Source organism: Stenotrophomonas sp. SMYL8, assembly GCF_036320065.1.
GTDB classification, from domain to species: domain Bacteria; phylum Pseudomonadota; class Gammaproteobacteria; order Xanthomonadales; family Xanthomonadaceae; genus Stenotrophomonas; species Stenotrophomonas maltophilia_A.
On record NZ_JAWIRR010000012.1, the window covers coordinates 12340 to 67946 of the forward strand.

At 67.2% G+C, this 55607-nt stretch carries 53 protein-coding genes, 1 other RNA gene, 2 pseudogenes and 1 riboswitch (1 of these 57 running past the window's edge); of the genes and pseudogenes, 20 read left to right on the forward strand and 36 right to left on the reverse strand.

Annotated features, from left to right (window positions below; all coding sequences use genetic code 11):
• The first annotated feature begins 334 nt into the window (after positions 1-334).
• Together ybaK and V3B25_RS11355 are read left to right on the forward strand one after the other, a co-directional pair.
• Positions 335-808, forward strand: coding sequence for a Cys-tRNA(Pro) deacylase (ybaK, locus tag V3B25_RS11350; protein ID WP_049425053.1), 474 nt, complete (start codon positions 335-337; stop codon positions 806-808).
• Positions 808-1311, forward strand: coding sequence for a hypothetical protein (locus tag V3B25_RS11355; RefSeq protein ID WP_201118206.1), 504 nt, complete (start codon positions 808-810; stop codon positions 1309-1311). The genes ybaK and V3B25_RS11355 overlap by 1 nt, the downstream gene beginning before the upstream one ends.
• Here V3B25_RS11355 and V3B25_RS11360 read toward each other — a convergent pair.
• Positions 1308-1940, reverse strand: a complete 633-nt coding sequence (locus tag V3B25_RS11360; RefSeq protein WP_201118205.1) for an energy transducer TonB — start codon at positions 1938-1940, stop codon at positions 1308-1310. The genes V3B25_RS11355 and V3B25_RS11360 overlap by 4 nt on opposite strands.
• A gap of 91 nt (positions 1941-2031) precedes the next feature.
• Positions 2032-2589 (reverse strand): DUF3228 family protein, encoded by a 558-nt coding sequence (locus tag V3B25_RS11365; protein ID WP_329810685.1) that lies wholly within the window; start codon positions 2587-2589, stop codon positions 2032-2034.
• 105 nt (positions 2590-2694) lie between these two features.
• Here V3B25_RS11365 and V3B25_RS11370 point away from each other — a divergent pair, with 105 nt between their 5' ends.
• Genes V3B25_RS11370 through V3B25_RS11380 form a run of 3 tightly spaced genes read left to right on the forward strand, consistent with a single transcriptional unit; the run spans position 2695 to position 5806 of the window.
• Positions 2695-3825, forward strand: a complete 1131-nt coding sequence (locus V3B25_RS11370) for a type 1 glutamine amidotransferase domain-containing protein (RefSeq protein ID WP_329810686.1) — start codon at positions 2695-2697, stop codon at positions 3823-3825.
• A 2-nt stretch (positions 3826-3827) separates the two neighbouring features.
• On the forward strand, positions 3828-4517 hold the full coding sequence (locus tag V3B25_RS11375) for a response regulator transcription factor (protein ID WP_032129701.1): 690 nt from the start codon (positions 3828-3830) through the stop codon (positions 4515-4517).
• Positions 4514-5806: a HAMP domain-containing sensor histidine kinase gene (locus V3B25_RS11380; RefSeq protein ID WP_164161605.1), complete on the forward strand. Its 1293-nt coding sequence runs from the start codon at positions 4514-4516 to the stop codon at positions 5804-5806. The genes V3B25_RS11375 and V3B25_RS11380 overlap by 4 nt, the downstream gene beginning before the upstream one ends.
• Positions 5807-5853: 47 nt before the next feature.
• Here the strand turns inward: V3B25_RS11380 and V3B25_RS11385 are convergent, their stop codons facing one another.
• From V3B25_RS11385 to V3B25_RS11395, 3 genes are read right to left on the reverse strand one after another with little or no spacing between them, the layout of a single operon-like run.
• The gene (locus tag V3B25_RS11385) at positions 5854-6585 is read right to left on the reverse strand and encodes a LytTR family DNA-binding domain-containing protein (RefSeq protein WP_049425042.1); all 732 of its coding nucleotides are present in this window, start codon (positions 6583-6585) and stop codon (positions 5854-5856) included.
• Positions 6582-7628: a histidine kinase gene (locus V3B25_RS11390; RefSeq protein WP_049425075.1), complete on the reverse strand. Its 1047-nt coding sequence runs from the start codon at positions 7626-7628 to the stop codon at positions 6582-6584. The genes V3B25_RS11385 and V3B25_RS11390 overlap by 4 nt, the downstream gene beginning before the upstream one ends.
• A gap of 24 nt (positions 7629-7652) precedes the next feature.
• Positions 7653-8579: an alpha/beta hydrolase gene (locus tag V3B25_RS11395; protein WP_049425040.1), complete on the reverse strand. Its 927-nt coding sequence runs from the start codon at positions 8577-8579 to the stop codon at positions 7653-7655.
• 203 nt (positions 8580-8782) lie between these two features.
• Between V3B25_RS11395 and metF the strand changes: the two genes are divergently transcribed.
• Both metF and V3B25_RS11405 read left to right on the forward strand, forming a co-directional pair.
• The gene (gene metF, locus V3B25_RS11400; RefSeq protein ID WP_049399801.1) at positions 8783-9610 is read left to right on the forward strand and encodes a methylenetetrahydrofolate reductase [NAD(P)H]; all 828 of its coding nucleotides are present in this window, start codon (positions 8783-8785) and stop codon (positions 9608-9610) included.
• A 40-nt stretch (positions 9611-9650) separates the two neighbouring features.
• Positions 9651-10235: a DUF4124 domain-containing protein gene (locus tag V3B25_RS11405; RefSeq protein ID WP_132809205.1), complete on the forward strand. Its 585-nt coding sequence runs from the start codon at positions 9651-9653 to the stop codon at positions 10233-10235.
• 87 nt (positions 10236-10322) lie between these two features.
• On the opposite strand, the gene V3B25_RS11410 is transcribed toward V3B25_RS11405, so the two are convergent.
• The 3 genes from V3B25_RS11410 to V3B25_RS11420 form a co-directional block, all read right to left on the reverse strand.
• Positions 10323-11279 (reverse strand): Nudix family hydrolase, encoded by a 957-nt coding sequence (locus V3B25_RS11410; protein ID WP_049425037.1) that lies wholly within the window; start codon positions 11277-11279, stop codon positions 10323-10325.
• A gap of 113 nt (positions 11280-11392) precedes the next feature.
• A complete protein-coding gene (gene secA / locus V3B25_RS11415; protein WP_329810687.1) occupies positions 11393-14125 on the reverse strand; it encodes a preprotein translocase subunit SecA in 2733 nt (910 codons plus the stop codon).
• A 341-nt stretch (positions 14126-14466) separates the two neighbouring features.
• Positions 14467-15423: a M23 family metallopeptidase gene (locus V3B25_RS11420; RefSeq protein ID WP_107432410.1), complete on the reverse strand. Its 957-nt coding sequence runs from the start codon at positions 15421-15423 to the stop codon at positions 14467-14469.
• A gap of 12 nt (positions 15424-15435) precedes the next feature.
• Between V3B25_RS11420 and V3B25_RS11425 the strand changes: the two genes are divergently transcribed.
• The gene (locus V3B25_RS11425; protein ID WP_005408086.1) at positions 15436-15885 is read left to right on the forward strand and encodes a DUF721 domain-containing protein; all 450 of its coding nucleotides are present in this window, start codon (positions 15436-15438) and stop codon (positions 15883-15885) included.
• Between the two features lie 282 nt (positions 15886-16167).
• Here the strand turns inward: V3B25_RS11425 and lpxC are convergent, their stop codons facing one another.
• The 15 genes and pseudogenes from lpxC to mraZ all read right to left on the reverse strand — a co-directional run bounded on the left by lpxC (position 16168) and on the right by mraZ (position 33015).
• Complete coding sequence (gene lpxC, locus V3B25_RS11430) at positions 16168-17079, reverse strand: UDP-3-O-acyl-N-acetylglucosamine deacetylase (protein WP_005408085.1); 912 nt, start codon at positions 17077-17079, stop codon at positions 16168-16170.
• Positions 17080-17284: 205 nt separating this feature from the next.
• A complete protein-coding gene (ftsZ, locus tag V3B25_RS11435; RefSeq protein ID WP_043397963.1) occupies positions 17285-18520 on the reverse strand; it encodes a cell division protein FtsZ in 1236 nt (411 codons plus the stop codon).
• 170 nt (positions 18521-18690) lie between these two features.
• Positions 18691-19926, reverse strand: coding sequence for a cell division protein FtsA (gene ftsA, locus V3B25_RS11440; protein ID WP_005408083.1), 1236 nt, complete (start codon positions 19924-19926; stop codon positions 18691-18693).
• Between the two features lie 71 nt (positions 19927-19997).
• Positions 19998-20672 (reverse strand): annotated as a pseudogene (locus tag V3B25_RS11445) (cell division protein FtsQ/DivIB); the annotation flags it as partial.
• A complete protein-coding gene (locus V3B25_RS11450; protein ID WP_329810688.1) occupies positions 20669-21631 on the reverse strand; it encodes a D-alanine--D-alanine ligase in 963 nt (320 codons plus the stop codon). The gene V3B25_RS11450 and the pseudogene V3B25_RS11445, both read right to left, overlap by 4 nt.
• Complete coding sequence (gene murC / locus V3B25_RS11455) at positions 21628-23064, reverse strand: UDP-N-acetylmuramate--L-alanine ligase (protein ID WP_012510048.1); 1437 nt, start codon at positions 23062-23064, stop codon at positions 21628-21630. The genes V3B25_RS11450 and murC overlap by 4 nt, the downstream gene beginning before the upstream one ends.
• 40 nt (positions 23065-23104) lie before the next feature.
• Positions 23105-24193 (reverse strand): undecaprenyldiphospho-muramoylpentapeptide beta-N-acetylglucosaminyltransferase, encoded by a 1089-nt coding sequence (gene murG / locus V3B25_RS11460; RefSeq protein WP_049425028.1) that lies wholly within the window; start codon positions 24191-24193, stop codon positions 23105-23107.
• Entirely contained in the window at positions 24190-25512 is a 1323-nt protein-coding gene (gene ftsW / locus V3B25_RS11465) for a putative lipid II flippase FtsW (protein ID WP_049399807.1), read from the reverse strand. The genes murG and ftsW overlap by 4 nt, the downstream gene beginning before the upstream one ends.
• A gap of 1 nt (position 25513) precedes the next feature.
• Positions 25514-26599 carry a phospho-N-acetylmuramoyl-pentapeptide-transferase gene (gene mraY / locus V3B25_RS11470; RefSeq protein WP_010481929.1) on the reverse strand — a complete coding sequence of 362 codons (1086 nt, stop codon included), beginning with the start codon at positions 26597-26599 and terminating at the stop codon, positions 25514-25516.
• Positions 26589-27983: a UDP-N-acetylmuramoyl-tripeptide--D-alanyl-D-alanine ligase gene (gene murF, locus V3B25_RS11475; protein WP_329810689.1), complete on the reverse strand. Its 1395-nt coding sequence runs from the start codon at positions 27981-27983 to the stop codon at positions 26589-26591. Before murF ends, mraY begins: the two co-directional genes overlap by 11 nt.
• Complete coding sequence (locus V3B25_RS11480; RefSeq protein ID WP_049425024.1) at positions 27980-29488, reverse strand: UDP-N-acetylmuramoyl-L-alanyl-D-glutamate--2,6-diaminopimelate ligase; 1509 nt, start codon at positions 29486-29488, stop codon at positions 27980-27982. Before V3B25_RS11480 ends, murF begins: the two co-directional genes overlap by 4 nt.
• The gene (locus V3B25_RS11485; RefSeq protein WP_049425022.1) at positions 29485-31329 is read right to left on the reverse strand and encodes a penicillin-binding protein 2; all 1845 of its coding nucleotides are present in this window, start codon (positions 31327-31329) and stop codon (positions 29485-29487) included. Before V3B25_RS11485 ends, V3B25_RS11480 begins: the two co-directional genes overlap by 4 nt.
• On the reverse strand, positions 31326-31589 hold the full coding sequence (gene ftsL / locus V3B25_RS11490; RefSeq protein ID WP_005412242.1) for a cell division protein FtsL: 264 nt from the start codon (positions 31587-31589) through the stop codon (positions 31326-31328). Before ftsL ends, V3B25_RS11485 begins: the two co-directional genes overlap by 4 nt.
• Positions 31586-32554: a 16S rRNA (cytosine(1402)-N(4))-methyltransferase RsmH gene (rsmH, locus tag V3B25_RS11495; RefSeq protein ID WP_049425020.1), complete on the reverse strand. Its 969-nt coding sequence runs from the start codon at positions 32552-32554 to the stop codon at positions 31586-31588. Before rsmH ends, ftsL begins: the two co-directional genes overlap by 4 nt.
• A 14-nt stretch (positions 32555-32568) precedes the next feature.
• Complete coding sequence (gene mraZ / locus V3B25_RS11500; RefSeq protein ID WP_004143635.1) at positions 32569-33015, reverse strand: division/cell wall cluster transcriptional repressor MraZ; 447 nt, start codon at positions 33013-33015, stop codon at positions 32569-32571.
• Positions 33016-33338: 323 nt separating this feature from the next.
• Between mraZ and V3B25_RS11505 the strand changes: the two genes are divergently transcribed.
• The gene (locus tag V3B25_RS11505) at positions 33339-34127 is read left to right on the forward strand and encodes an NRDE family protein (RefSeq protein WP_329810690.1); all 789 of its coding nucleotides are present in this window, start codon (positions 33339-33341) and stop codon (positions 34125-34127) included.
• 358 nt (positions 34128-34485) lie between these two features.
• Positions 34486-34965, forward strand: coding sequence for a DM13 domain-containing protein (locus tag V3B25_RS11510; protein ID WP_154352005.1), 480 nt, complete (start codon positions 34486-34488; stop codon positions 34963-34965).
• A gap of 123 nt (positions 34966-35088) precedes the next feature.
• Here the strand turns inward: V3B25_RS11510 and rnpB are convergent.
• Positions 35089-35440, reverse strand: an RNA gene (gene rnpB, locus V3B25_RS11515) — RNase P RNA component class A.
• A gap of 155 nt (positions 35441-35595) precedes the next feature.
• Positions 35596-36414 (reverse strand): 16S rRNA (cytidine(1402)-2'-O)-methyltransferase, encoded by an 819-nt coding sequence (rsmI, locus tag V3B25_RS11520; protein ID WP_329810691.1) that lies wholly within the window; start codon positions 36412-36414, stop codon positions 35596-35598.
• 81 nt (positions 36415-36495) lie between these two features.
• On the opposite strand from rsmI, the gene V3B25_RS11525 reads away from it, so the two are divergent.
• The 5 genes and pseudogenes from V3B25_RS11525 (at position 36496) to V3B25_RS11545 (ending at position 40945) form a co-directional block, all read left to right on the forward strand.
• The gene (locus V3B25_RS11525; RefSeq protein ID WP_049425014.1) at positions 36496-38217 is read left to right on the forward strand and encodes a penicillin-binding protein activator; all 1722 of its coding nucleotides are present in this window, start codon (positions 36496-36498) and stop codon (positions 38215-38217) included.
• Positions 38207-38575, forward strand: coding sequence for a YraN family protein (locus V3B25_RS11530; protein WP_182267263.1), 369 nt, complete (start codon positions 38207-38209; stop codon positions 38573-38575). Before V3B25_RS11525 ends, V3B25_RS11530 begins: the two co-directional genes overlap by 11 nt.
• A 173-nt stretch (positions 38576-38748) precedes the next feature.
• Positions 38749-39036: pseudogene (locus V3B25_RS11535) on the forward strand (metal-dependent hydrolase); the annotation flags it as partial.
• Positions 39033-40418 carry an FAD-linked oxidase C-terminal domain-containing protein gene (locus tag V3B25_RS11540; protein ID WP_049425009.1) on the forward strand — a complete coding sequence of 462 codons (1386 nt, stop codon included), beginning with the start codon at positions 39033-39035 and terminating at the stop codon, positions 40416-40418. The pseudogene V3B25_RS11535 and the gene V3B25_RS11540, both read left to right, overlap by 4 nt.
• Positions 40419-40759: 341 nt before the next feature.
• Positions 40760-40945 (forward strand): hypothetical protein, encoded by a 186-nt coding sequence (locus V3B25_RS11545; RefSeq protein WP_032128040.1) that lies wholly within the window; start codon positions 40760-40762, stop codon positions 40943-40945.
• A 230-nt stretch (positions 40946-41175) separates the two neighbouring features.
• On the opposite strand, the gene thiL is transcribed toward V3B25_RS11545, so the two are convergent.
• The 5 genes from thiL to V3B25_RS11570 all read right to left on the reverse strand — a co-directional run bounded on the left by thiL (position 41176) and on the right by V3B25_RS11570 (position 45194).
• Positions 41176-42138 (reverse strand): thiamine-phosphate kinase, encoded by a 963-nt coding sequence (thiL, locus tag V3B25_RS11550; protein ID WP_080355461.1) that lies wholly within the window; start codon positions 42136-42138, stop codon positions 41176-41178.
• Positions 42139-42342: 204 nt separating this feature from the next.
• On the reverse strand, positions 42343-42822 hold the full coding sequence (gene nusB, locus V3B25_RS11555) for a transcription antitermination factor NusB (RefSeq protein WP_005408062.1): 480 nt from the start codon (positions 42820-42822) through the stop codon (positions 42343-42345).
• Positions 42819-43286 (reverse strand): 6,7-dimethyl-8-ribityllumazine synthase, encoded by a 468-nt coding sequence (ribH, locus tag V3B25_RS11560; RefSeq protein WP_005408061.1) that lies wholly within the window; start codon positions 43284-43286, stop codon positions 42819-42821. The genes nusB and ribH overlap by 4 nt, the downstream gene beginning before the upstream one ends.
• 184 nt (positions 43287-43470) lie before the next feature.
• Positions 43471-44571 (reverse strand): 3,4-dihydroxy-2-butanone-4-phosphate synthase, encoded by a 1101-nt coding sequence (ribB, locus tag V3B25_RS11565; protein WP_329810692.1) that lies wholly within the window; start codon positions 44569-44571, stop codon positions 43471-43473.
• On the reverse strand, positions 44568-45194 hold the full coding sequence (locus V3B25_RS11570; RefSeq protein WP_329810693.1) for a riboflavin synthase: 627 nt from the start codon (positions 45192-45194) through the stop codon (positions 44568-44570). Before V3B25_RS11570 ends, ribB begins: the two co-directional genes overlap by 4 nt.
• Positions 45195-45268: 74 nt before the next feature.
• Positions 45269-45414, reverse strand: a riboswitch (FMN riboswitch).
• A 187-nt stretch (positions 45415-45601) separates the two neighbouring features.
• Here V3B25_RS11570 and V3B25_RS11575 point away from each other — a divergent pair.
• The 3 genes from V3B25_RS11575 to V3B25_RS11585 all read left to right on the forward strand — a co-directional run bounded on the left by V3B25_RS11575 (position 45602) and on the right by V3B25_RS11585 (position 47789).
• Entirely contained in the window at positions 45602-46222 is a 621-nt protein-coding gene (locus V3B25_RS11575; RefSeq protein ID WP_329810694.1) for a hypothetical protein, read from the forward strand.
• A 152-nt stretch (positions 46223-46374) separates the two neighbouring features.
• Positions 46375-47259, forward strand: coding sequence for a hypothetical protein (locus tag V3B25_RS11580; RefSeq protein WP_329810695.1), 885 nt, complete (start codon positions 46375-46377; stop codon positions 47257-47259).
• 158 nt (positions 47260-47417) lie between these two features.
• Positions 47418-47789, forward strand: coding sequence for a hypothetical protein (locus tag V3B25_RS11585; RefSeq protein ID WP_329810696.1), 372 nt, complete (start codon positions 47418-47420; stop codon positions 47787-47789).
• A gap of 35 nt (positions 47790-47824) precedes the next feature.
• Here the strand turns inward: V3B25_RS11585 and ribD are convergent, their stop codons facing one another.
• The 6 genes from ribD to V3B25_RS11615 all read right to left on the reverse strand — a co-directional run bounded on the left by ribD (position 47825) and on the right by V3B25_RS11615 (position 52609).
• Positions 47825-48910, reverse strand: a complete 1086-nt coding sequence (ribD, locus tag V3B25_RS11590) for a bifunctional diaminohydroxyphosphoribosylaminopyrimidine deaminase/5-amino-6-(5-phosphoribosylamino)uracil reductase RibD (RefSeq protein ID WP_049462849.1) — start codon at positions 48908-48910, stop codon at positions 47825-47827.
• Positions 48911-49041: 131 nt separating this feature from the next.
• Positions 49042-49563 (reverse strand): transcriptional regulator NrdR, encoded by a 522-nt coding sequence (gene nrdR / locus V3B25_RS11595; protein ID WP_004143350.1) that lies wholly within the window; start codon positions 49561-49563, stop codon positions 49042-49044.
• Positions 49564-49712: 149 nt separating this feature from the next.
• Positions 49713-50162, reverse strand: coding sequence for a hypothetical protein (locus tag V3B25_RS11600; RefSeq protein WP_049462848.1), 450 nt, complete (start codon positions 50160-50162; stop codon positions 49713-49715).
• A gap of 27 nt (positions 50163-50189) precedes the next feature.
• Complete coding sequence (locus V3B25_RS11605) at positions 50190-50609, reverse strand: hypothetical protein (protein ID WP_049462847.1); 420 nt, start codon at positions 50607-50609, stop codon at positions 50190-50192.
• Positions 50610-50692: 83 nt separating this feature from the next.
• Positions 50693-51946, reverse strand: a complete 1254-nt coding sequence (gene glyA / locus V3B25_RS11610; RefSeq protein ID WP_010481990.1) for a serine hydroxymethyltransferase — start codon at positions 51944-51946, stop codon at positions 50693-50695.
• A 189-nt stretch (positions 51947-52135) separates the two neighbouring features.
• The gene (locus tag V3B25_RS11615; RefSeq protein WP_329810697.1) at positions 52136-52609 is read right to left on the reverse strand and encodes an RcnB family protein; all 474 of its coding nucleotides are present in this window, start codon (positions 52607-52609) and stop codon (positions 52136-52138) included.
• 253 nt (positions 52610-52862) lie between these two features.
• On the opposite strand from V3B25_RS11615, the gene ettA reads away from it, so the two are divergent.
• Complete coding sequence (gene ettA / locus V3B25_RS11620) at positions 52863-54527, forward strand: energy-dependent translational throttle protein EttA (RefSeq protein WP_005408049.1); 1665 nt, start codon at positions 52863-52865, stop codon at positions 54525-54527.
• 83 nt (positions 54528-54610) lie between these two features.
• A protein-coding gene (locus tag V3B25_RS11625) for an NCS2 family permease (protein WP_262083098.1) crosses the window boundary here: on the forward strand, positions 54611-55607 show its 5' portion. It continues 320 nt past the right edge of the window; only the first 997 of its 1317 coding nucleotides appear in the window; it begins with the start codon at positions 54611-54613; its stop codon lies off the right edge, out of view.

The following is a 55607-nucleotide window of genomic DNA, read 5'->3' on the forward strand; positions in this document are numbered from 1 at the left end:
CCAACATCGGGGCGCCGGTGCACGCCCCGATCACGCCCCCCCCCCCCCCCCCCGGGGGGGGGGGGGGGGGCCGCCCCGCGGCCGCCACTACCGGGCATGCAATGCACGGACGGGCGCCCTTGGGCGCCCGTTCTGCGTCTGCCTGCAGCCGTACACCACGTATCCACGCATGGCGTGGATCTACTGATCGTCCGGCCCCAGTAGATCCACGCCATGCGTGGATATCCCCCAGCCAACCCACAGTAGATCCACGCCATGCGTGGATGTTCCCCACCGGAGCGGGAACAATAGCCTCGGTCAAGGCAACACCCCTGCCCCGCGCTAGGATGCACCCATGACCCCGGCCATCAACCTGCTCAAGCGCGAGAAGATCGCCCACACCGTGCGCAGCTACGTGCACGACGCCCACGCCGAATCGTATGGGGGCGAAGCCGTCGACAAGCTCGGCCTCGACCCGGCCCAGGTGTTCAAGACCCTGCTGGCCAGCACCGAAACCCACGAGCTGCTGGTGGCGATCGTGCCGGTGGCCGGCCAGCTGGACCTGAAGGCGCTGGCCGAAGCGGCCGGCTGCAAGAAGTGCGAAATGGCCGCGGCCGATGCCGCACAGCGCGCGACCGGTTACCTGGTCGGTGGCATCAGCCCACTCGGGCAGAAGAAGCGCCTGCGCACCTTCCTGGACGCCAGCGCGCAGGCATTGCCCGCACTGCATGTCAGCGCCGGGCGCCGCGGCCTCGAGGTGGAACTGGCGCCGACCGACCTGCTGCGGCTGACTGCCGGCCACTACGCTGCCATCGGCAAGTCACGCTGATGCGCTGGCCGTGGTCTGCAGCGCCGATACCCCGGCTCGACGATGCACAGGCCGATGTGCTGCTGCAGGACCTGTTGTCGCGCGATGCAACGCGCATCGCCGATGCCACGCGTACGGTCGCTCGGCTGTTCAGCGCCTCATCGTTGGACGCGCTGGTGGCGCATGTGGATACGATCGAACGCAGCTGCCAAGGCATCACCCTTGGCGGCATGCTGATCAGCAACCAGGTGCACCTCAAGGCGGCCCTGCAACGGCTGCGCTACTGGCAGGCACGCGAAGGCTGCCTGTGCGCGCTCTACCCATCCTATGTGTTCTTCAGCCCCGAGCCGCTGCTGGAACAAGGTCACGTACAGCTGCGTGCACGGGGCGAAGCGGAGGACGGCTGGGGCGAATGCTACCGGCTGACGTGCACCTGCTGCGCGCAGCAATGGAGCGCGACCGAGCGCGAATACCACTACACCTGGTGGGAGTGGAAGCCCGAGCCCGCCCTGCAGACGCCTTAGTTGAGCTTGAACGTGACCGTGCCGCGTATCAGGCTCATGCTTGGTGCCTTGACTGCCGCTTCACGCTCGTAGCGCCAGTCACGCGCGTGCTTGAGCGCCGCCGCATCGAGCAGCGGGTAGCCGCTGGATCGGGACAGGATGATCGCCTGGGTCTTGCCCTGCGCATCCAGCAGCAGCATCAGCTCGACACCTCCCTGCTGGGCCTCGTGCATGGCGGCCGCAGGATACGTCGGGACCGACGAAAGTCGCCGCTGGTGCCAGCCTCCTTCCCGGGCAATCAAGGGCGTGCTGGAAGAGAGTGGGCAACGTGCAGGCATCTGCAGGTCGAAGCCTGCAGCCCCTTGCGAAGGCCGGGTGGTGGCTGGCGCACCACAGGCGATCGCCGACACGCTCTGCAGCAACGACTGCTGACGCGATAGCGCTGCAGCGTCATCCGCTTCCACATGGAACGTGCAGCGCCCCGACGTTGCCTGCGCCTGCAGTGAACCCACGCCGGCATCGCGGATCGGCGTCACGTCGGACAAAGCACCACAGGCAGCGCCTGCATCGTATTTTGCTGCAGAGCCCTCACACGCGGCCAGCAGGCCTGCGGCGACCCATGCGAACGGCATCCAACTGCGAACATCCATCCCTGTGCTCCCTGCGTTGATCCACCGCCATGGTAGCGCCCCGCTGCAATCTTCCCTGTTCACATGCCGACTGTCCGGCCGCAGCGTGGGCTCACGGCCGCCAGTTGGCGTTGTTCTCCCAGAACGCGATGGAGCGCTGGTACGCCTCGCGATCCAGCGGCACACCGGAACCGCCCTCCTCCACGCCCAGTGCATTGCGCATCATGGTGATCGGCGCCATCGGTACTTCTTCGGGTTCGGCGGTGTAGATGCAGCCGACGATGCCCCAGTCCGCTTCGATCGGTGACCCCTCCTTCGCCAGCTGCCCGGCGCTGTACAGGATCACTACCAGATAGTTCGCGCGCGGCGACTCCACGCCCTCGAACCAGCGCACCAGCACCGGCAGTTCCTCGCGGTTGCGCGCCTCATAGCCGCTGCGCAGCTGGTGGCGGTTGGCCTCGGTGACCGGCACCGTCAGGCAGCGCGTGCTGGTCCAGTTCTCGTAGACGAAGAGTTTGCAGAACGGTGCGTAGCCGTCGAGCACCTTCAGCGGCGCGTGCGCATTGAGGTGTGCCTCGAACTGCTCGGCAGTGCAGTCCTGGATGGTATTGGCGCGCGGCACGCGCGGAAACAGGCGGGGACGGGCGAAATCGGTGAGGACGATGGACATGGCATGCACGAACGGGAACAGGCCCTCAGGGTAACGGTCGATGCGCTTGAAGTCTGCTTCACATTTGCCGGCCACAGTGCGCGCACATCTCCCGGAGAGTCCTGCATGAACCGCTTCCGCTCCCCCCTGCTGTCCGGCCTGCTGGCCGTCCTTCTCCTCCCTGCCATGGCCCCATCTTCCGCGTCTGCCGCATCGTCGCGCGTGCTGCTCGTCGTCAGCAGCGAAGGCCAGGACCAAGGGAAGACCCGTCCGGGCTTCGAGATGGACGAATTCGCCCAGGCCTGGCTCATCCTCAAGCAGAACGGCTTCGACATCGACGTGGCAAGTCCGCGTGGCGGCGCCGTCGAGGCTGACAAGTACAACCCCTCTGAGGCCTTCAACGCAGCCGTCCTTGCCGATTCCCAGGCCATGGGCAAGCTTGCCGCGACCGTGCCCACTGCACAACTGCGTGCCAGCGACTACCAGGGCGTCCTGGTGATCGGCGGCAAGGGTGCCATGTTCGACCTTCCGGCCGACAAGGCCCTGCATGCCACGATTGCCGGAATCTGGCAGCAGGGAGGACTGGTCGCGGCGGTATGCCATGGTCCGGCCGCACTGGCGGGTGTTCGCCTTCCCGATGGCCGGGCCATGGTGGAAGGCCGCGCCATGACCGGATTCACGGAAGAGGAAGAAGCACTGTTCGGCAAACGTTGGGCGAAGGAATTCGCGTTCCAGCTTGAACCGCGCATGCGCGAGCTGGGCGCACGCTGGCAGGAGGCACCGCTGATGATGCCCAAGGTCGTAGTCGATGGACGCCTGCTGACCGGTCAGAACCCGTTCTCGACCGCCGCACTGGCTGACGCCTTCGTGCGCGCCAGCGGGCGTGTGCCACTGGCACGCCAGGCATGGCGCGATGAGCGCAGCATGGCGCTGGTGGAACAGCACCTGCAGCAGCGTGATGGTCAGGCGGCGCAGATACTGGCGCAGCGCCCGTCCGACCATCACGTCGAGCTGATCGGCATGCTGGGCTTCTACCAGCTGAAAGCAGCAAAGGACGCCACTGCAACCGCCGACGCGCTGTCCATCATGCAGCTGGCCAGCCCGCATATGGACGAGCCGAGGCTGCAGGTCGCGATGGCAGAAGCGCACTGGCGCCTGGGCCGGACCGATCTGGCCCGTTCGCAGGTACTGGCTGTGCTGGAAAAGCAGCCCGGTCTGGACGAAGCTAACGCTCTCCTGGCCCGCATGCAGCCCTGACCATGGACGCCGAGCGCCTGCGCCTGCTGTTGATTGAAGACAACCTGCCGCTGGCCTCGGCCATCATCGACATGCTGCAGGCGCATGGCCATCTGGTCGATTTCGCCGCTGGCGGACACGTCGGGCTGCAGTTGGCGCTGGCGTCACCGCCGGATGTGCTGCTGCTCGATATCGGGCTGCCGGGCACCGATGGTACGACGGTCTGCCGTCGGTTGCGCGAGTGCAGTGATCGGCACGTCCCCATCCTGATGCTGACCGCACGCGATGCGATCGACGACAAGCTGCAGGGCTTCGCTGCGGGCGCGGATGACTATCTGGTCAAGCCCTTCGACGATGCCGAGCTGCTCGCCCGCTGTCTCGCCCTCGCCCGCCGCCATCGCGTGGGTCAACCGAACCTCCTGCAGATTGGACCGCTGAGCATCGACCGCCGCAGCGGCCAGGCCTGGCGCGCGGGATTGCTGCTGGAGCTGGCACAGGTTCCGCAGCGCATCCTGCTCGTACTGGCCGAGGCCTGGCCACGAACCGTCACCCGCAGCGAGCTCGTTCAACGCCTGTGGGGGGATGAAGCACCTCCTTCCGATCCGCTGCGTTCGCATCTGTACCTGTTGCGGCAGGTACTGGACAGGCCGTTCGAAGGCGAGATGCTGCGCACCGTCCACGGTGTCGGCTTCCGTCTGGAAGCTTCGCCATGAAACCGCGGCCCACCCAGCACCTGCGCCGTCGACTGCTGATCACATTCACAGCCTTCGCGCTGTTCACCGCCACGGTGTTCGGCACCTACTCGCTGGTGTTCATGTATGTGGTGGAAGACAGCATCTTCAACGCCCAACTGGACCGTGAAGCACGGGCTCAGCTCGCCCGGCACGCGCTCGAAGGGGACTGGCGTACACCTGCCGATGCCGCAATCCAGCTGCATCGTTCACCCTCTACCTTCCCCGACGATCTGCGCAGCGAGTTCGCAAAGGAACCGTGGCGCTCGGAGTTCGCGGGTGTCGATGGTCGGCACTACCATCTCAAGCGGATCGATCCCCCGGCCGGCGCCCGCCCTGCTTGGCTTGTGTCGGAGGTCAGTGCGCAACTGGTGGTCCGGCCGATCCGCGATCGGGTCGTAATGCTGCTTGCCGGCACAGCACTGCTGGTCCTGATCGCGGCGATCTTCCTCGGCATCTGGCTCGCCCATCGCAGCACACGCTCGCTCTATGCGCTGGTCGAGGAGGTTGAAGCGCTGCAGCCGGAACCAGGCCCCGGCGTGCGCCTGGCAGCACGTTTCGACGATGACGAGATTGGCGTGCTCGCGCGCGCCCTGGATGGATTGTCCGCACGCGTCGCTGCCTTCGTTGCCCGCGAACACGCGTTCACGCGCGATGCCAGCCACGAACTGCGCACACCCTTGAGCGTCATCTCCAGTGCGGCAGGCCAGTTGGCCAGCGAGTCGGGCCTGTCCGAGCGTGGCCGCCAGCATGTGCAGCATATCCGTCTTTCGGCACTGCAGCTGCAGCAGGCCATTGCAGCGCTGCTGGCGCTGGCTCGCGAGGAAACCGCCAGCCACGGCGCTCCGCCGGTCAAACTTGTGCCGCTGCTGGAACGGGTGATCATCGAGCAGTCTCCGTTGCTGGCTGCACGGCCGGTCGAGGTACAGCTGACCGTGCCCGACGGGGCCACGCTGCGCGCGCCCGAGGCGGCCCTGCGCGTAGTCCTGGCCAATCTGGTCGGCAATGCGTTCGCGCATACCGCGCAGGGCCAGGTCCTGATTGCATGGCAGGACGCTCAGCTGCTGGTGCACAACACGGCAGGTGCTTCGCCCTTCCTTGGCAACTGGCCCGAGCCGCGGCCATTCGACAAGCGTGATGGCAGCGAGGGCAACGGTCTGGGCCTGGATATCATGCGGCGACTGTGCAGCCACTACGGGCTCGAACTGGTCATCCAGCACGGCGGTGGCGGGGTGATGGCCCGCTTGAGGGGGCAGCCAGCCGAGGCATGAAGCGCCTCCGCCGGTCCAGCCCTGTCAGTGCCGAGCTGTAGCGGCAGCTACAACGCCATCCGCTCGCGCAGTTCACGCGCCTGCCGGCGCGACACCTCCACCTCGCTGCCGTCGTCCAGTGCCAGGTCATAACCATCAGCGATGCTGGGCGTCACGCCTCGGATACGGCGCAGGTTGACCAGCGTGTTGCGGTTGGCACGGAAGAACAGATCCGGCGGCAGGCGTGCCTCCAGCGCACTCAGGCTGCGGGTCAGCAACGCGTTCTGGTCGCGGAACCACAGCCGCGTGTAGTTGCCATCCACCACCAGCCGGCGGATCTCCGAGACCGCGACGAACCAGCAGCGTTCGCCCTCGCGCACGAACACCTGGTCCTGCGCGCCCAGCGTGCTGCGCGGCTCCGACGTTTCGCCCGCCACCACCTCGCGCTGGCGCGCCCGCTGCAACGCTTCCAGCAAACGCGGTGCCTCGACCGGCTTCACCAGATAGTCCAGCGCGTTGGCCTGGAACGCGCGCACCGCGTAGGTGTCATAGGCGGTAACGAACACCACCGCCGGCACCGCCTCCAGCCCGTCCAGCACATCGAAGCCACTGCCGGAGGGCATCTGCACATCCAGCAGCACCAGGTCCGGCGCCAGTGTGGCGATCGCCTCGCGCGCGGCCGGCACATCGTCGGCCTCGCCCACGCACTGCACCCACGGCAGCGCCGACAACAGCGTGCGCAGCTCCTGCCGCGCCAGCCGCGCATCATCAACGATCAATACGCGCAGCACGCCACTCATTGCGGAATCTCCAGCAGGGCCTGCATGCGGTCGCCGACCGGCTGCAGGGTGAAACGACCTTGCGTACCGAGCTGCGCACGCAGGTAGGCCAGGCCGACGCCATGCCCAGGGGTGGGCTCGTTGGCGCTGCCCAGCGGATTGTCCACCTGCAGGCGCAGCACGTCATTGTCCAGCGTGGCACGGATCTGCACCTCACCGCCGCCGGGGCGGCTGGCGATGCCGTGCTTGATCGCGTTCTCCACCAGCAGCTGCAACGCCATCGCAGGCAGCTGCGCCTGCATGGCATCGGCATCGATCTGCTGCCGCACCTGCAGGCGCTGCTCGAAGTGGATGGCCTCGATGGCCAGATAGTCGTCGACCACCGCCAGTTCCTCGGCCAGCGTGACCTGCTCGCTGCGGTTGTGCGCCAGCGCCTGGCGCAGTGTGCGCGACAGGCGGGTGACCATGTCGCGCGCACGCTCAGGATCTTCCAGGATCAGCGCACGCAGGTTGTTCAGCGCATTGAACATGAAGTGCGGGTTGAGCCGCGCACGCAGCGCATCGCGTTCCAGCGCACTGCGCTCGGCTTCGGCGCGCAGGCGGGCCAGTTCCGCCCCGCGTATCCGGCGCAGGCTGTGCAGGCTTGCCCAAAGCGCTGCCCACAGGGCCAGCATCACCGCAGTGGTGTACCAGTAGAGCAGCAGCGCCTTGGGGCTGAAGTCGGCCGTCTGCCGCCCCAGGCTCACCCAGTTCCAGGCCAGCGCCGAGTGCAGCGCGATGTTCACCAGCAGCTGCGCCACTGCCGCGCCCAATGCCACCGACAGCGCCAGCCGCAGCAACAGCCCGGCCGTACCGCGCGCCCACCAGTCGGCACGAAGCGCCAGCGCACGGATGGCACCGCTGCATCCGAACAGGGCCAACGCCAGGCCCAGCGTGATCAACACGCCTGCGCTTCCGGCATCGCTGAAATAGGCTTGGCGCAGGCCGATTCCGGCAACGCCATAGAGCGCCCATACCAGCGCATTGAGCAGCCAGAAGCGTACCGTCGAGGAGGAATCCGGCATGTCCATTCCGAGGCGTGTTGAAACTCAGTGGTGGCGGTCGAGGAAGGCCTGCACCCGTTCCTGCAACCAGCGCGGATCATCCCACATCAGGAAGTGGAAACCCTGCGCGCTCATCGCGATCTGTACGCCCTGCAGTTTCGCGTACTGGGCCTGGAACACCGCCCGGGTGCCGGCCTCGGTGCCGCCCATCGGCTGGTAGCCGGCCCAGCTGCCCAGCACCAGCGTCGGTGCGGCGATCGAGGCGATGCTGTCACGCAGGTCAGTGGTCATCACCGCATGCATGGCATCGGCCGTGGTCTGGCGGTCGCTGTCTTCGCCCCAGCGCCGCAGTTCGGCCTGGCGCTGCGGATCGCGGGTCATCCCCGGCAGGCCCGCCTTCAACTGCGCCTGCCATTGCGCGGCGTCGGCGGCCAGCATGCCCTTGCGCAGCTGGTCGGCCATCGGCCGCACGCTGTCAGCGGTGGCCTTCGGGTCACGCGCGGCCGGCAGGAATGGCAGGGCGTCAACCACCACCAACGCGCTGACCGCCTTCGGCTCGGCCTGCGCCATCTGCAGGCCCAGCAGGCCACCGAGGCTGTGGCCAACCACCACCACCGGCCCCAGATGCTGGTCATGCAGGTAGGCCAGCAGCTGCCCGCGCATCGCCGGCAGGAACTCGACCGGGCGCGGATCGGCCGCGAGCGCACCGGCAAAGCCGGGCAGCTGCACCAGATGGCACTGCACATCCTTCAGGGCCAGGCAGGTCTCGCGCCACACCTCGGCGCTGCTGTTGAGGCCGGGAATCATCAGCAGCGGGCGGCCCTTGCCGACCACCTCGACCTGCACCTTGCCCGCCGCCGGGGCGCTGGCGGCGTGCGCCGAGCCGGAGCCGAGCACGGCCATCGCCATGCCGATCATCGCCAGCCGGGCCAGGGCCTTCATTGCATACCAGAGTGCCAGGAAGATCTTCATCGTCTGCTCCTTCGTCAGGTGGGTGGTGCCGGGATGGGCTCAGCGTGCCGCCGGCCATGGCGCCCGGGGGGCGATTTCGGAGCAGCGGCCGATCGCCGGGGCGAACGGTCGCAGGCGGCTGACGATGTACGCCCGCAGAAATTGACAACATCCATCTTGATGAAGCGATATACTAGTCCGCACCCGCCGCTGCCGCCCGTGCCATGACCGCCATCAGCTTCGAGTTCTATCCGCCCAAGACCGACGAACAGCGCAGCCAGCTGGACCGCGCCGCGGCCAGGCTGAAGGACTACGGTCCCGAGTACGTGTCGTGTACCTTCGGCGCCGGTGGCTCGACCCTGAGCTATACCTCCGAGACCGTGCGCCATCTCAACCAGCACCATGGCTTCGATGCCGCACCGCATCTGTCCTGCGTCGGCGGCACCCGTCAGGAAATCCGCGAGCTGCTCAAGCTGTATCGCGCCATCGGCTGCCGCCGCCTGGTCGCGCTGCGCGGCGATCTGCCGTCGGGCATGGGTTTCCCCGGTGACATGCGCTATGCCGCCGAACTGATCGACTTCATCCGCGCCGAGCACGGCGATGCGTTCCATATCGAAGTGGGCGCGTACCCGGAAACGCACCCGCAGGCTTCCGACGCACTGGCCGACCTGAAGCATTTCAAGGCCAAGATCGACGCCGGTGCCGATGCGGCAATCACCCAGTACTTCTTCAACCCCGATGCGTACTTCCATTTCGTCGACGAAGTGCGGCGGCTGGGCGTGCAGGTACCGATCACGCCCGGCATCATGCCGATCGCCAACTTCAGCCAGCTGCGCCGCTTCTCCGAACAGTGCGGTGCGGAGATCCCGCGCTGGATCAGCCGCAAGATGCAGGCCTATGGCGATGATGCAGAGTCGGTGCGTGCATTCGGCACTGAAGTGGTGGCCAAGCTGTGCCAGCGCCTGATCGAAGGCGGCGCACCCGGCCTGCACTTCTACACCTTGAACCTGGCCAAGCCGACCACTTCGGTGCTGAAGCTGCTGCAGGGCTGAAAGCACGGCGCGCAAGCGTGATCGGCGCTACCCTGCGAGGATGATCCGGCTTTCCTTCCTGCTGTTGCTGCTGCCGCTGTGCGTGCTGTCGAGCGCCGCCCACGCACAGTCCACGCGCCTGAACCGCTGCACCGATGCCCAGGGCCAAAGCGTCTACACCGACCGGCCCTGCGACAGCCTGGGCGCGCGGTCGCGGTTGCCGCCGCCTGCGCCCGCCGGCAATACCCTGCAGCGCGACACCCTGGGGGCACGCTGCCCGCGGCGGCTGAGTGAACTGGTGGACGCGCTGCGCGTCGGCATCGTCAGCAACGATGTGAATCGGCTGTCCTCACTGTATCTGTGGGGCGCGGTTTCCGATGCGGGCGCGCAGCGCATCCTCGGCCAGCTGGAATCCTTGGCGCGGCGGCCCCTGGTGGACGTGGTGCCGGTGTATCCGTCACAGGCGCTGCCGCAATCGCAGGATGAGGATCAGAGCCCTGCCGCGTTGGGATCCGACCCTGTGGCCTCTGTGGCGCGGCATCCCATCGGCCTGCGCCTGGAGCAGACGTTGCCCGGCAGCGCTTCGCGCGCGTCGACGGTGCTGGGGTTGCGGCGGCAGTACGGGTGTTTCTGGATCACGTTGTGATCGCGAGCATCCATCCACGCATGGCGTGGATCTACTGCCCCCATCCCACACGGTAGCGCCGGGCCATGCCCGGCGAGCGAAGCAGCCTTACTCCGGCCACAGCGCGCGAATCGCGGCGATGCCCTGCCCACCATGGCGACGCGCTTCGGCGATGTGACCGCGGCCCATGCCGCCCAGCGCATAGATCGGCAGTGACACCTGCGCGCGCAGCTCGGCGAACGCGTTCCAGCCCAGCGGCACGGCATCGGGATGGCTGGCCGTGGCCTGCACCGGGCCCAGCACGGCGAAGTCGCAGCCCAACCGCTGTGCGGCCTGCAGCTGCTGCAGGTCATGGCAGGACGCGGCCACCAGCTGGCCTTCGGGCAGCGGACGCTGCGACAACTCCAGCAGCTGCTCGCTGCCCAGGTGCACCCCAACGCCCAGTACGCGCGCGCGTTCGATATCGCGGTTGAGCAGCCACTGCACCCCGCTGCGACGATGCGTGCGCACGGCCTGTTCGACCATCGCCTGGCGCTGCGGATGTGCCGTCGGCAACCGCAGCTGGATGCGCTGCTGGCCCGCCGCCACCACACGCTGCAGCTGCTCATGCCAGTGCTGCACGCCGTCGGCGTCATCGGCCGGCGCCGGGGTGATCAGGTAGCTGTCGGGCTGGCGCAGCGCGGCCACCACCGGCAGATCGGCCGGTGGCATCGAATAGCGACCCAGTTTGTCCGGCGCCACCCAGGTAATGGCCTGGCCCTCGCGGCCACGTGGCGTCCCCTTCCAGCTGCGCACGTGGCGCACTTCCAGGGTCAGGTGCTTGTCCGGGTAGCGCTGCGGCACATCCATCAGCCATTCGCCGACATCGGCTTCGATGCCCAGTTCCTCGCGCAGCTCGCGAACCAACGCCTGCTCGGAGGTCTCGCCGGATTCACGCTTGCCGCCGGGGAACTCCCACAGGCCGGCCATGTCGCGGTTCTCGGTACGACGGTTGAGCAGCACGCGGCCACGGGCGTCGGTGATGACGGCGGCCACGACGTGGATCGATCGGGTGGGGGGAGCCATGGGGGAAGCATGCCCAGAACAGGGCGGCCCGCGCAATCTCGGATCGGGCCGGATCAGCCCCGCGAAACAGCCGCCATGAAAAAAGAGCCCCGCTTTCGCGGGGCTCTTCGGGGTCAGCTCAGCTGGCCGTGGCAGTGTTTGTACTTCTTGCCACTGCCGCACGGGCATGGATCGTTGCGGCCGATCTTCGGTTCATCGCGCTGCGTCTGTGCAATGCCCTGCTGGGTAGCCTGCACCTGCGCGGCTTCCTCGTCGGCGCTGTAGCCGCCCACGTCCTGGTGCTGGAACTGCGACTGGCTCAGGCGCGCTTCGGCCTGCTGGCGTTCGGCGGCTTCCAGCGCCTGCACTTCCTCGTCGCTGCGGATGCGCACGCGCGACAGCAGGGTCACCACTTCGCGCTTGACGTTCTCCAGCATGTCCGAGAACAGCTCGAAGGCTTCCTTCTTGTATTCCTGCTTCGGCTGCTTCTGCGCGTAACCACGCAGGTAGATGCCCTGGCGCAGGTAGTCCATGCGCGCCAGGTGCTCCTTCCAGCTCTGGTCCAGCACGGTCAGCATCACGTGCTTCTCCAGCGCGCGCATGGTTTCCTCACCGACACCGGCTTCCTTCTCGGCAAAGTGCTGGTTGACGCGCTCCTGCACCTTGGCGGCGATGGCTTCGGCGTCCAGCTCTTCGTGCGACTTGACCAGGTCGGTCAGCGACATCTGCAGGCCGAAGTCCGACTCCAGGGTCGCTTCCAGGCCACGCAGGTCCCACTGCTCGTCGATCGAGTTCGGCGGCACGAAGCGGGCCACCACGTCGAAGATCACGTCGTCGCGGATGCCGTCGACGTTGTCCTTCACCGACTCGGCGTCCAGCAGTTCATCGCGCTGTGCGTAGATCACCTTACGCTGGTCGTTGTTGACGTCGTCGAAGTCCAGCAGGTTCTTGCGTATGTCGAAGTTGTGGGCCTCGACCTTGCGCTGCGCCTTCTCGATCTGGCGGCTGACCAGGCGGTCCTCGATGACGTCGTCTTCCTTCATGCCCATCATGCGCATGGCCTTCTGCACCCAGTCGGAGGCGAAGATGCGCATCAGGTTGTCTTCCAGCGACAGGTAGAAGCGGGACGAACCCGGGTCACCCTGACGGCCCGAACGGCCGCGCAGCTGGTTGTCGATACGGCGCGATTCATGGCGCTCGGTACCGACGATGTGCAGGCCGCCGGCAGCCTTGACGGCCTCGTGGCGCTTCTGCCAATCGGCCTTGACCGCGGCCTTCTGTTCGTCGGTCGCGCCTTCGCCCAGCGCGTGGATTTCCGCTTCCAGCGAACCGCCCAGCACGATGTCGGTACCACGACCGGCCATGTTGGTGGCGATGGTGACCGCGGCCGGACGACCGGCATTGGCGACGATGGTCGCTTCGCGGTCATGCTGCTTGGCGTTGAGCACTTCGTGCTTCACGCCGGCCTTGCGCAGGTGCTCGGACAGCATTTCCGAGGTTTCGATCGAGGTGGTACCCACCAGCACCGGCTGGCCACGCTTGGCGCACTCTTCGATGTCGGCCAGCACCGCATTGAACTTGCCCTTGCGGTTCAGGAACACCTGGTCCGGGCTGTCCTTGCGGATGGTCGGGCGGTTGGTCGGGATCACCACCACTTCCAGGCCGTAGATGCTCTGGAATTCGAAGGCTTCGGTATCGGCCGTACCGGTCATGCCGGACAGCTTCTTGTACATGCGGAACAGGTTCTGGAAGGTGATGCTCGCCAGCGTCTGGTTCTCGCGCTGGACCGGCACGCCTTCCTTCGCTTCCACCGCCTGGTGCAGGCCATCGGACCAGCGGCGACCGGACAGGGTGCGGCCAGTGAACTCATCGACGATGACCACTTCGCCATCGCGCACGATGTAATCCACGTCACGCTGGTAGATCGCGTGCGCGCGCAGCGCGGCGTTCAGGTGGTGGACCACGGTCAGGTTCTGCGGCGCGTACAGGCCTTCGGTCTCGCCGTCGAGGATGCCGGCCTCGACCAGCAGCTGCTCGGCGTGCTCCATGCCCGCTTCGGACAGGTGCACCTGCTTGCCCTTCTCATCGACCCAGAAGTCGCCTTCGCCGTCTTCCGCTTCCTGCTTGACCAGGTTCGGCACGACGCGGTTGACGCGGATGTACAGCTCCGGGGAATCGTCGGCCGGGCCGGAGATGATCAGCGGGGTACGCGCTTCGTCGATCAGGATGGAGTCGACTTCGTCGACGATGGCGTAGTGCAGGCCGCGCTGGTAGCGGTCGGCCTTGGACAGCGCCATGTTGTCGCGCAGGTAGTCGAAGCCGAATTCGTTGTTGGTGCCGTAGGTGATGTCCGAGGCGTAGGCTTCGCGCTTGTCGCTGTGCGGCATGCCCGGGTACACCACGCCCACGCTCAGGCCCAGCCAGTTGTACAGCTTGCCCATCTGCGCGGCGTCGCGGCGGGCCAGGTAGTCGTTCACGGTGACCACGTGCACGCCCTTGCCTTCCAGCGCGTTGAGGTACACCGGCAGGGTCGCCACCAGGGTCTTGCCTTCACCGGTGCGCATTTCTGCGATCTTGCCCAGGTGAAGCACCATGCCGCCGATCAGCTGCACGTCGTAGTGGCGCATGCCCAGCACGCGGCGACCGGCTTCGCGGCAGACCGCGAACGCTTCCGGCAGCACCTTGTCCAGGGCTTCACCGTCGGCGATGCGCTGCTTGAACTCCGGCGTCTTGGCCTGAAGCTGCTCGTCGGAAAGCTTCTCGATCTCCGGCTCCAGCGCATTGATCTTGGCGACGATGCGGTTGAGCTGGCGCAGCTGTCGTTCGTTACGACTGCCAAATACGCGGGTAAGCAGGCTGTTGATCATTGAAGGAACCGGGTTGGATGGACACGACGCCCGGCCTCCCCCTTGGGATCCGTCCGCCGCAAACGAAACAGGGCGCCTGGCGCCCTGTCGATGGCAACACCCATTGTAGCTTGGGACGGCCGCAAGGGGTTTCAACCCTTTGGCGGCAATGGCATCCGAACACTCCCGGTAGTGCCGGCCGCTGGCCGGGTACGCGTCAGCGCATGCGCGCTGGCGCTCCCACGCTTCGCTGCGCGAACCGTGGGCCCCACTTACCTCGCCTCCACACCCCCGCGCCTACGGCGCTGCCCCCGTACTCCGGGGGCGGTAGTGCCGACGGCAGCCGGCACCCCAATGGGGCATCAGCCGCGGCTGACGCGGCCGACCGGCGTGTTGCCGCCGTCGCCGAGGAACTTGCGCGGGTTGACCACGTTGCCGTTTTCCCACACCTCGAAGTGCACGTGGGCGCCGGTCGAACGACCGGTGGAACCGGCCTTGGCCACTTCCTGCCCGGCACGGACCAGGTCGCCGACCTTCACCACCAGGCGCGAATTGTGCGCGTAGCGGGTGACGTAGCCGTTACCGTGGTCGACGTCGACCACGTTGCCGTAGCCGCCCTTCACGCCGGAGAAGCTGACCACGCCTTCGGCCACGGCCATCACCGGGTCACCGACCCTGGCGTGGAAGTCCATGCCCTTGTGGGTGGCGGCACCGCGGCCGAACGGGTCGGCACGGGTGCCGAAACCGGAGGTCACGTAGCTGTTGCGGATCGGCATGCGCGACGGCACGGCGTTCTGCTGCAGCTGGTGGTCGAACATCAGCGATTCCATCACCGACAGCTGGCGGCCTGAAGCAGCGAAGCGCTGCTCCAGCACCTGTAAGTCGGCGTTGACGTCCTTGACCGGGATGTCGCTGGTCGGGCCGCCGGCGTCGCCGTCACCGAGACCGGGGGTCTCGTTGAAGTCGAACTCGCCGTCTTCCAGCTTGCCCATCTGGGTCAGCCGTTCGCCGAGGGCGTTGAGGCGGGTGGCCTGGGCCTGCAGCTCGCCGAGGCGGGCCGCCAGCGCGTTGACCTGGGTCTGCGCATCGCGCTTGACCTTGGCCAGCTCTGCATCCTGGCGCTCGACCTTGGCCTGCAGGCGGGAATCATTCAGCGCGCTGGCGCCAATGCCGCCGGCAAGGCCGATAATGCAGCCTACCCCGAGCACGCTGCCCAGCAGGGCGCGGGGGCGGTCCTCGAAATAGAACCGCAAACGCGCGATCGGCGACGCTTTGGCCTGTCCTTCACGCGTTTTGATTACGATCTTTTTGAATGCCATCAGTGAGTTTTCATGTCTGAGCCGAAATCCAGCGTTCGCCCCGCGTCAGTGCCGAAGCCGGCGCTGGATGCGGTGATGGCGGACAAAAGCGGGAACCCGCTGCGGCGTGCCTTGTGGCTCGACGCGCTGGACCGTCAGTTGCGCCCCCAGTTGCCGCCACCTCTGCGCAGCCGTTGCCGGCTGGCCAATGTGGACGGGGAACACCTCGTTTTTCTCGTCGAGTCCCCGGTCTGGCATGCCAAGTTGCGGCTTGCCGAAGCCCAGTTGCTCGACGCGGCCCGTTCCATCGGGCTGAAGGCCACCAGGGTGACCATCAAGACTGCGTCTCCCACTCCCACGCGCTCCCCAGCGCTCGACAACCGGAATGGACCCCACGCAGTTTCAGCCGCCACGCACAAAGGGCTACGCGACGCCTTGGCTTGCCTGCAGGACGTTCCTTCGAAGCCGAAGAAGCGGTCCTGACGACAACGGAGCATCCGGCTCCGCTCCCCGTCGCGCGTGTCACCACGGCGTGAAACATTTCGGGGGCCGGGTCGCATCCTAGCTGCCATCCGGGGGCCTGTCGTTAGATTGTTGTTAAAACTACGTTAAATTCAGGCTTCCGATCCAACAGGTTCACAAAACCGTGACCTCGAACCGGCCTTGACGCGCGTCAAGCATGCTGAATGCGCCGGACACGCCTGAAACGACAACGCCGCCCTGGAAGGCGGCGCTTTTGTCTTTCAATTCAACGATCTACAGGAATCAGGCGTAGGCCGGAGTGGCATATTCCACCGGGTCCGGGGTGGCCGGCGAGTCGAAGCTGACCCATTCCCAGGCGGTGGCGTCGGCCATCAGCGCCCGCACCAGCTTGTTGTTGAGGGCGTGACCGGACTTGAAGCCTTCGTAGGCACCCAGCACCTGGCCACCGGCCAGATAGAGGTCGCCGATCGCGTCGAGGATCTTGTGGCGCACGAATTCGTCGGCGTAGCGCAGGCCGTCTTCGTTGAGCACGCGGAACTCGTCCAGCACGATGGCGTTGTCCATCGAACCACCCAGGCCCAGGTTGCGCTCGCGCATGTATTCCAGGTCGCGCATGAAACCGAAGGTGCGCGCGCGGGAGATTTCCTTGGTGTAGGCCAGCGTCGAGAACTCGATTTCCTGGCGCGACTGCTTGGCCGGGATCATCGGGTGATCGAACTGGATGGTGAAGCCCAGCTTGTAGCCCTCGTACGGGCTGAAGCGGGCCACCTTGTCGCCCTCGGTCACTTCCACGGTCTTCAGCACGCGGATGAAGCGCTTGGGCGCGTCCTGTTCCACGATGCCTGCCGACTGCAGCAGGAACACGAACGGGCCGGCCGAACCGTCCATGATCGGCAGCTCGGCCGAGGACAGTTCGACGATGATGTTGTCCACACCCAGGCCGGCCAGCGCCGACATCAGGTGCTCGACGGTCTGGATCTTGGCGTCGTTGCAGGTCAGGCCGGTGCACAGGGTCACTTCGGTGACCAGTTCGGCCTTGGCCGGCACTTCCACCACCGGGTCCAGATCCACGCGACGGAACACGATCCCATGGTTGACCGGTGCCGGGCGCAGGGTCATGTAGACCTTGTCACCGCTGTGCAGGCCAACGCCGGTGGCGCGGATCGTGTTCTTGAGGGTGCGTTGCTGGATCATGGGGGATGGGCCGGAAGTGACACATTAGATTAACACGCGCCCTCCCCTACCCTGGCTGAAACGCCAGTGAAGGCTGCCGGCAGGACGCACCGGCACGCCGCGGGGACGCGCGTGAAGCAGGGCAGCCGGACCCATCCTGGCCCGGCGCCCGCGTTTTCAGGACATGGTGGCGCAACCCGGGGAGGACAAGCCCCGGGCGCCCCGCTTAGTCCGCCTGGCGGCGCAGAAACGCCGGGATGTCCAGGTAATCGTTCGGCAGTTCCGCCGCCGCCGGGGCCGAAGCGGCCGGGGCCGAGGGAGCGGAGGCTGCCGCGGTATCGCTGCTGGCGCGACGCAGGCCCAGACCCATGCCGCCCACGGCCTTGGACACGGCGTCGCCGCCGTTGTCGAAGTCACCGAATTCCGGCTGGCCGGTGGTGGCATTGCGGACCAGCTTGATCGGCGCACGCTCGCCCGGACGCTGGGTCTTGCTGGCCGACACGCGGTTCAGGCCGGTAGCGACCACGGTCACGCGCACTTCGTCCTGCATGTCCGGATCCAGCACGGTACCGACCACCACGGTGGCGTCCTCGGAAGCGAAGCCATCGATGGTGCGGCCGATCTCGTCGAACTCGGCCATGGTGAAGTCGGCGCCGGCGGTGATGTTGACCAGGATGCCGTTGGCACCGGCCAGGTTCACATCGTCCAGCAGCGGGTTCTGGATCGCGGCTTCGGCCGCGGCCTGGGCGCGGTCATCACCACGGGCGGTGCCGGTACCCATCATCGCCAGGCCCATTTCGGACATGACGGTGCGCACGTCGGCGAAGTCGACGTTGATCAGGCCCGGACGCACGATCAGGTCGGCGATGCCCTGCACGGCGCCCTGCAGCACGTCGTTGGCGGCACGGAAGGCCTGGATCATGGTCGCGTTGCGACCCAGCACGGTGATCAGCTTCTCGTTCGGGATGGTGATCAGCGAGTCGCAGTGCTGGCTCAGTTCCTCGATGCCCTTCAGCGCCACCTGCATGCGGCGACGGCCTTCGAACGGGAACGGCTTGGTGACCACGGCCACGGTCAGGATGCCCATTTCCTTGGCCAGCTGTGCCACCACCGGCGCAGCGCCGGTGCCGGTACCACCGCCCATGCCGGCGGTGATGAACACCATGTCCGCACCCTGCAGGGCGTCCATGATGCGCTCACGGTCTTCCAGCGCAGCTTGGCGGCCGACTTCCGGGTTCGCGCCTGCGCCCAGGCCCTTGGTCACGTTGGTACCCAGCTGCAGCTGCAGCTTGGCACCGCAATTCTTGATGGCCTGCGAGTCGGTGTTGGCGGTGATGAATTCCACGCCGTCCACCGCCGAGTTGACCATGTGCGCCACGGCATTGCCGCCGCCGCCGCCCACGCCAACCACCTTGATCACCGCATTGGGTGCCATCTTTTCGATCAGTTCAAAATGCGCCATGTCCGTGTCCTCGTTGTATCCGCTTTGGCTGGCATGGGCATTCGGGCGTCCTGCCGTCCTGCTGCATGCCGACGTTGCGGCTGTGTGGGTTGTGTGTTGCCGGTGTTGCGTTGTGCTACGGGTACTGCGGGTGCTGCGCCCGGGCGATGCCCGGTGTTACGGGTTCCGCGTCAGAACTCGCCGCGGAACCAGGTCTTGAGTTTCTTGAACATGCTTCCAGCGCGCCCGGTCGGCAGCGACGGCCGCCGCGGGTGCTCGATCTGGCTGCCCATCAGCAGCAGGCCCACGCCGGTGGCATGCACCGGGTTGCCCACCACTTCGCCCAGGCCGGTGACGTGCTGCGGGATACCCACGCGCACCGGCATCTGCAGCATCTCCTCGGCCAGTTCGACCACGCCTTCCATCTTCGAAGCGCCACCGGTCAGCACCATGCCGGCGCGCACCAGTTCCTCGAAGCCGGAGCGGCGCAGTTCGGCCTGCACCATCTCGAAGATTTCCTCGTAGCGGCCCTGCACGGCCTGCGCCAGCGAATGGCGCGGCATGCGGCGCGGCGGGCGGTCGCCCACCGACGGCACCTGGATGCTTTCCTCGGCGGTGGCCAACTGGGCCAGGGCGCAGGCATAGCGCACCTTGATCTGCTCGGCTTCCGGGGTCGGCGTGCGCAGCATGTGCGCGATGTCATTGGTGACGTGGTCGCCGGCGATCGGCAGCGAAGCCGTGTGGCAGATCGCGCCCTGCACGAACACCGCGATATCGGTGGTGCCGGCGCCCATGTCGACCAGCACCACGCCCAGCTCGCGCTCGTCGGCGGTCAGCACCGCCACGCTGGAGGCCAGCGAGGACAGCACCAGGTCGTCCACCTGCAGGCCACAGCGCTGGACGCACTTGCTGATGTTGGCCGCAGCCGACTGCGCGCACACCACCAGGTGGGCATGTACTTCCAGGCGCACGCCGGTCATGCCGACCGGGTTGCGGATGCCTTCCTGCGAATCGTCCAGCACGTACTCGCGCGGGATCGCGTGCAGGATCTTCTGGTCGGCCGGAATCGCCACGGCCTTGGCCGCATCGAGCACGCGATCCAGGTCGCCCCAGGTCACTTCGCCGTCGCGGATCGGCACGATGCCGGGCGAATTCTTGCACTGCACGTGGTTGCCGGAAATCGAGGCATACACCGAGCGGATCTCGCAGCCGGCCATCAGCTCGGCTTCTTCCACCGCGCGCTGGATCGACTGCACGGTCGATTCGATGTCCACCACCACGCCACGCTTGAGGCCGCGCGACTCGTGCGAGCCGATGCCGATCACTTCGATCGGGTTGCCCGGCGAGTACTCGCCCACCAGCGCCACCACCTTGGAGGTGCCGATGTCCAGGCCAACGATCAGCGATTTGTCACCCTTGCGATTCATGTCCTTTCCTGCGTCCTGCTGGCTGGGGTCGCCGGCGTTTTCGCCGGCGTGGCCGGGGTACCCCAGCTCAGCGTGAAACCATTGGTGTAACGGAGGTCGGCGCGCTCGATCGGCGCGTCCTGACGGTTGAGCTGCGGCAGCACCTTGACGAAGCGCTGCATGCGCGAGCGCGCGTCGTCGCGGCCGACCACCACTTCGGTACCGTTGCTCAGCACCAGCGACCAGCTGCCGCGCGCATCCATCGTCACCCGGCGCACGTCGACGCCAGCCGGTGCGAACAATGCACGCGAGTCGCTGTACAGCTTCATCACTTCTTCGGTCTGGCTGTCGGGGCCGTCCAGTTCGGGCAGCGCCAGATCGGCCAGCTTCTTCGGCGTGGGGAACAGCTTGCCCTGCTCGGAAACCAGGCGGTCGTTGCCCCAGCGCGCGAACGGCTTGTGCTCGACCAGGGTCACTTCCAGCACGTCCGGCCACTGCTTGCGCACCTGCGCGCTTTCCACCCACGGCAGCTGTTCCAGTGCGTCCTGCGCGTCCTGCAGCTTGACCGCGAAGAAGCCCGCGTGCGCGTACGGCAGCAGCACCTGCTGCAACTGCTCGGCCGGCACCCGCTTGAACTCACCATGCACGCGCAGCTTCGCCAGCGGCCAGCGCTCGGCGCCGACCCAGCCATTGACCACGGCCACCACCGGCAGTGCAACCACCGACAGCGCCAACAGCCAGACGAAGATGCGCAGCACCGCGTTCATGCGTGCGAGGCCTCCAGGGTCTGTTCCAGCACGCGCCACACCAGCTCTTCGAAGCTGATGCCGGCCTGGCCTGCGGCCTTGGGCACCAGCGAATGGCTGGTCATGCCCGGCGCGGTATTCACTTCCAGCAGGAAGAAGCGGCCGCTGCTGCGATCGCGCATCACGTCCACGCGGCCCCAGCCACGGCAGCCGGCGGCACGGAACGCGGCCAGCGCGATGCGGCGGATTTCCTCTTCGTCGTCACCGTCCAGGCCTGGGCACAGGTACTGGGTGTCCTCGGCGATGTACTTGGCGTTGTAGTCGTACCACTGGCCCTTGGGCACGATGCGGATCGACGGCAGTGCGACATCGCCGAGGATGGCCACGGTCAGTTCGTCGCCCACCACCATCTGTTCCATCAGCAGCTGGCCGTCGTAGCGCGCGGCCAGCGCCACGGCTTCATCGAGGCCGGCGTCGTCGGTGACCCGGCTGATACCCACGCTGGAGCCTTCATTGGCCGGCTTCACCACTACCGGCAGGCCCAGTTCGGCTGCCAGTGCATGCACCGTGGTCGCGTCCACCTTCCGGTACTGCGGGGTGGGCAGGCCCAGCGACAACCACACCTGCTTGGTGCGGATCTTGTCCATGCTCAGCGCCGAGCCCAGCACGTTCGAGCCGGTGTACGGCACGCCGAAGGCGTCCATCAGGCCCTGCACGATGCCGTCCTCACCGCCACCGTTGTGGCCATGCAGGATGTTGAACACGCGATCGATGCCACCGGCGGCGAGCGCCTTGGCCAGCGCCGGAATGCCATCCACCGCGAACGCATCGACGCCGCGCGACTGCAGCGCTTCCAGTACGTTGCGGCCGGAGTCCAGCGACACCTCGCGTTCGCTGGAACTGCCACCGAGCAGCACGGCGACGCGGCCGAACACGGCCGGGTCGGTCACGCACAGAGGCGGGAACGTCAGCGCGCTCACGCCTCGCCCTCCCCCTTGAAGCCTTCCACCGCGATATGGGTGGCCACGGCACCGATGTCGCCGGCACCCATCATCAGCAGCAGGTCACCGTCCTGCAGCACGTCCGGCAGCACGCTGGCCAGCTCGGCGGCCTTGCCCACCACCACCGGCTCGCTGCGGCCACGCGCACGGATGGCGCGGGCCAACGCATGCGAATCGGCACCGGCAATCGGTTCCTCGCCGGCCGGGTAGACCTCGCTCAGCACCAGTGCATCGACGCTGGACAGCACTGCGGCGAACTTGTCGAACTGGTCGCGGGTACGGCTGTAGCGGTGCGGCTGGAAGGCCACCACCAGGCGCTTGTCGGCCCAGCCACCACGGGCGGCGGCGAACACCGCTTCCAGCTCGCTCGGGTGATGACCGTAGTCGTCGATGATGCGGACCTTGGCGCCGCTGGCGGTGGTCACTTCGCCCAGATCGTTGAAGCGACGGCCGACACCGGCGAAGCCTTCCAGTGCGCGCGCGATCGCGTCCGGTGCCACGCCCAGCTGCCAGCCCACCGCAGCGGCGGCCAGCGCGTTGAGTACGTTGTGCTTGCCCGGCAGCGCCAGCACCACTTCCTGGCTGGTGCCCTGCGGCAGGCGCAGGGTGAAGCGCATGCGCGAGCCTTCCTGCACCACGTTCTCGGCGCGCACGTCGGCCTGCGGGCTCATGCCGTAGCTCATCACGTGGCGCGGGGTCTTGGCGGCCAGAGCCGCGACTTCTGGATCGTCGATGCACAGCACCGCCAGGCCGTAGAACGGCAGGCGCTGCAGGAACTCGGCGAACGCCGCCTGCACGCGGGCAAAGTCGTTGCCGTAGTTCTCCAGGTGATCGGCGTCAATGTTGGTGATGATCGACATCAGCGGGTTCAGGCGCAGGAAGCTGCCATCACTTTCGTCGGCCTCGGCCACCAGCCACTGTCCACCGCCCAGCTTGGCGTTGGCGCCGGCAGCCAGCAGCTGGCCACCGATCACGAACGTCGGGTCCAGGCCGCCTTCGCTCAGCACCGCCGCGGTGAGACTGGTGGTGGTGGTCTTGCCATGGGTACCGGCCACGGCGATGCCGCGACGGAAGCGCATCAGCTCGGCCAGCATCGCCGCACGCGGCATGATCGGAATGCGCTGGCTGCGCGCTTCCATCAGTTCCGGGTTGTCTTCGCGGATGGCACTGGAGACCACCACGCAGTCGGTGCCCAGCACGTTGGCTGCGGAGTGACCGCGCATGATGCGCGCACCCAGGCTGGCCAGGCGACGGGTCGCCACGTTGTCGGCATTGTCCGAGCCGGACACCTCATAGCCCAGCGTCAGCATCACTTCGGCGATACCGCTCATGCCGGTGCCGCCGATGCCGACGAAATGCACGCGCGGGAACGCGCGCACCAGGTCGTTGGTGTCGTGCAGGCGACGGATCATGCGCGGCCTCGCGCAGGGCAGGCGCGGTGGCATGCCTTCTTCATACAGCTTCCTCAAGAATGATATCGGCGATGCGCTCGGCGGCATCGACCTTGGCCAGGGCACGCGCGGCTTGCGCCATCTGCATGCGGCGGGCGGGATTTTCGGACAGATCGCGCAGCAGTGCGGCAATGCCGTCGGCCAGCGTTCCGTCCTGCTTCAGCAAAACCGCCGCGCCGCGCTCGACCAGGTACTCTGCATTGCGGGTCTGGTGATCGTCGACGGCAGCGGGGAAAGGCACCAGCACGCTGCCGACACCCACCGCACACAGCTCGGCCAGCGTCGAAGCGCCCGCACGGCACACCACCAGATCGGCCCAGGCAAAGGCCTCGGCCATGTCGGCGATGAACGGCGTGATTTCAGCCTGCACGCCGGCCTTGGCATATGCCTCGACCGCTTCGGCATGCATTTTTTCGCCGCTCTGGTGGCGTACCTGCACCGGCACCGTGGCACCCAGCGCAGCGATGGCCTGCGGCACGCCGGTGTTGAGCGCACGCGCGCCCTGGCTGCCACCGACCACCAGCACGCGCAGCGGACCCTGGCGGTCAGCGAAACGCTGTTCCGGCGGTGCGATGGCGGCGATCTCCGCACGTACCGGGTTGCCGACGAACTCCTCGCCCTTGGCGAAGGTGCCCGGGAAGCCGGTCAGCAGCCGGCGCGCATAGCGCGACAGGATGCGGTTGGTCATGCCGGGAGCGCGATTCTGTTCGTGCACCAGCAGCGGTAGGCCATGCAGGCGTGTGGCCATGCCCCCCGGGCCGGACGCGAAACCACCGAAGGCGACCACCGCACGCGGCTGGCGCTTGCGGATGATCATGCCGGCCGCGCGCAGCGCGCGCATCAGCCGCCACGGCGCGCCCAGCAGGGCCAGCTTGCCTTTGCCGCGCAGGCCGGTGATGGCCAGCGTGTCGATCGGAATGTCGTGCTGCGGCACCAGGCGGGTTTCCATCGCACCATCGGCGCCCATCCAGGTGACCGGCACGCCGCGCGCGCGCAGCACGCGGGCCACGGCCAGGCCGGGGAAAATGTGACCGCCGGTGCCACCGGCCAGGATCATCACCGGGCGCACGTTATCGGTGGCTGCGCTCATGACAGCCTCCCGAAGGTCGGTTCGATGCGCGACTGCAGGCGGCTGGTACCGCGTGCGGCGTTCGCTGCAGCGGCAGCCGTCGGCTCGGCGCTCATCGGCACGCTGGCCGCAGCCGGTGCGGCCGGCGCGTCCACGGGTGCATCGGCCACGGCCTCGTCGCCACCGCCGATGCGCACGGCCTGGCGACGCTCGGCGCGCTTGAGCTCATAGGAGACGCGCAACAGCAGGCCCATCGCCACGCAGGTCATCAGCACCGACGAACCGCCGGAGGAGATCAGCGGCAGGGTCAGGCCCTTGGTCGGCAGGATGCCCAGATTCACGCCGATCGAGACGAAGGTCTGCATGCTGATCCACAGGCCGATGCCGAAGGCGATGTAACCGGAGAAGTGGCGCTTCATTTCCACGCAGCGCATGCCCAGCCAGAACGTGCGGCCGACCAGCAGCGCGTACAGGGCCACGATCACGCAGGTGCCGAGGAAACCGAATTCCTCGGCAGTAACCGAGAAGATGAAGTCGGTATGTGCTTCCGGCAGGTAGTACAGCTTCTGCACCGAGTTGCCCAGGCCAACGCCGGTCCACTCGCCGCGGCCCACGGCCATCAGCGCGTTGGACAGCTGGTAGCCGTCGCCCTGCTGGTCGGCCCACGGGTCGAGGAAGGAGGTGATGCGGCGCATGCGGTACGGTTCGATGATCGCCAGCGCGCTCATGCCGACCAGGCCGATGATCACCGGCATCGACATGCGCGGCATGTTCACACCGCCCAGCACCAGCATGCCGGCGGTGATCGCCAGCAGCAGGGTCGAGGAACCGAAGTCCGGCTGCAGCAGCAGCAACAGCACCAGCGCACCGGCCACGCCCAGTGGCTTGAGCATCGCCGGCCAGGTCGCGTTGACCTCGTCGCGGAAGCGCACCAGGTAACTGGACAGCCAGACGATATAGAGCACCTTCACCGCTTCCACCGTCTGGAACTTGGAGATGCCCAGATTGATCCAGCGGCGTGCGCCGTTGACCGTGCTGCCCAGGCCCGGTGCGAACACCGCCAGCAACAGCACGAAGCAGCCCAGCAGCAGCATCTGGTTGTACTGCTCGATGGACTTCAGTTCAGTGCGGGCGGCTACGACCGCCAGCACGATACCCACCGCCAGGAAGATCAGGTGGCGGTTGAGGTAGTAGAACGGGCTGCTCATCAGAGCGATCGAGCTGGACGCCACCATCACCACGCCGATGCCCGTGAGCGCGATGATCGCGCCCAGCAGCCACTTGTCGTAGCTGCCTTCGATGGCCTCAAGGCGTGTTGCCTGGCGGGACAGGTCGTTCATCTCAGCGCACCTTCAACGTGGCCAGGCCGATCAGCACGAGCACGACGGAGATGATCCAGAAGCGCACGATCACGCGCGGCTCCGGCCAACCTTTCAGTTCGAAGTGGTGGTGGATCGGTGCCATGCGGAACACGCGCTTGCCGGTCAGCTTGAACGAGGCGACCTGGATCATCACCGACAGCGTTTCGATGACGAACACGCCGCCCATGATCACCAGCACCAGCTCCTGACGGGTGATCACTGCGATCGTACCCAGCACCGCACCCAGCGCCAGCGCGCCGATGTCGCCCATGAACACCATGGCCGGATAGGTGTTGAACCACAGGAACCCCAGGCCCGCACCGGCGATGGCCGCGCAGATGATGACCAGCTCGCCGGCGCCCGGGATCTGCGGGATCTGCAGGTAGTTGGCGAACACCACGTTGCCCGAGGCGTAGGCGAACACGCCCAGTGCGCAGGCCACCAGCACGGTCGGCATGATCGCCAGGCCGTCCAGGCCGTCGGTGAGGTTCACCGCATTGGAGAAGCCGACGATCCAGAAGTAGGCGATGGCCACGAATCCGATGCCGGCCAGCGGCAGCGCGATCGATTTGAACATCGGGATGTAGAAGGTCAGCGCCGCCGGCACGTCGGCCGTGTAGAACAGGAACAGGCCCGCGGCCAGGCCGAAGATCGACTGCAGCAGGTACTTCCAGCGCGACTTCAGGCCGTTCGGGTCGCGGCGGACGATCTTGATCCAGTCGTCATACCAGCCGATGGCGCCGAAGCACAGCATCACCGCCAGCACCAGCCACACGTAGCGGTTGCGCAGGTCGGCCCACATCAGCACCGACAGGGTGATGGTGAGCAGGATCAGCGAACCGCCCATGGTAGGCGTACCGGCCTTGGAGAAATGGGTCTGCGGACCGTCCTTGCGGATCGGCTGGCCGCCCTTGAACTGGGCAAGCTTGCGGATCATCGCCGGGCCGAGCCACAGCGACAGGAACAGGGCCGTCAACGCGGCAAGGATGGCGCGGAACGTCTGGTAGTTGAACAGCCCGAACAGGCTCTCCAACTGCTGCAACCATCGAGCCAGTTCATACAACATGCGGGGATTCCTCTCCTTGCGCCAGCAGCGCTTTGACAATCGTGTCCATGGCGCTGCCACGGGAACCCTTGACCAGGCAGCGCACGCCGGCGTGCAGCTCGTCCTTCAGCGCCTGCGACAGCGCGTCATGGGTGGCGAAATGACGGCCGCCTTCACCGAAGGCGGTGGCGGCAGCGGCGCTGAGCGGGCCCAGCGCATACAGGCGCTTGAGGCCAGCAGCGCGCGCGCGGAGCCCCGCCTGCGCGTGCAGCGCTTCGGCGTCCGGACCCAGCTCGCGCATGTCGCCCAGCACCAGCCAACCCTCTTCCGGCGCGGCGGCCAGGGCGTCGATGGCCGCGGCCAGCGAACCGGGGTTGGCGTTGTAACTGTCGTCCACCAGCACCGCGCCGTTGCGCAGCTGATGGGCGATCTGGCGGCCCGGTACCGGCTGTGCTTCGGCCAGCCCGGCCGCGATCAACGCCAGATCGACACCGGCGGCCAGCGCCAGGCTGGCAGCGGCCAGCGCATTGCTGACGTTGTGGCGACCCGGCAGGCCCAGCACCACGCGGGCTTCGCCGGTCGATGCGACCAGGGTGAACTGGCTGCCCTGCGCGCCGGCGCGGATGTCGCGCGCGGTGATGTCCGCGGTGTGCTCCAGGCCATAGCGCAGTACGCGGCAGCGCGGCGGGGTGCCGACGAAGTGCTGTTCGAACCAGCGGCCGTAGGCATCGTCGACGTTGATCACGGCCACGCCATCGGCCGGCAGCGCGGCATAGATCGCGCCCTTGGTGACGGCGACGCCGAGCAGGCTGCCCATCCGCTCCAGGTGTGCCGGGGCGATGTTGTTGACCAGCGCATAACGCGGACGCGCGATGTCGGTCAGGTAGGCGATGTCACCCGGCTTGCCCGCGCCCATCTCGTAGACAGCGTAGTCGGCATCTTCCGGGGCATCGATCACTGCCAGCGGCAGGCCGATCTCGTTGTTGCGGTTGCCCGGGTTGGCGTAGACCACCTTGTGCGCATGACGGGCCACCTGCTGCAGGATCGACAGCAGCAGGCTCTTCACGCTGGTCTTGCCGTTGCTGCCGGTGATCGCGAACACCTCGGTATCACGGTCACGCTGCATGCCGGTGGCGATCTTCGCCAGCGCCAGTTCGCTGTCGGCCACCAGCACCTGCGGCAGTTCGATCGGCAGCAGGCGCTCGACCAGCAGCGCGCTGGCACCGCGCGCCTGCGCGTCGGCGGCAAAGTCATGGCCATCGAAACGCTCACCGCGCAGCGCCACATACAGGCTGCCCGGGCCGAGGCTGCGGGTGTCATTGCTGACCGCATCGATGGCCACGTCGTCGCCGTGGATCTCGCCGCCGGCCCAGTGTGCGATCAGCGAAAGCAGAGTGCGCTTCATGCGATGCCCTCCCCGGCCTGCGCGCTGAGCACACCGGCCTTGGCGGCCAACGCAGCGGCGGCCACTTCGGTGTCGTCGAAGTCATGGCGCACGCCATTCACTTCCTGGTACGGCTCGTGGCCCTTGCCAGCGATCAGGATGATGTCACCGGCACCGGCACGCTTCACCGCCAGGCCGATCGCACGCGCGCGGCTGCGCTGCACGGTCACGGCGGAGGCATCGGTGAATCCGGCCAGGATGTCGGCCACGATCACGTCGCCGTCTTCGCCACGCGGGTTGTCGTCGGTAACGATGACCTGGTTGGCCAGGCGCTCGGCGATCGCAGCCATCTGCGGGCGCTTGCCGGTATCACGCTCGCCACCGCAGCCGAACACGCAGAACAGCGTGCCCTGCAGGTGGCCGTGCAGGCTGTCCAGCGCCTGTTCCAGTGCGTCCGGGGTATGCGCGTAATCGACCACCACGGTCGGCAGGCCGTCTTCGCCGCCCAGGCGGTTCATGCGGCCACGGATCGGCTGCAGCGCCGACAGCACCTCGGCAATGCGCGGCAGCGGCTGACCCTGCGCGTGCAGGGTGCCGGCCACGGCCAGCAGGTTGTCCACGTTGAAGCGGCCCAGCAGCGGCGACTGCACCGCCGCGCGCTGGCCGTCGATGACCAGTTCGAAGGCAATGCCACGGCCGTCCAGCTGAAGCGCCTCGGCGCGCACGCTGGCATCGGTGGCACCGCGCGAGCTCAGGCCGATCGGTTGCACGCCCGCCGGGAGGCCGGCGAACAGCTGGCGACCGAACGCGTCGTCAAGATTGATCACCGCGGCCTTCAGTCCCGGGCGATGGAACAGCCGTGCCTTGGCCGCGCCGTAGCTGGCCATGTCGCCGTGGTAGTCCAGATGGTCGCGGGTGAGATTGGTAAACACCGCCACGTCGTAGTGCACCGCATCCACGCGGCCCTGGTCCAGCGCGTGCGAGCTGACTTCCATCGCTACCGCGCGCGCACCGGCATCACGCAGCTGCGCCAGCAGCGCATGCATCTGCAGCACCAGCGGCGTAGTGAAACCGGTCGGCTCAACCGAACCATAAAGTCCGGCGCCCAACGTGCCGATACTGCCACTGGGCGTTCCGAGCAGGTGCCAGGCCTGGGCCAGCAGCTGCACGGTGGAGGTCTTGCCGTTGGTGCCGGTCACGCCCACCATCGCCATCGCCCGCGACGGTGCGCCATGGAACTGGTCGGCCATCGCACCCATGCGCGCGCGCAGGCCCGGCACAGCGATCGCATCGTCCGGTGCCGGCAGTTCGACCGGTGCCGGCGGTTCGAACAGGATGGCGCCAGCGCCGGCCGCACGGGCCTGCTCGACAAAGCCCAGGCCATGCGCGCCGAAACCGGCGATGGCGACGAAGGCATTGCCGGGGCGCACGGCGCGGCTGTCCAGCACCAGGCCGGTCAGAACGGGATCGTGGCCCGCCAGGGCCACATCCGGAAGCAACTGCGAAAGCAACATCGAAGGACTCATTGCGTGCCTCCCGTAGCGGGCGGCGTCTGGGCTTGCGCGCTGGGCAGCGCAGCGTCGAATTCAGCGGCGGCATCCACCGGCAGCGCGGCCTCGGCCGGCGGCGCGGGCAGGATCGAGGCCGAGTGACCGACCTTGCCGGACTGCTGTGCGGCCAGCCACGACTGCAGGTCGTCCAGCGGCACGTCCATCAGGCGCAGGGTGCCTTCCATCACGTTGTGGTAGACCGGCGCCGACACCAGGCCGCCGTAGAACTTGCCGGCCTGCGGGTCGTTGATGACGATGACGGTCGCGAAGCGCGGATTGGTGGCCGGCACCACGCCGGCGAACAGCGCGTTGTAATGGCCGCGCTCGTAACCACCCGGGCCGGTCTTGCGCGCGGTACCGGTCTTGCCGGCCACGCGGTAACCCAGCACCGCCGCCTGCTTGGCGCCGCCTTGGGTAACAACCGTTTCCATCATCGCCACCACCTGCCTGGCGACGCTCTCATCGATGATCTGATGCGCTTCGTTGCGCTGGCCTTTGACAAAGGTCGGCGCGATCAATTTGCCGCCATTGGCCAGCGCCGAATAGGCGGTGGCGATCTGCAGCGGGGTCACATTCAGGCCGTAGCCGTAGGACATGGTGGTCTTGGTGGCACCGTCCCAGTTGGCCGGGCGCCGCACCACACCACCGGATTCACCCGGAAAGCCGCTGTGCGGCACCGAGCCATAGCCGAAGCGGCGCACGCCGTCATAGAACACCTGGTCCGGCATCTTCGCCGCGACCTTGGCCGCGCCGATGTTGGAACTGCGGGTGATCACACCAGTCACGTTCAACACGCCGTTGTTGCGCGGCACGTCGCGGATGGTGAAGCGCGCCACCTGCATGTAGCCCGGATTGGTGTCGATGACGGTGTCCTTGGTCACCGCACCGGCCTGCAATGCGGTGGCGATGGTCAGCGGCTTCATCGTCGAACCCGGCTCGACCAGGTCGGTCACCGCACGGTTACGGCGCGCATCGGGCAGCGCGCCGGTCAGCGAATTCGGGTTGTAGGTCGGCAGGTTGACCATGGCCAGGATCTCGCCGGTGGTCACGTCCATGATCACCATCGAACCGCCGGCCGCCTTGTTGGCCACCAGCGCGTTGCGCAGTTCCTTGAACGCCAGGTACTGGATGCGGCGGTCGATGCTGAGGGTCAGGTCCTTGCCCGGTTCGGCGGCGCGCAGCAGATCGCTTTCGACGGTCTCGCCCTTGCGGTTGCGGATCACCCGCTTGGCGCCGGCCTTGCCACGCAACCATTCGTCGAACGCCAGCTCCAGGCCTTCCTGGCCGCGGTCGTCGATGTTGGTGAAGCCCAGCACGTGCGCCATCGCCTCACCCTGCGGGTAGAAGCGGCGGAACTCGCGCTGCGCGGCCACGCCTGGAATCTTCAGCGCGACCACCTTCTCTGCCTCGTCCGGATTGATCCGGCGGCGCAGGTACATGAATTCCTTGTCCGACTTCTGCGACAGTCGGCTGCTCAGCTCATCCACCGACATGCCGACCGCCTGGGCCAGTTCCGGGATGCGCTCGGGCGAACGCAGCAGGTCCTGCGGGTTGACCCAGATCGAGGCGACCGGGGTCGACACCGCCAGCGGCTCGCCGTTGCGGTCGGTGATCATGCCGCGCGAGGTCTTGATCGGCAGCTCGCGCAGGTAGCGGGCCTCGCCCTGGCGCTGGTAGAAGTCGCTGTTGATGATCTGCACGTAGGCCGCACGGCCCACCAGCGACACCGAACACAGGCCGAGCGCCAACGCCACCCAGCGCAGGCGCTGGCGCAGGTTGAAGGCGTTGCGGGGGCGGTTGCGGCCGGTCTTGCTCATGGGCGCACCACCACGATGTCGGCGGCCTCGGGGAACTTCATGCCGAGCTTCTCGCGGGCGATGCGATCGACACGGTTGGCTTCGGCCAGGGTGGCCTGCTCCAGCTGCAGGCGGCCGAATTCCAGATTGATGTCATCGCGCTTGCGCTCAGCGCGCGACAGCTCGATGAACGTCTGCCGGTGACGGTGACGCACGAACACGACGCCGATCGCCGAGGCCACGGTCGAGGCCAACAGGATGATCAGCAGCAGCCGGCTCATGCATCGGCCTCCCGCTTCTGGGCCACGCGCAGCACGGCGCTGCGGGCACGCGGGTTGGCCGCCAGTTCCTCGTCGGTGGCCTTGATGGCACCGCCGATCAGATCCAGCGTCGGTACGAACACCTCCGCCTCGGGCAGGCGGCGGTTGGCCGGCGGCGCCTTGGCCAGGCGGTTCATGTACTGCTTGACGATGCGGTCTTCCAGCGAGTGGAAGCTGATGATCGCCAGGCGGCCGCCGGGCTTCAGCCGTTCCACGGCCGCATCAAGCCCGGCTTCCAGGTCGGCCAGCTCGCGGTTGATGTGGATGCGGATGGCCTGGAAGCTGCGCGTAGCCGGGTGGATCTTGTCTTTTCCGCGCGGCATCACCGAGGCGATCAACTCGGCCAGTTCGGCGGTACGGGAGAACGGCTGCTTCTCGCGGCGGGCCACGATGGCGCGCGCGATACGGCGGCTCTGGCGCTCTTCGCCGTAGGTCCACAGCACGTCGGCAATCTCGCGTTCTTCAACGCGGTTGATCCATTGTGCGGCGCTTTCACCGTTGTCCGGATCCATGCGCATGTCCAGCGGGCCGTCCTTGCCGAAGCTGAAGCCACGTTCGGCCACGTCCAGCTGCGGCGACGACACGCCCAGGTCGAACAGGACGCCGTCCAGGCCTTCAGCCGTCGCATCCCACTGCAGCAGCTGGGCGAAGCTGCCACGGAAGATGGACACGCGTGGGTCCGGCGCGAAATCGCGCTCGGCTACGGCGATGGCTTCCGGATCCTTGTCCATGACCAGCAGGCGCCCCTCGGGACCGAGCTGGGTGAGCACGCCACGTGCATGACCGCCACGACCGAACGTGCCATCCAGATAACGTCCGTTTTCGATCACCCTCAGGCCTTCAAGGACCTGGGTGTACAGGACCGGCAGGTGCACCGCCGGCGACTGCGACACCGGAAGGTGACCGGCCTGCGCTTCTGGGCGCATCCGGGCACCCCGGCTCACAACTTCAGGTCGAGCAACCCATCACCCAGATCCTCGTCAGACAATGTCTGCTGGATCAGGGCCCGATGCGCCTGCTCGCTCCACAATTCGAACTTGTCGCCCATACCGAGCAATACCGCCTTCTTCTCAATGCCCACCGCACCGCGGTGGCTGGCGGGGATGCTGATGCGACCGTTGCCGTCCAGCTCAAGATGGGCGGCCGAGCCGACCAGCTTCTGCTGCAACAGGCGCACGACGCGCTGGGTGTTGGGCTTGGACATCACGTCGTCGCGGACCCGCTCCCATTCCGACTCTGCATACAGCCACAGGCAGCCGGCTTCGAACGGGTTGTAGGTCAGCACGAGACGGTTGTTGCTGGCGCGCGCGACGAGGTCGCGGTAAGCGGTGGGAACCGCCATGCGCCCTTTATCGTCAACTGTGATGGCCGTCTCGCCCTGGAACACGACGCGTGCACCTATCCTTCGCCCGGTGAAACATTGAACCACGAAAACCCACAAAACACCCGGATTTCCCTCTGATGCCCACCTTAGCAGCGGCCGAAGGGTTGTCAACAACTTTTCAGCGGGGAAATCGCCAGCCACATCAATGGCTTGCAACAACCTTTAGAGAATTGTTCAAGGCTTATCCACAAGTTGCTGATCCGTCTCAATTTTTGAGATTGAACGGAAGTTCAGGGCTGTGGACAGCGCGTGAAACATCGGCCGCGCATTCATCCAAAACGGGCTGGAAGCGGCGCCAGACTGCGCAAACCGTGCACAATGAGGCCATGTGCCTGCTCGCTCTTGGCTGGATGCACCACCCGCGCTGGCGGCTGGTGATGACCGGCAACCGTGATGAGTTCCACGCCCGCCCGACGGCGGCGCTGGCCCCCTGGCAAGATGAGACCTCCGTCATCGGGGGGCGCGACCTGCGCTCCGGCGGCGGCTGGGCGGGCGTCGGTGCCGCAGGCCGGATGGCGGTGGTCACCAATGTGCGTGATCCGCTGGCCTCCCAGACCGGTCCTTCACGGGGCGCGCTGGTGGCCGACTTCCTGCGCGGCCGCGACCCGGCCGCCTTGCATATCGACCGGTTGGCAACGGTGGCCGGCGCCTACGCGCCGTTCAACCTGTTGCTGGCCGACGGCCACAGCCTGGAGTTTCTGGGCAACCACCCCGCCGAGCGGCAGAGCCTGGGCCCGGGCGTGCATGGCATGTCCAACGGTGCGCTGGACGCGCCCTGGCCGAAGACCCGGCGGCTGATGGCGGCCCTTGAAGCTTGGCTGCAGGAAGACCGGGTCAGATCCCTTTCGCAAAGCGAAAAGGATCTGACCCCGGACCTGACCCCGCTCTGGGCCGCCCTGGCCGACGAACATCGCCCCGCCGACAGCGACCTGCCCGACACCGGCATCGGCCTGGAACGCGAGCGCTGGCTGAGCCCCGCCTTCATCCGCGGCGACGACTACGGCACCCGCGCCAGCACCGTGCTGCTGATCGACGCCGACGGCCACGGCCAGATCCACGAGCGCCGCTTTGGCCCACAGGGCGCAGCCAACGGACAGAGTCACGTCATTTTCTGACCGGGTCGTGCCGGCCGCTGGCGGGAATTCCTTTCCAGCAGGGTAGTGCCGGCCGCTGGCCGGCAACCTCTGGATCTTTGGATGCGCCATGAAGCTGGCGGCCGGCGGCCGGCACTACCGGGCATCGCGTTGTCGCGATCCACGCGACGGCAGTCGTCATCGCAACGGGCTCGAAACGTCATTCAGCTTCCAACCGCGACCGCGATCCGCCCACGCCACAGGGGCTCCGGCGTCGCAGTCCGCCCACTGTGCCCTTTTCGCAATCGGCACTGTGTCTATAAATGTCGCCCCTGACCTCCCAGGGTGGTGGCGCCCGGCACCCCGCCGCGCGATCGACCGCAACCCCCATGGAGGCCCCATGCGCCGCATCCTCATCCTGATCGTCACCCACCTGCTCACCCTCGGCCTTGGCTTCGGCTTGGGCGTGTACTTCCTGCCGATCCTGATTGCCCCCGATGACCCGCCGGTCGCACAGGTGCAGGCCGCCATGACTGATGCCCCCTACCGCACCACCTTTCGCCGCGACCTCAAGGGCAGCGATGCAGTGCATTGGGCGGAAGGCAAAATCAGCGTCAGCCCGCGCCAGGTCGCCTTCGACGGCAAGATGGGGCCGGGCCCGGATTACAAGGTGTACCTGGTCCGCGACTTCGTCGACAACAAGGCCGACTTCCTGAAGATCAAGGCACAGGCGAAACGCATCGGTGAAGTGAAGACCTTCAACCGCTTCCTGGTCGATGTACCCGATGACGTCAACGTGGACGACTACACCACGGTCGTGGTGTGGTGCGAGCGCTTCTCGCAGTTCATCTCCGCCGGGCAGTACCGCACGCCGGGTTGAGGAACACGCGGCGTCGAGGTAGTGCCGGCCGCTGGCCGGCACTCTGTCCGCCCTGCAGGCATCGTGACGCTGCCGACCAGCGGCCGGCACTACCGATGCGCGGTTCACGCATATGGAAGAAGGAGGCGGAGCCGGCCGATAAGCCGGGTTCTGTCGTGGACAGTCATTCCTCTAGGCGTTACGTCACCGCAACGCTCAAGCAACCTACCCGGATCCAACGCGGGCCGCGCCAAAGGATCCCTATTTGGTCTTGCTCCAGGTGGGGTTTGCCGTGCCGGTCTGTTGCCAGACTCGCGGTGCGCTCTTACCGCACCATTTCACCCTTACCGGCCTTCCGAAGAAGACGTAGGCGGTATCTTTCTGTTGCACTTTCCGTCGGCTTGCGCCGCCCAGGCGTTACCTGGCACCTTGCCCTATGGAGCCCGGACTTTCCTCGGCACCCCCGAAGGGATGACGCGACTGTCTAGCCGGCTCCGCCAGTGCACATTCTAGCCTACGCACGCCCTTCCTGCCGTGCTGATCGCAGCGTCCGGTTCATCCATCCACGCATGGCGTGGATCTACCGACTCCGCTGCTCTGGAGGGTGCGGATTCCGCGTTGGTGGGTGCGGACCTTGGTCCGCACGATCCATCAACTGCCGTACAACGCCTTGCGCGGTGCGCCGGTCAGCTCGGCAGCCAGTTTGGCGGCAGTCGACGGCGGCAGATGCTCGCTCAGCTTGGCGTAGACGCGACGGCCATGCGCCAGTTGCGCTTCTTCGTCATCACCCGCGCCCTGCACCATCACCACGAACTCGCCCTTGCGCTGGTTCTCGTCGGCTTCCACCTTCGCCAGCAGGCCGGCCAGGTCACCATCGAGCACGGTCTCGAACAGCTTGGTCAGCTCGCGGGCCAGCACCGCCGGGCGCTCACCGCCGAAGATCGCCGCCATGTCGGCCAGCGATTCGGCGATGCGGTGCGAGGATTCGTAGAACACCATGGTGCGTACTTCACCGGCCAGCGCCTGCAGGCGGTCGCGGCGGCCGCTGGCCTTGGCCGGCAGGAAACCCTCGAAACTGAAACGGTCGCTGGGCAGGCCGGCCACGCTCAGCGCGGCGATGGCAGCACAGGCGCCGGGAATCGGGCTGACCTTGATGCCCGCCGCGCGCGCAGCACGCACCAGGCGGAAACCGGGATCACTGACCAGCGGGGTGCCGGCATCACTGACCAGCGCCAGCGATTCGCCGGCCTGCAGGCGCGAGACCAGGCGCTGGGCCAGGGTCTCTTCATTGTGTTCGTGCAGGGCCACCAACGGCTGCTGGATGCCGAAATGGGACAGCAGCTGGCCACTGCGGCGGGTGTCTTCAGCACAGATGGCCGCCACCGACCGCAGCACCTCCTGCGCGCGCGGGCTCAGATCGGCCAGGTTGCCGATCGGGGTGGCGACGACGTACAGGGTTGGCACAGTCATTTCAGCGGTACTCACGGGGCAAGGGTAGAATCGTAGCGTGTACCCGGCCAAGGCCGCTGCCCTCATCGCATGGACCCGATCATGAACAAGCCCGCCGCACGGATCTCCGCCCTGTCGCTGTCGCTGATGCTGCTGGCCGGTTGCGCCACCACCAGCCTGACCAGCACGCCCGATTCGCCGGCCCAGAGCCAGGCGCTGGCGCTGATCGAACAGGGCAAGCCGCGCGACGCCGCGCTGCAGCTGGAAGGCCTGGCCGCCACCCTGCGCGGCGGCGCTCGCAGCAATGCGCTGGCCGACGCGGCCTGGGCCTGGCACCTGGCCGGTGACAGTGCGCGCGCGCGCAGCCTGCTGGGCCAGCTCACCGCCCGCCAGCTGTCCGGCGCCAGCCTGCAGCGCTACCAGCTGACCGGTGCCGAGCTGGCACTGGCCGACAAGCAGCCGGCGCAGGCCCTGGCCCTGCTGAAGGACCACGGCGACAACGTGCTGCCGGCGCTGCGTACGCGCTGGTATCTGGCCCGCGCCAACGCGCTGCAGGGCACCGGCGATGCCTTCGGCGCCGCCACCGAACGTGCACGCGCCCATGCCAGCCTGACCGGCAGTGCGCGCAGCGAGAACCAGGCCGCCATCGCCGGCCTGCTCGGTACCCTCGACGACGCCACTTTGCGCAGCCGTGCCGCTGCCCTGCCGGCCAACGATCCTCTGTACAACTTCGCCGGCCGTGCGCTGATCGCGCGCGGCCTGCCGCTGCCGCGCCCGTTCGACCGCGATGGCGCGGCCCAGTTTGATACCAGCAAGCGTCCGCCGGCGATGAGCGACGGTTACCGGCCGCCGGCCAAGCTGGCCGTGCTGCTGCCGCTCAGCGGCCGCCTGGCCACCGCCGCGCAGCCGGTGCGCGATGGCCTGTTGAGCGCCTACTACGGTGAAAGCCGTCGCCGCCCGGACATCAATTTCTTCGACACCGCTGGCACCCCGGCTGGTGCCCTCGCCGCCTACGACAAGGCCGTCGCCTCCGGTGCCGACTTCGTGGTCGGCCCGCTGGGCCGCGACGAAGTGGACGCCGTGTACGGCCGCCAGCAGCTGCAGGTACCGGTGCTGGCCCTGAACCGCGGCAAGGATGCACCGCCGGCCGGCAGCGCTGGTTTCTCGCTGGCACCGGAAGACGACGGCATCGTCGCCGCCGAGTACCTGCGTGGCCGCGAGCGCAACCGCGCGCTGGTGATCAGCAGCAACGACGACACCGGCCGCCGTTCCGCCGCCGCCTTTGCCCAGCGCTTCGCTCAGCGCGGCGGCCAGGTGGTGGCCACGGTCAATGTCAGCGAAGCCGTCGGCGATGTCGGCGCGCAGGTGCGCAATGCCGGTCAGGTCGATGCCGTGTTCCTCGCCGTGCGCGCCCCGCAGGCCCGGTTGCTGGCGCCGCAGCTGGCGTTGGCCGGTGCCGGTGGCGCGACCCGCGTCGGCACCTCGCAGCTGACCGTCGGCAGCGGCAAGGTGGAAGAAGACGTGGCGCTGGACGGCATCGTCTACCCGAACGAAGCCTGGAATGTGCGCAGCGTGTCCGGCCTGCCGTCGGCCAGCCAGGTGGCCAGCGCGCTGCCCAGCGCTCGCGGCGCCGCTGGCCGCCTGTTCGCTTTCGGTGCCGATGCCTGGAAGATCACCGCCTATCTGGACAAGCTGTCCAACGAGGGCGGCCTGGACGGTGCCACCGGCACCCTGTTCCTGGACAGCAACGGCAACATCCTGCGCCAGCCGGCATGGTCCACCTTCAATGGCGGCCGGCCGATGCCGATCGTCGGTGGTCGCTGAGCGCAGCCAACGTGGCTCGGCGGTGGAAGCCGCCGCCGAGCTGCATCTGCAACAGGCCGGACTGCAGCCGCGTGCGCGCAACGTGCGCTATCGCGGCGGTGAACTGGACCTGGTGATGGACGACGCTGGCACCGTGGTGTTCGTGGAAGTGCGCTATCGCGCGCGTTCCGATTTCGGTGGCGGCGCCGCCTCGGTCGATGCGCGCAAATGCCGCCGCCTGGCCCATGCCGCGCAGCTGTACCTGCAGGACAACCCGGCGCTGGCCAATGCACCCTGCCGTTTTGATGTGGTTGAAGCCAGCGGTGAACCGCCGCAGCTGCGGTGGCTGCGTGATGCGTTCCGGCTGGATGACTGCTGATGGTTACCGTCCGCTCTGGTAGAGGCCGACTTTGGTCGGCGCTTCTGTGCCAACCAAGGTTGGCACCTACCGAAGAGGCAATGGCACGCTCTGGTAGTGGCCGACCTTGGTCGGCGGTTTCGTGCCAACCAAGGTTGGCACCTACCAAGGCAGGGCCAACGGTGGCATCGACCCTCCAAGCGGCGGTGTTCGTCTTCGTCTGCGCCGCCAGCCATCCGTTGCTGGATGCGATGACCTCCGGCGGCCTCGGTGTCGCCCTGGCCTGGCCATGGAGTGAGCAGCGCTTCTTCGCGCCGTGGCGACCCATCCGCGTTTCACCCTTCGCCCCGCAGTTCTTCAGCGCGCGGGGCGTGGCCACCCTGCTCTCTGAACTGCGCTGGGTGTGGCTGCCACTGGCTACCGCCGTTGTTGCCTGGAAACTGATCCAACCCGCTCCTGCTGCCCCACGAGATCCGTCATGAGTCCTGCCCTGCCTGCTGCCCTGGTTGCCGAACTGTCTGCCCTGCTGGGCGCGGAGGGCTGGCGCATGGATGACGGCGCGCTGGAGGCGAACGCGCAGGACAACTCATGGCGTCACCAGCGCCCGGCGGCGGTGGCGCTGCCAGCCGACATCGAACAGGTGCAGGCTTTGGTGCGGGCCTGCCGTGCGCATGGCGTGGCCCTGGTCGCACGTGGCGCTGGTACCGGCACCACCGGCGCGGCGGTGCCGCTGCCCGGCAGTATCGTGCTGTCGTTCACCCGCATGGACCGCATCGTCGAGATCCGCGCCGGTGACCGTTGCGCGGTGGTGCAACCGGGCGTGCTCAACGGCGCCCTGCAGCAGGCGCTGGCCCCGCATGGCCTGTTCTGGGCGCCGGATCCATCCAGCGCCGAGATCTGCAGCATCGGCGGCAACCTGGCCTGCAATGCCGGCGGCCCGCGCGCGGTGAAGTACGGCACCAGCCGCGACAACGTGCTGGGCCTGGTTGCCGTTACCGGCACCGGCGACGTGATCCGCTGCGGCGGTGCCTACACCAAGGACGCCACCGGCTATGACCTCACGCATCTGCTGGTGGGCAGCGAAGGCACGCTGGCACTGATCGTAGAAGCCACGCTCAAACTGACCCCGTTGCCAGTCAGCCAGGCCGGCCTGCGTGTGCTGTACCGCGATGCCGATGCTGCTGCGGCCGCCGTGTCGCGGTTGATGTCGCAGCCGGTGGTACCCACCCGTCTGGAGTTCATGGACGCACGCAGCCTGGAGCTGCTGCGGCTGAATGGTGCCGACGTGCCGGAGGCTGGTGCGATGCTGCTGGTCGAAGCCGATGGTGACCACGACACCCTGCCCTACCTGCTGCAGGCACTGGCCAGCGCCGCTGAAGGCGACGGCATGATCGAACTGGATGTGGCGATGGAAGGTCGTGCACGCGATCAGCTGTGGGCCGCACGCAAGGCGCTGTCGCCCGCGCTGCGCAGCGTTGCGCCGGGCAAGATCAATGAGGATGTGGTGGTACCGGTATCGCGCATTCCGGATCTGGTCGCCGGGGTACAGGCGCTGGCACGCGAGTACACGTTGACCATCGTCACCTTCGGCCATGCCGGCAACGGCAACCTGCACGTCAACATCCTCTACCACCCGGATGATGCCGACGAGAACGCGCGCGCGCACGCCGCGCTGCCAAAGATCTTCGAGCTGACGCTGGCGTTGGGCGGCACGCTGTCGGGAGAACACGGCATTGGCCTGGCCAAGCGAGATTTCATGGCGAAGGCCTTCACCGCAGAAACGCTGGCGACGATGCGAGCGATCAAGGCCGCGCTGGACCCGGGCGGCATCCTCAACCCCGGCAAGGTGCTGCCGCCGGTGTAGTGCCACTGCCAATGTGTTGACGACGACCCGCAGGAGCCCTCCCCAGCTGGAGGCGTCGCACTGTACCCGCTACGGACCTTCACGCTGCCAGCCGTCAACTGAAGCTCCATCCGGTGTCCAGTGTGCTTTGCAACTTGTTGCATGGGAAAACTGCTCCTTTGCCAGGAACATATCGCCAACAGCACCACACAGCTCTGACCCGCGCCCGCCGTGAGCGCCAGCTGCCTGGTCCAGCGAGCCTGCAGTGACAGCACCATCGGCCTCTCTGTGAGCCGTTGGCAACCGCCGAACGGGTTGGGTCGAAGCAACAGCGCCCACGCCCTGCGAACAAGGATGCCGAGATGTACAAGCCTCTCTATCCCCATGTCATCACCACTCTTGGCGAAGCCGCTGCGCGCCTGCCACATGACCTCGCGCCGATCCTGGAGCAGGCCCTGGCAGCGGTCAACGATGCGCGGTCGCTGGCAACGGTCACGTGTGAGTCCTGCCTGCAGCAGCGTCGCGGCAGGCAGCCGCAGGCTGACTGAGTACTGGGTGTGCAGTTGCAGGCAGCTTAGCGACATCTGCAGAGCCGAGCCCATGCTCGGCTGCCATGGGGCACATCGCGATGAAAGCCGCGCTTCGCGCGTGAGCCGAGCGTAGGCTCGGCTCTGCAGCGTCGATGTCATCCAGCAACCGCGCACCGATACGGCAGCACCCGGTCATGCCCGGCGGTTTCAGTCGCGTGGCAGCGCCGGGCCATGCCCGGCGTCATCAATCAGACGAAGTGCTGGTATCCGCCGTCGGCGGCTTCGCCATCCACATGCACGCCCTGCCCTTCGGCAATGCGACCGATGCGGGTGAGCGGCACGTCCAGCGATTCGGCCAGGTAGTGCAGCGCGTCGCGCTGGTCGGCGGCGGCGGTGAAGCACAGTTCGTAGTCGTCGCCACCGCGCAGTGCGCAGTCGCGGGCGCCATCGCGGCTGAGCAGCTCGCGCAGCGCGCGCGAGATCGGCAACGAATCGGCATCGACATGTGCAGCCACGTTGCTGCGCCTGGTGATGTGACCCAGATCGGCCAGCAGGCCATCGGACACATCCACCGCCGCGTGCGCGAACGCACGCAGGCGCAGGCCCAGGGTCACACGCGGCGTCGGCCGCAGCAGGCGCAGGCGCAGGCTTTCGTAGTCGGCCAGCAGCGTGGCGGTGGCGATGCTCAGCGCAGCTTGCTGCCATAGGCGCAGCGCACCGGCGGCATCGCCGAGCGTGCCGCTTACCCAGATGTCATCGCCCGCCTGCGCGCGGTCGCGACGCAGCGCCTGGCCACGTCCCACCTGGCCCATCGCGGTCACCGACAGCGACAACGGACCGCGCGTGGTGTCACCGCCGATCAACGCAATGTCGTGCTGATCGGCCAGGGCGAAGAAGCCATCGGCGAACGCATCGATCCAGTCTTCGGAGGCTTCCGGCAGCGACAACGCCAGCGTGCACCACGCCGGGCGCGCGCCCATCGCAGCCAGGTCCGACAGGTTGACCGCCAGGGTCTTCCAGCCGATGTCGAAGGCCGGGGTTTCCACCGGGAAGTGCACGCCGCTGTTGAGCGTGTCGGCAGTGACCACCAGTTGCTCATTGGCACGCGGCTGCAGCAGCGCAGCGTCGTCGCCGATGCCGAGCAGGATGTCGTCGCGCTCGAGGGTACGGGCGCGGATGCGGTCAATGAGGGCGAATTCGGCCAGGGACATGGGGCGTTCCCGCTGTTGTACGTGCCGCGCGGTGCGCGGTGGGCGGTAGTGGCGGGGGGGGGGGGGGGCGCCCCCGCCCCCCCCCCCCCCCCCGCGCCCGGCCCGGCGCCCAGCGCGGCGGGGGGGGCGGTCGTGCGCGCCCGTGCGGTCCAACACCTCTACCCCGCCCGCCCCCGCCCCCCCCCCGGCACTACCACAGGTGGGTCAGTGACCCGATTCGACCTTCCGCCATTCCACGGCGGCACGATCCAGCACGCCGTTGACGTAGGTATGGCCATGCTCGGAACCGAAGCGCTTGGCCGATTCGATGGCTTCGTTGATCACCACGCGGTACGGCACGTCCAAGCGGTAGCGCAGCTCGTACGCCGCCAGGCGCAGCACCGCGCGTTCGATCGCGTCCACTTCTTCGATGCCACGGTCCAGGTACGGGCCGAGCGCTTCGTCGATGTCGCGGCGGTTGTCGAGCACGCCGTGCAGCAGCGCCTCGAAGTACGCCAGGTCGGCGATTTCGCGGGCCTGCTCGTGGGCGAACTGGGCGATCAGCGACTGGGCGTTGCCGCCGGAGATCTGCCAGGCGTAGATGGCCTGCACAGCACGACGGCGCGCGCGCGAGCGCAGCACCGGATCGACGCCATCACGGCGGACGGGTTTACCGGAGGGCTTGCCCTGGGTGTTCTTGTTCATGGCAGCTGCTCCAGAAGATTGACCATTTCCAATGCGGCGAGTGCGACTTCCTCGCCCTTGTTGCCGTGGCTGCCGCCTGCGCGGGCCTCGGCGTCTTCAACGCGTTCCACCGCCAGCACGCCGTTCAGCACCGGCACGCCGAAGTCCAGCTGCACGCGCATCAGGCCTTCGGCGCAGCGATCGGCCACGTGCTCGTAGTGGCGGGTATCGCCACGGATCACGCAGCCCAGGGTAAGGATGGCGGCGTGTTCGTGGGCGGCGGCCAGGCGCGCGGCCACCAGCGGCAGTTCCCAGGCACCCGGCACGCGGATCACGTCAATGTTGGCTTCGGTGATGCCGTTGCCAGCCAGGCTCTGGCGGGCGCCAGCGACCAGCGTGTCGGTGATGCGGGCGTTCCAGCGGCTGGCCAGGATGGCGAAGCGCGCCGATTCGGGAGTGCGAAGATCGCCTTCGAAGTGGCTCATATGCGGCTTGGGGGGACTCGATAAGGGGGTAATTCTAGCGTGGATGGGCCCCGGCCGTGGCCGATGGGGGCCCGGGGGGGGGGGGGCGGGGGGGGGGCCCCCCCCCCGGGGGGGGGGGGGGGCCCCCCCCCGGGGGGGGGGGGGGGGGGGGGGGGGGCGGCGCGCGCGCCCCCGGCACTACCCATTACAGGGTCACCGTCTCCACCACTTCCAGGCCGTAGCCGGCCAGGCCGATCTGGCGGCGCGGGGTGCCCAGTACGCGCAGCTTGCCCAGGCCCAGGTCGGACAGGATCTGTGCGCCAGCACCATTGCGGCGCCACTGGCTCACGTCCTTGTCCTTGCCCGGTACCACCGGCGCCGGCTGCTGCCGCAGGCGGGCCAGCAGGGCCTCGCCGTCGCGCGGGGCCGACAGCACCACCATCGCGCCGGCGCCTTCGGCATCGATCGCGCGCAGGGCATCGGTGGCAGCCACGCCGAAGTCATCGCGGCGCCAGTGCAGCAGGTCGGCCAGCGGGTTTTCCACCTGCACGCGCACCAGGGTCGGCGTTTCGGCATCCGGGGTGCCGCGCACCAGGGCGAAATGCACGTCGTGGGCGATGCGGTCGCGGTAGGTGACCAGCTTGAACGGGCCGAACTCGGTCTCGATCTCGCGCTCGTCCACACGCTCGACGGTCTTTTCGGTGGCCAGGCGGTAGGCGATCAGGTCGGCGATGGAGCCCATCTTCAGACCGTGCTCGCGGGCGAACACTTCCAGTTCCGGGCGGCGTGCCATGCTGCCATCCGGGTTCAGGATCTCCACCAGCACGCCGGCCGGTTCCAGCCCGGCCAGCATGGCCATGTCCACGGCCGCCTCGGTGTGGCCGGCGCGGGTCAGCACGCCGCCCGGCTGGGCGATCAGCGGGAAGATGTGGCCCGGCTGGTGCAGGTCCGACGGCTTGGCGTTGGGCTTCACCGCGGTACGGATGGTGTGCGCGCGGTCATGCGCCGAGATGCCGGTGGTGACGCCCTCGGCGGCCTCGATGCTGACCGTGAAATTGGTCTGGAACTGCGCGGTATTGGCCTGCACCATCGGCGCCAGGCCGAGATCGGCGGCGCGGGTGCGGTTCAGCGGCAGGCACACCAGGCCACGGCCATGGGTGACCATGAAGTTGATGTCGCTGGCCTTGACCAGCTCGGCGGCCATGATGAGGTCGCCTTCGTTCTCGCGGTCTTCGTCATCGACGATGACGACCATGCGGCCCAGGCGGATGTCTTCCAGGATCTCCGGAATCGGGGCGAAATTCATGCTGCATCTCCATGCGGGTGCTGACAGTTGGCCGGCACACTGATCAGGCGCTCCACGTATCGGGCCACCAGGTCGATTTCAAGGTTGACCGCACTGCCCACGCCTGCGGCGGAGAAGGCGGTGTTGGCCACCGTGTGCGGGATCAGGGCGACTTCAAAACCTTCATCGTCCACTTCGTTGACGGTGAGGCTGACGCCGTCCACGCAGATCGAGCCCTTCTTGGCGATGTAGCGGCGCAGCGAGGCCGGAGCTGCGAAACGCCAACGCTGGGCACGCGCGTCTTCGTGGATGGACAGCACCTGGCCGAGGCCGTCGACGTGGCCGCTGACCAGATGGCCGCCGAGGCGGTCGGTCGGGCGCATGGCGCGTTCCAGGTTGATGACCGCACCCTCGCCCAGCTGGCCCAGCGTGGTCAGGCCCAGGGTCTCGGTGGAGGCATCGGCCTGGAAGCTGCTGGCGTCGAATGCGATGACGGTGAGGCAGACGCCGTTGATGGCAATGCTCTCGCCCATCTGCACGTTGTCGAACGGCAGAGTCCCGACATTGAAGGTGAAGCGGACATCGCCGCCGATGGATTCGCGTGCGGCCAGACGGCCGACGCCTTCGATGATTCCAGTAAACAAGTAACGTTCTCCGCGAAAAGTGAGCGAAAAACGCCGCAAGGCAAACAGGCGCACGCAGGGCATGAGCCCTGTGGCACCGTCTTCTTTCATCCGGACTATGACCGTCGGCTCCGGCATTGGACCGGATCTGCTGACCCCCGGCCGTGGGCCGGGGCGCTCGCGGGCTCGTGCTTGCGCACCTACCGCCGGTGGGGAATTGCACCCCGCCCTGAAGACGTTTGTGTACCGGCGAACCGGCGTGGCTAGTGTACCAGCCCGTGCTGAACGGGGTCGGATGCCACAGCTGTGACGGCCGTCGCTCGCAATTTGTAAAACTTTCATTAAAATTCTGCCCCGGACGACATGAGGTCGCCACGGGCAGCCCGCTGGGCATGCCCGCCAAAGGACTGAAATTCACAGGAATTCCCATGCGCAAGATGCTGATCGTGGCCGCCCTGCTGGCCGCCGCCCCGCTCTCGGCTTCGGCCGACGCCCTGAGCTACACCTACGTTGAAGGCGGTTGGACGCAGGTCAAGGTTGACGACAACGCACTGGACGACCCGAAGGTCGACGGCGGCTACCTGCGTGGCTCTGTGGCCATCGCCGAACAGGTCTACGTGTTCGGTGGCTGGTCGCGCACCAGCAAGACCTATCACTACAGCGACGGTTCGCTGAAGGTTGAACTGAATCAGCCGGAGCTGGGCATCGGCTACCACATGCCGTGGACCGACCGCGTCGACTTCACCGCCGACATCGCCTGGGTGCGCCAGAACGCCGAGCTGACCGATCGTTATGACGGCTACAGCGACCGCTACAAGGACCATACCAACCTGGCCCGCGCCACCATGGGCATCCGCGGCAAGCCGTCGCGCATGACCGAAGCCTGGGCCAAGGCCGGTTACATGGACGGCGGCAACAACTACAAGGGCACCTGGGTCGGCACCCTCGGTGGCCAGATCAACTTCACCAGGACCTGGGGTCTGGTGGGCGAGATCTCCGGCTACCGCGACGTCACCCAGTACTCGGCCGGCGTCCGCGCCAGCTTCTGATCCAGCGATCGCTCCTCGTCGTGCGATCGAACGGGCCCCGCAAGGGGCCCGTTTTTTTGGCCGGCATACACGACCTCGTGACCCCATCGCGCCATCGAAAGTCCACGCAGATGCGCTAGGCTTGCGCGCCTCTGGAACAGGAAAACACCGTCATGAAGACCCCCACCCGTACTCTGCTGGCCAGCATGCTGCTGTGCGCCCCGCTGATCGCCACGGCCGCCCCGGCCACGCTGTCGCCCGAACAGGCGTTCGACCTGTATGCACGCACCCTGCTGGAAGACGACGCGACCGCCACGCGCGCGCTCAACGACGCACTGAAACCGGCATTCGAAGGCCAGGACGCTGTGACCCCGAACCCGGGTGCGCTGGCCAAGGCATTGGCCGAACCCTGGCAGACCGTACTGGCCAGCACCGGCGCCAAGGTAGACGCTGCAGCCACCGAAGCGCTGTATGCCAAAGCGCTGCGTGATTCGAAGTGCCGCGCGACCAAGAGCGTGATCGAAGACAACGAATACGTTGAAGACCAGAAGCTGGCGCGGATCACCTACAGCTGCCAGCTGCCCGACCTGGGCAAGGTGCGCCCGCTGTTCGCCGCCAGCCTTGCATCCCACGCTAGCCCGGCCTCGCGCAAGCAGTTCACCGATGCCTACACGCAGGCGCTGCAGAGTGGCGCGCGCGTGCCGGTCATCGGCACCTTCACCCTGTACCCGGCCAAGGACAACGGCTACTGGTACAGCGGCAACTTCGATGACCTGGTGGGCACCGTGGCCGGTGCGCTGGCACCGTTCGAGGACTGGATGCAGGACGCGCAGGCGGCCAACGCGCCGAAGGTGACCGGCGTACCGGGCTGCGACCTGTTGCTGCAGCAGCATCGTGCCTGCGTGGCGAAGGTCGCACCGGACCAGATCAGCGGCGTGGACGCCATGGCCGAGGAACTGAAGGCCAAGGCCCAGGTGCAGTCTGCCGATGAGATGACGCAGGAATGCAAGGCGCTGCGCCCGATCGCCGAGATGATGTGGACCGACGAGTGCGCGTGAGCCTCGTGTAGAGCCGAGCCCACGCTCGGCTCATTGTCGCCGACGACGAGGGCGGCCGCACTTTCAGAACCGTTGCATGGCCCTGCGTGGCCTGCATGGTCAATGCTGTTGCCCTCTTCCATCGGGGCAACCGCATGAAACACCGCACGACGTCGACCATGGTCATGTTGCTGACGCTGCTGGCGCTTGTGGCGTGCGGGCAAGCCAAAGCTCCCAAGTCCAGGATTACGACCTTCTCGGTCATCCCAGCGGTTGCCTTCGAGTCAACCCTGCTGAGCGACAGGCAGCTGGATGCGTGGATGAGCGAAGACGACGACTGCCACGCGTTCCTGATGTATCACGATCAGTGCGCAGTGCTGGTATTGCCGCATGAGTACGACGACGGTTTTACCCGTCACCAGCTGCGATTGAAGGCGAGGAAACTGCCGGGCGAGGCACTGCGCGCGTACTGCCGCAACCTGCATGGGCTGTGGAAGCAGCAGTGGAAGGGCCAGTGCCCCGTCGGCGAAGAAGACGACGAGGAAGCCTGACGACAAGGGCATCGCCCCTGCTTCGCGTCATTCCCTCACGGGCGCAGCAGCAGCCTGATGTCCTCACCGACCTGACGCTGGTCAACCACGCGCAGGCGGCGCTGCTGGTCCATGGCATCGATGCCGAGGCCAGCCAGCAGCGGGCGACCGGTATCGCCCAGCAGCGTGGGCGCCTGATACAGCAGCAGTTCGTCCACCCAGCCGCCGTGCAGCAAGGCACCGGCCAGCGTCGCGCCGGCTTCGGTATGCACCTCGTTGATGCCGCGTTCGGCCAGCAGTGCCAACACCGCGCCAAGATCGAGACGGCCGTCAACACTGGGCACGCTGGCGAATTCGGCATCGGCCGCATCCGGTGCACTCACTGCAGCATCGTGCAGGTACAGCGTCGGTGCCCCGCCCTCGCGCACGCGGCTGCATTCGAGCGAACGCAGGCGCGAATCGAGCACCACGCGCAGTGGCGGCATCACCTCGGTGTCCGCCAGGCGCACGGTCAGCATCGGATCGTCGGCCAGCACGGTTTCGGCGCCGGTCAGGATCGCACCTGCGCGCGCGCGCCAGTGCTGCACGTCTTCGCGCGCGGCCGGGCCGGTGATCCACTTGGAGCTACCATCGGCCATCGCGGTGCGACCGTCGAGGCTGACCGCCAGCTTCACCCGCAGCCACGGCCGGTTGCGCTCCACACGCGACAGGAAGCCCTTGTTGAGCTCACGTGCCTGCGTCGCCATCAGCCCTTCAGCGACTTCGATGCCGGCATTGCGCAGCAGATCGAAGCCACCCCCATCGACCTTCGGGAACGGATCGCGCATCGCGGCAACGACGCGCGACACACCCGCTTCGATCAAGGCCAGCGCACACGGCGGTGTGCGCCCGTAGTGCGCACAAGGCTCCAGGGTGACGTAGGCGGTGGCACCGCGCGCCTCGCTTCCTGCCTCGCGCAGCGCGAACACTTCGGCGTGCGGTCCACCGGCACGCTGGTGCCAGCCCTGCCCGACCACGCGTTCGCCGTGGGCGATCACGCAGCCGACCATCGGGTTGGGGCGGGTGGTGTAGGCGGCACGCTCGGCCAGACGCAGTGCGTTGGCCATGTGCAGGTGGTCGAGAACGGAGAACGGGGCGGTCATGCGGCCATGGTAGCGCCGTTGGTGGCGGTGTAGATCCACGCCATGCGTGGATGGGCGCCACTGTGCCAACCAAGGTTGGCACCCACCGAAGCAGATATCTGTGCCAACCAAGGTTGGCATCTACCGGGGCGTCAGCCCTTCTTCTTCTTGGTCAGGGCGATCACGTCGCCCAGCAGCTGCAGCTGTTCGGTACTGGATGGCAGGTCGCGCTCCAGCTTCTCGATCTCCTCGCGGAAATCGGCCACGTCCTCGAAGCTGCGGTAGACCGACGCGAAGCGCACATAGCCGACATGGTCGAGCTTGCGCAGTTCGTTCATGACGAACTCGCCGACCTTGATCGAGGGCACTTCGCGCTCGCCGCTGATGCGCAGCTGGTGGACCACGGCGCGTACCGCCGCTTCGATCTTGTCTTCGGCCACCGCACGCTTCTGCAGCGCGCGGTCGAAGCCAGCGCGGACCTTTCGCTGGTCGAATGCTTCACGGGTGCCATCGCTCTTGACGATGGCGGGCAGTTTCAACTCCACCGTTTCCATGGTGCTGAAGCGCTCGCCACAGGCTTCGCATTCACGCCGACGACGGATCGTCGCGCCGTCTTCGGAGACGCGCGAGTCGATGACCCGGGTATCGGCATGTTGGCAGAAGGGGCAGTGCATGGAACGCCTGGCTCAGGAAAGTACCTATTGCCACGGTCATGGCAGCGTCGCAAAGGTACCTGAGAAAGGGCCCCGCAGCAAATGCTGTCTGCGCGGAAGTGCCTGCATTTCGGCCGAACAGAACCGCCAGCGCGGTCAGCGCTGCGCGTTCAACCGGGTGCCGGCGGCGCCGAGGCCGCGCGCGCCCAACGCAGCCACGCCAGATGCCCTGCCATCACCAACAGCGGCGGGCCGAACCCGAAGAAGGCCAGGGTCGAGATCTCCCCGCGCTTGAAGGTGAAGTACAGCGTGGCGGCGACCACGCCCAGCGCGGCCAGGCTTCCCAGCGCCAGGCCTATCCAGGCGACAACCGGCGATTGGCGCAGGCCGGTAACACCGCGCCACAGGAACAGGCCGCTCAGCCACAACCACGACAGCAGGCCGATGATCCCGGCCGACGACCACAGCAGCAGGATCCTGTACTCGTCACCGGTCAGGTACTTGCCATCCCATACGACCATCAGACCCAGCACGGCACCCGTGCCTCCGGCGGCCACCGTGGGCAGGCCCACCAATAGGCCGGCAATGGCCATCCAGCGTTTGTGCAGACGCTCATCCATGCGTTCGGTTTCCTTCCCTGGGCCGCATCATCCGCAGCGTTTGATCCACACCAGCATCGCAGCCGGCACCAGCATCGACGGGCCCAGCAGCAACAAGCCGAGGCCTTCGCCGTGCACGGCGATGCCCCACCACAGCGCCAGCCCCAGCGGGGGCAAGGCGGCGAGACCGCCCGCCAGCAGCATCCACCACCAGAGGCGGTGCACGTGCAGCCCGGCACGCCCCTGCAACAGAAAACCCGCGCTCAGCCACAACCAGGCCAGGCAGCCGGCAATGCCGGCCAGGCCCCACAGCGGCATCACCGTTACCGAGACCAGCGTGCCATGACCAAACTGGCCCAGCCCCATCAGCAACAGCATCGTCGCCGCCGCGCCGCCCATCGCCAGGCTGGGCAGGCCGAACAGCACCGCCAGCGCGGCGTAGAGGTACTTGAGGTGGCGCTCATCCATGCGCGGTTGCTCCGATACCGGGGTCAGAGCCCTTCCCTGCGGGAAGGGATCCGACCCCTGCTTCGATCCGACCCCTGCTGCGATCAGCCGTAGACCGGGTACTTGCGGCACTGCGCGCTGACGGCGTCGCGCACGCGGGCGATGACGGCGTCATCGTTCGGTGCGTCGAGCACGTCGGCGATCCAGTTGGCCAGGTCCACGCAATCCTGTTCGACGTAACCACGGGTGGTCACCGCCGGGGTGCCCAGGCGCAGGCCCGAGGTCACGAACGGCGAACGCGGATCGTTCGGCACCGAGTTCTTGTTGACGGTGATGTGGGCCTTGCCCAGCGCGGCTTCCGCGTCCTTGCCGGACACGTCCTTGCCGATCATGTCGACCAGCATCAGGTGGTTCTGGGTGCCGCCGGAGACGATCTTGTAGCCGCGCGCGATCAGCGTGTTGGCCATCGCCTGGGCGTTCTTCACCACCTGCTGCTGGTAGGCCTTGAAGCCCGGTTCCAGCGCTTCCTTGAAGGCCACGGCCTTGCCGGCGATGACGTGCATCAGCGGACCGCCCTGGATGCCCGGGAACACGATCGACTGCAGCTTCTTGACCAAGTCTTCGTCGGCGCCCTTGGCGACGATGATGCCGCCACGCGGGCCGCGCAGGGTCTTGTGGGTGGTCGAGGTGACCACGTGCGCGTGTTCCAGCGGGCTGGGATAGACGCCAGCAGCAACCAGGCCGGCGACGTGGGCCATGTCGACGAACAGGTAGGCACCGACCTTGTCGGCGATGGCGCGGAAGCGCGCCCAGTCGATCACCTGCGAATAAGCCGAGAAGCCAGCCACGACCATCTTCGGCTTGTGCTCCAGGGCCAGGCGCTCGACTTCGTCGTAATCGATCAGGCCCTGGTCGTTCACGCCGTACTGCACGGCGTTGAACAGCTTGCCCGAGGCATTGACCTTGGCACCGTGGGTGAGATGGCCGCCGTGCGCCAGGCTCATGCCGAGGATGGTGTCACCCGGCTGCAGCAGGGCGAAGTACACGGCCTGGTTGGCCTGCGAACCGCTGTGCGGTTGCACGTTGGCGTAGTCCGCGCCGAACAGCTGCTTGAGGCGGTCGATCGCCAGCTGCTCGGCGATGTCCACGTATTCGCAGCCACCGTAGTAGCGCTTGCCCGGGTAGCCTTCGGCGTACTTGTTGGTCAGCTGGCTGCCCTGGGCTTCCATCACCGCCGGGCTGGTGTAGTTCTCGCTGGCGATCAGCTCGACGTGGTCTTCCTGGCGCTGGGTCTCAGCGGCGATGGCCTTGGCCAGTTCGGGATCGTAGGATTCGATGCGGACGTCACGCGGGAACATCGGGTACTCCAGCAGGCAGGGAAAAGGGGGTACGGCTCAGCCCCCGATTGTAGCCCCGCGCCGGGCTGCCGGGGCCGAAACGGACGGGGCCGGCATCCCCGAAGGAATCCGGCCCCGTATGGTTTCGATTGATGGTGTGGGGTCAGAGCCCTTTCCGCTGGAAAGGGATCCGCCCCCCGGCCGCGATCCTCAGCGGCTGCTGAGCACGTACTGGGCGATCACACCGGTGGCGATGGCGACCAGCAGCATGTTGCCGCGGTCGTCGCGGATCCAGTGATGGCCATGCGGCGGGCGACGCAGGTGGTAGCGCGGGTAGTCGTTCACCACGTAGACCGGGCCGCGGTAGTAGTCGCGATAGCGGTGACCCACCTTCCAGCCGTAGCCGGGGCCATTGGCCGGGCGATAGACCACGCGCGGCGGTGCCGGGCGGTAGTAGCGGTCATGGTCGCGGTGCCATTCACGGCGGTCATGGCGGTAGTCGCGCCGGGCTTCACGGCGGTCGCGCTCCCAGTCACGGCGGTCATGGCGCCACTCGCGGCGATCCTCGCGCCACTCGCGGCGGTCATGGCCACGGCGGTGGTCGTCGTCGGCGAAGGCCGGGGCCACGGCACCGAGCGCCAGTACAGAGGCCACGGCGCTGGCCATTACTCGATTGATGCGCATGTCAGACCTCTGCTTGGGTGGGTGGTGAGCCCATATTGCGCACCCGATCTGAACCGTTTCCGGCTGGAAACGCTTCCTGCTGCAGGACTGTGACGCGGTATTCAGGCCGCGGCCAGCCCGGCGCCCCCTCCCGGGCGCGGCCCGGAACCGGTTCCGGCTATAATTGGCGGTATTCCATTTCAGTCTGTGCCCGCTGCCGCAACGGGAGGTTCCCGTGACGGGTCGGGTGCAGGACCGCGCCTACGGAGACCGCATGTCCTCGCAATACATCTACACCATGAACCGCGTGTCCAAGGTGGTCCCGCCCAAGCGGCAGATCATCAAGGACATCTCGCTGTCCTTCTTCCCGGGCGCGAAGATCGGCCTGCTGGGCCTGAACGGCGCCGGCAAGTCCACCGTGCTGAAGATCATGGCCGGCGTGGACACCGATTTCGAGGGCGAAGCCCGCCCGCAGCCGGGCATCAAGGTCGGCTACCTGGCGCAGGAACCGGAACTGGACCCGACCAAGACCGTGCGTGAAGCGGTCGAGGAAGGCGTGGGCGAAGTGCTGCAGGCCCAGGCCGCGCTGGAAGCGGTGTACGCCGCCTACGCCGAGGAAGGCGCCGACTTCGACGCGCTGGCCAAGGAACAGGAGCGCCTGGAAGCGATCCTGGCCGCTGGCGACGCGCACACCCTGGAAAACCAGCTGGACGTGGCCGCCGATGCGCTGCGCCTGCCGCCGTGGGATGCCATCGTCGGCAAGCTGTCCGGTGGTGAGAAGCGCCGCGTGGCGCTGTGCCGCCTGCTGCTGCAGAAGCCGGACATGCTGCTGCTCGACGAACCGACCAACCACCTCGACGCCGAGTCGGTGGAATGGCTGGAACAGTTCCTGGCGCGCTACACCGGCACCGTGGTGGCGGTCACCCACGATCGCTACTTCCTGGACAACGCCGCCGAGTGGATCCTGGAACTGGACCGCGGCCGCGGCATTCCGTGGAAGGGCAACTACACCGACTGGCTGACCCAGAAGGATGAGCGCCTGAAGCAGGAAGACAACCAGGAAAAGGCTCGCCAGAAGGCGATCCAGAAGGAACTGGAGTGGTCGCGCCAGAACGCCAAGGGCGGCCGCACCAAGGGCAAGGCCCGTCTGGCCCGCCTGGAAGAGCTGCAGTCGGTCGATTACCAGAAGCGCAACGAGACCAATGAAATCTTCATCCCGCCGGGCGAGCGCCTGGGCAATGCGGTGATGGAGTTCAAGAACGTCTCGAAGAAGTTCGGCGATCGCCTGCTGTTCGACAACCTGAGCTTCCTGGTGCCGGCCGGCGCCATCGTCGGCATCATCGGCCCGAACGGTGCCGGTAAGTCGACCCTGTTCAAGATGATCACCGGACAGGAAAAGCCGGACACCGGCGAGATCGTGGTCGGCCCGACGGTGAAGCTGTCCTACGTGGACCAGAGCCGCGACGCGCTGGAAGGCAACCACAACGTCTTCCAGGAAATCGCCGGCGGCCTGGACATCCTCAACATCAACGGCATCGAGATCCAGTCGCGCGCCTACATCGGCCGCTTCAACTTCAAGGGCCAGGACCAGCAGAAGATGGTCGGTTCGCTGTCCGGTGGTGAGCGTGGCCGCCTGCACATGGCCAAGACCCTGCTGCAGGGTGGCAACGTGCTGCTGCTCGACGAACCGTCCAACGACCTGGACATCGAAACCCTGCGTGCGCTGGAAGATGCGCTGCTGGAGTTCCCGGGCAACACCTTCGTCATTTCGCATGACCGTTGGTTCCTGGATCGCATCGCGACCCACATCCTGGCGTTCGAAGGCGACTCGCACGTGGAGTTCTTCCAGGGCAACTACCGCGAGTACGAAGAAGACAAGCGCCGCCGCATGGGCGACGACGCTGCGCCGAAGCGCCTGCGCTTCAAGGCGCTGAAGTAAGGCAACAGGAAAGGCCGCGCTCGCGCGGCCTTTCTCCTTCTGTGGGTCGCCTGCTTGCTGGCGACACCTTTGCGAGACGCCCCATGTCCCTGTTCGAGCGCCTGTTCCAGCTGCAGCAGCACGGCACCACCGTGCGCACCGAGCTGCTGGCCGGTGTCACCACCTTCCTGACGATGTCCTACATCGTCTTCGTGAACCCCGAGATCCTCGGCACCACCGGCATGGATGCGGGTGCGGTGTTCGTGGCCACCTGCCTGGCCGCCGCGCTGGGTTCGGCGGTGATGGCGCTGGCCGCCAACTTCCCGGTCGGCATGGCACCGGGGATGGGCCTGAACGCGTTCTTCGCATTCACCGTGGTCGGTGCCGCCGGCCTGCCGTGGCAGCAGGCATTGGCGGCGGTGTTCATCTCCGGCCTGGTGTTCCTGGTGCTGTCGCTGACCGGCGTGCGCGCATGGCTGGTGTCGGGCATTCCTTCGTCGCTGCGCTCGGCGATCGTGGCCGGCATCGGCCTGTTCCTGGCGATCATCGCGCTGCAGAAGTCCGGTGTGATCGTCGGCAATGAAGACACGCTGGTGGCGCTGGGCCCGTTGAACACGGCGCCGCCGCTGCTGGCGCTGGCGGGTTTCCTGTTGATTGCGGTGCTGGAAGCACGCCGGATCCGCGGCGCGATCCTGATCGGCATCCTGGCAGTGACCGGCGCCGGCTGGGCGCTGGGCGACGTGCAGTACCAGGGCCTGGTCTCGCTGCCGCCGAGCCTGGCGCCGACCTTCCTGCAGCTGGACCTGCCGGGCCTGCTGCACCATGACGGCGGCGCGCCGATCGCGGTGCTGCTGCAGGTGGTGCTGGTATTCGTGCTGGTGGAAGTGTTCGATGCCACCGGCACGCTGTACGGCGTGGTCGGTCGCGCCGGCCTGCTGAAACTTCCGGGCGCGCAGAAGCGCTTCGGCCGTGCGCTGCTGGCCGACAGCACGGCGATCGTGGCCGGCTCGATGCTCGGTACCAGCAGTACCACCGCGTTTGCCGAAAGCGCCTCGGGCGTGCAGGTAGGTGGCCGTACCGGCCTGACCGCACTGGTGGTAT

Bases quoted from the DNA above. Each gene is read 5' to 3' on its own strand.
- ybaK (WP_049425053.1), top strand. From the start codon at position 335: ATGACCCCGGCCATCAACCTGCTCAAGCGCGAGAAGATCGCCCACACC.
- V3B25_RS11355 (WP_201118206.1), top strand. From the start codon at position 808: ATGCGCTGGCCGTGGTCTGCAGCGCCGATACCCCGGCTCGACGATGCA.
- V3B25_RS11360 (WP_201118205.1), bottom strand. From the start codon at position 1,940: ATGGATGTTCGCAGTTGGATGCCGTTCGCATGGGTCGCCGCAGGCCTG.
- V3B25_RS11365 (WP_329810685.1), bottom strand. From the start codon at position 2,589: ATGTCCATCGTCCTCACCGATTTCGCCCGTCCCCGCCTGTTTCCGCGC.
- V3B25_RS11370 (WP_329810686.1), top strand. From the start codon at position 2,695: ATGAACCGCTTCCGCTCCCCCCTGCTGTCCGGCCTGCTGGCCGTCCTT.
- V3B25_RS11375 (WP_032129701.1), top strand. From the start codon at position 3,828: ATGGACGCCGAGCGCCTGCGCCTGCTGTTGATTGAAGACAACCTGCCG.
- V3B25_RS11380 (WP_164161605.1), top strand. From the start codon at position 4,514: ATGAAACCGCGGCCCACCCAGCACCTGCGCCGTCGACTGCTGATCACA.
- V3B25_RS11385 (WP_049425042.1), bottom strand. From the start codon at position 6,585: ATGAGTGGCGTGCTGCGCGTATTGATCGTTGATGATGCGCGGCTGGCG.
- V3B25_RS11390 (WP_049425075.1), bottom strand. From the start codon at position 7,628: ATGCCGGATTCCTCCTCGACGGTACGCTTCTGGCTGCTCAATGCGCTG.
- V3B25_RS11395 (WP_049425040.1), bottom strand. From the start codon at position 8,579: ATGAAGATCTTCCTGGCACTCTGGTATGCAATGAAGGCCCTGGCCCGG.
- metF (WP_049399801.1), top strand. From the start codon at position 8,783: ATGACCGCCATCAGCTTCGAGTTCTATCCGCCCAAGACCGACGAACAG.
- V3B25_RS11405 (WP_132809205.1), top strand. From the start codon at position 9,651: ATGATCCGGCTTTCCTTCCTGCTGTTGCTGCTGCCGCTGTGCGTGCTG.
- V3B25_RS11410 (WP_049425037.1), bottom strand. From the start codon at position 11,279: ATGGCTCCCCCCACCCGATCGATCCACGTCGTGGCCGCCGTCATCACC.
- secA (WP_329810687.1), bottom strand. From the start codon at position 14,125: ATGATCAACAGCCTGCTTACCCGCGTATTTGGCAGTCGTAACGAACGA.
- V3B25_RS11420 (WP_107432410.1), bottom strand. From the start codon at position 15,423: ATGGCATTCAAAAAGATCGTAATCAAAACGCGTGAAGGACAGGCCAAA.
- V3B25_RS11425 (WP_005408086.1), top strand. From the start codon at position 15,436: ATGTCTGAGCCGAAATCCAGCGTTCGCCCCGCGTCAGTGCCGAAGCCG.
- lpxC (WP_005408085.1), bottom strand. From the start codon at position 17,079: ATGATCCAGCAACGCACCCTCAAGAACACGATCCGCGCCACCGGCGTT.
- ftsZ (WP_043397963.1), bottom strand. From the start codon at position 18,520: ATGGCGCATTTTGAACTGATCGAAAAGATGGCACCCAATGCGGTGATC.
- ftsA (WP_005408083.1), bottom strand. From the start codon at position 19,926: ATGAATCGCAAGGGTGACAAATCGCTGATCGTTGGCCTGGACATCGGC.
- murC (WP_012510048.1), bottom strand. From the start codon at position 23,064: ATGATCCGTCGCCTGCACGACACCAACGACCTGGTGCGCGCGTTCCCG.
- murG (WP_049425028.1), bottom strand. From the start codon at position 24,193: ATGAGCGCAGCCACCGATAACGTGCGCCCGGTGATGATCCTGGCCGGT.
- ftsW (WP_049399807.1), bottom strand. From the start codon at position 25,512: ATGAACGACCTGTCCCGCCAGGCAACACGCCTTGAGGCCATCGAAGGC.
- mraY (WP_010481929.1), bottom strand. From the start codon at position 26,599: ATGTTGTATGAACTGGCTCGATGGTTGCAGCAGTTGGAGAGCCTGTTC.
- murF (WP_329810689.1), bottom strand. From the start codon at position 27,983: ATGAAGCGCACTCTGCTTTCGCTGATCGCACACTGGGCCGGCGGCGAG.
- V3B25_RS11480 (WP_049425024.1), bottom strand. From the start codon at position 29,488: ATGAGTCCTTCGATGTTGCTTTCGCAGTTGCTTCCGGATGTGGCCCTG.
- V3B25_RS11485 (WP_049425022.1), bottom strand. From the start codon at position 31,329: ATGAGCAAGACCGGCCGCAACCGCCCCCGCAACGCCTTCAACCTGCGC.
- ftsL (WP_005412242.1), bottom strand. From the start codon at position 31,589: ATGAGCCGGCTGCTGCTGATCATCCTGTTGGCCTCGACCGTGGCCTCG.
- rsmH (WP_049425020.1), bottom strand. From the start codon at position 32,554: ATGCGCCCAGAAGCGCAGGCCGGTCACCTTCCGGTGTCGCAGTCGCCG.
- V3B25_RS11505 (WP_329810690.1), top strand. From the start codon at position 33,339: ATGTGCCTGCTCGCTCTTGGCTGGATGCACCACCCGCGCTGGCGGCTG.
- V3B25_RS11510 (WP_154352005.1), top strand. From the start codon at position 34,486: ATGCGCCGCATCCTCATCCTGATCGTCACCCACCTGCTCACCCTCGGC.
- rsmI (WP_329810691.1), bottom strand. From the start codon at position 36,414: ATGACTGTGCCAACCCTGTACGTCGTCGCCACCCCGATCGGCAACCTG.
- V3B25_RS11525 (WP_049425014.1), top strand. From the start codon at position 36,496: ATGAACAAGCCCGCCGCACGGATCTCCGCCCTGTCGCTGTCGCTGATG.
- V3B25_RS11540 (WP_049425009.1), top strand. From the start codon at position 39,033: ATGAGTCCTGCCCTGCCTGCTGCCCTGGTTGCCGAACTGTCTGCCCTG.
- V3B25_RS11545 (WP_032128040.1), top strand. From the start codon at position 40,760: ATGTACAAGCCTCTCTATCCCCATGTCATCACCACTCTTGGCGAAGCC.
- thiL (WP_080355461.1), bottom strand. From the start codon at position 42,138: ATGTCCCTGGCCGAATTCGCCCTCATTGACCGCATCCGCGCCCGTACC.
- nusB (WP_005408062.1), bottom strand. From the start codon at position 42,822: ATGAACAAGAACACCCAGGGCAAGCCCTCCGGTAAACCCGTCCGCCGT.
- ribH (WP_005408061.1), bottom strand. From the start codon at position 43,286: ATGAGCCACTTCGAAGGCGATCTTCGCACTCCCGAATCGGCGCGCTTC.
- ribB (WP_329810692.1), bottom strand. From the start codon at position 44,571: ATGAATTTCGCCCCGATTCCGGAGATCCTGGAAGACATCCGCCTGGGC.
- V3B25_RS11575 (WP_329810694.1), top strand. From the start codon at position 45,602: ATGCGCAAGATGCTGATCGTGGCCGCCCTGCTGGCCGCCGCCCCGCTC.
- V3B25_RS11580 (WP_329810695.1), top strand. From the start codon at position 46,375: ATGAAGACCCCCACCCGTACTCTGCTGGCCAGCATGCTGCTGTGCGCC.
- V3B25_RS11585 (WP_329810696.1), top strand. From the start codon at position 47,418: ATGGTCATGTTGCTGACGCTGCTGGCGCTTGTGGCGTGCGGGCAAGCC.
- ribD (WP_049462849.1), bottom strand. From the start codon at position 48,910: ATGACCGCCCCGTTCTCCGTTCTCGACCACCTGCACATGGCCAACGCA.
- nrdR (WP_004143350.1), bottom strand. From the start codon at position 49,563: ATGCACTGCCCCTTCTGCCAACATGCCGATACCCGGGTCATCGACTCG.
- V3B25_RS11600 (WP_049462848.1), bottom strand. From the start codon at position 50,162: ATGGATGAGCGTCTGCACAAACGCTGGATGGCCATTGCCGGCCTATTG.
- V3B25_RS11605 (WP_049462847.1), bottom strand. From the start codon at position 50,609: ATGGATGAGCGCCACCTCAAGTACCTCTACGCCGCGCTGGCGGTGCTG.
- glyA (WP_010481990.1), bottom strand. From the start codon at position 51,946: ATGTTCCCGCGTGACGTCCGCATCGAATCCTACGATCCCGAACTGGCC.
- V3B25_RS11615 (WP_329810697.1), bottom strand. From the start codon at position 52,609: ATGCGCATCAATCGAGTAATGGCCAGCGCCGTGGCCTCTGTACTGGCG.
- ettA (WP_005408049.1), top strand. From the start codon at position 52,863: ATGTCCTCGCAATACATCTACACCATGAACCGCGTGTCCAAGGTGGTC.